Origin of the sequence: Calothrix sp. UHCC 0171 (assembly GCF_034931845.1) — a bacterium.
Taxonomy (GTDB): Bacteria; Cyanobacteriota; Cyanobacteriia; order Cyanobacteriales; family Nostocaceae; genus Brunnivagina.
The window spans coordinates 11,845-69,515 of record NZ_JAYGHN010000026.1; the positions used below are offsets into that span (position 1 = coordinate 11,845).

Below are 57,671 nucleotides of genomic sequence, written 5' to 3' on the forward strand. Positions count from 1 at the left end.
TTTCCAGGAAGAGTATTGCTCCCTATTTCCAGGAAGAGTATGCCACACGCGGGCAAGATGCCCGCACTACGGTGATTCTACATTTTGGGTTGTACAATGCACCCTGCACATCAGCTTAGGAAGAATATTTCCCCAGTAATTTCTCTCCACACCACGGCAAACTACCAAAATTAATGGTGCAAACAATTAGCTAAAAATAAAGTCGTTAGCATCAAGAGTGCTACCCACACCATTCGTAGCTGTGAAATTTCCGAGGGTAATTGTATCTGTACCGAAAACAGAGCCGGAAATAACTCTAGTTTGTCCAGATTGAGTCACCGTCAAAGCACCAAAATTGATATTAAATGCCGTCAGATCAATTTTGTCTTCACCCTTTGTGAAAGCATTAATTTGGTCATTGCCAAATCCCGACGCAAAGATAAAGGTGTCATTACCAGCACCACCATTCATGGTGTCATTGCCCACACCACCAGTTAAAGTATCATTACCATCGCCGCCGGTGAGGAAATCATTACCAGCACCACCAATCAACCAGTCAGCGCCAACTCCACCGTTGATGCTATCATCGCCCTCACCACCATCGAGAGTATCGCTACCTCCTCCCCCTAATAGGGTATCGTTACCACCATTACCAAAGAGGATATCGTTACCAGCAAGTCCACTGAGATTATTGTTGGCTTCGTTACCAGTGATTGTGTTGGCAAGAGCATTACCTGTACCTGTTTGGGCTGTACCAACCAAGATTAGATTTTCTAAATTGTCGCCCAAGGTATAGTCCAGGCTAGATTGAACTATATCTGTACCTTCATCGACGTTTTCTGTAATTGTGTCTCCTATGCTATCAACTATGTAGGTGTCGTTACCAGCACCACCTATTAAAAAATCATCCCCCGCACCACCTATTAAAAAATCATTCCCAGCACCACCATCGAGAACATCATTGCCAGCACCACCGTTGAGATTATCAGCACCAGCCCCGCCAAATAAGGTGTCATTGCCAGCACCACCAATCAGGAAGTCAGCGCCAGCCCCACCATCGAGAAAATCATTACCAGCACCACCGTTGAGAGTGTCATTACCTCCAAAACCAAAGAGGTTGTCACCGTTGCTGGTGCCAGTGAGGTTATTATTACCACCATCACCAAGATACAAACCGATCGCATCAACCGCGATCGCACCTGTAAGATTCGCACCCACAAAGGTAGCATTGGTAAAGTCACCTTTTGACAGGTTGGCATTATTTAACTTGGCGTTGGTGAAATTTGCACTAATAGCGATCGCATCGGTAGTGAGTACCCCACTCATGTCAGCACCAGTAAAGTTGGCATTGGTGAGGTTAGTTTTGGAGAGGTCAGTATTTACTAGTTTGGCACTGCTGAAATTGGAACCAGTGAAATTACTATCAATTAATTTAGCACCAGTTAAATTTGTAGCTGTAGCTGTACCATTAGTAGCAACATAAGCACTAAAATCAGCACCACTTAAAGTCGCATCATCTAAAACCAAGTTGCTTAAATCAGCACCACGAAAGCTCACATTCACTGGTTGATTTGGATTGAATGCTTCTACATCACTGATAGAGACACCACTAAAATTTGCTAAATCAAAGGTAGAATTTTGGAGAATCAAATCAGTGAGTTTGGCTTGTCTAAAATCAGCACCCGTTGCATTCACGTTAACTAAAAGAGTTGCCTCTAACTCTGTTTCTTGAAACTTCGCATTGGTGAAATTTGCCCCTGTCAAATCCGCAGCTTTTAGCTTCGTTTTAAATAAATCGGCACCTGTAAAGTTTGCTCCCGCTAAATTTGGTCGCTCCGACTGTTCCCCACTGAGATTTGCTTCTCGGAGATTAGCATTAGTTAAATTGGCATTTGATAAGTTAATAAATTTTGTATCAATTAGTGATAAATTCGCTCCAGTTAGGTTTGCCCCACTGAGATTGACATTTTCTAATTTTGCTTTGAACAAATTAGCTGGTGATGGAAAGTTGTTATTCGGAGCAAAAACAGCATTTGATGCATTGACGTTGAACCAACTTGATTCTTCAAAGTTAGTACCTCTAAGGGCTGTATTGACAAATTGCACCCCTGTGAGAGTAGTTTTAAAAAAATTTGAACCGTTTAGGTTTTGTCCATTAAAGTTATTTCCATTGAGGCTTTGATTGCTAAAGTCTTGGGCTGCCATTGAATAGATACCTCTAGATTAATTGAGTAAATTGAAAAATTTTGATGCTGAATGTTAACTGAAGTTGTAGAGCGCGTCAGCTAATCCTTCTATTTTGAAAGTTTGTCACTGACGCACCGTACAAACTACAGTTAAGCTCCTCGGTTTAAGCTGATTGTTTAATTTCTAATGGTTCTTTAGCAGCTACAGGTTGAAGTTGTTCTTGTAACCAAGTAGAAAATAGTTCATTTAACAACTTCTCTTTCACTGTTTCATCTAATTTGGCTGGTAACAGTTTTTCTAAGCGGACAATTATCCACCATTCACCAATGCGAGTTGGAGGTGATAACTCACCTGGCTGATTGATGGTGAGGATTTGAGCTAATTTAGGATGGGGTGATGAAAGCGGAACTGGACCCATTAAACCGCCTGTAGAAACTTCTGTACCCTCAGAATATTGTCTTGCTAATTCTGCAAAAGGTTGTTCATCTTCTAGGAGGCGAAAATAAATTTCCCGCGCCAAATCCGCATCTTTCAGTCGAATTAGGGAGTAAATAACTTGGTCAAGTTGTTGTTTGCGTTGACGGAAATAGGATTCTAATTTGTTTCCCCAAGTTGCTTGTTGAAACTTCTCAATTCGTAGTTTCCGAGTTGCTAACTCTATAAATTGTGCTTCCGTTAATCCTTGTTTTTGTAACCAATTTTGGCGTTCAACTTCTGATGTTAATTTATGTTGTTGGCAAAATTCCTGATGACACTTGGCTTCTTCTTCAGAGGTACAGGTAAAAGGTGCGATCGCCTCCTCGATTACTAGTTCTTGTTTGAGTTTAGGTAACATTTGATATTGACTCAACAAGGGGACTATCTCTTCGGCTGTCACCTTGCGGTTATTTACCTGTAAGATTTCGACTGATTTATCTAGGTTGATTTTTGAGTCTTTATACTTAGAATTTGACGTATTATCAGTTACCAGAGATACTCTTGATTCCGATGCAATCGCACTACTTGGGAACACTAATTTACTATCTTCCTGCTGTTGTATCCATTGCAGATGCTTGGGTAATAAAACTGACAAATTATATTTGTGTTCAACACTTTCCCTGGCTTTGGCACGAATTTCTGCCATTTTATCGGGGTGATTCAAGGCTTCCTCAAGGCGATCGCATATTTCCTGGGGTGAGAAAAAGTCTGCTAACAAGCCATTTACCCCGTCTTGAATCACTTCCATCACGGGAGGAGTTCTTGAACCCACCACCAAACAACCTGTTGCGAGGGATTCCAGTAATGACCAGGATAAAACAAAAGGACGGGTCAAATAAACATGAGCGCTTGATGCTTGGAGAACTTGCAGATATTCTTCATAGGGTAGCCAACCTGTAAAATGGATACGACTTTGGTCGATGGGGAATTTCTCCAACATCACATCTTTATAGGTTTTACCATTGGGGAGTTTTTTGCCGTAAGCTACCCGATTTTCCCCCACAACTACTACATGGCAATTTGGTCGTCGCTGCTGGAGTAAAGCCACTGCTTCCATAAACTGCGGAAAACCCCGATAAGGTTCCATACCTCTGGTAGCATAAGTGACAATCTCATCTACATGGGACAGGTCAAGTTTTTTGCTGGCTATGACTAACTTTGCCCCTGGTTGGGGACGGAAAAAGTCAGTATCAACGCCATCATGGAGAACTTTAATTTTACTTTGATATTCTGATGGGAACTGCTGACGCTGCCAATAGGTTGGAGACAGACCGCGATCGCAACTATACAAGTCTTGCAAAATCGGCGCATTTTTGATCCGAATCCGAGCTTCATCATCCGCATTCAGGGATTCACTGGGATCAAAATCAGCATCGGAACCATGAGCATGATAGAACCACTCGAAATAACAGAGTAATTTAGCTTGAGGAAAAATATCTTTAACAAATAATGTTGGACCCCAACCAGAATGACCATAAACCACATCAGGTACAAATCCCTTAGCTTTTAGCTGTTCTGCCGTGCGAAAAACAGCTTGACCTTGAAGAACAGCATTTTCCAAGGGTCTAACATAGTGGTGAGTTTCCGGTCGTGCTTCCCGTTTCGCCTGATAAAAAACCTTGTTAACACCAGGTAAGCTTCCTTCCCGACGAGTAGTACCAAAAAAAACCTGATTACTACTGTCCTTAGCTAAAGCTGTCGCTACATGGCGAAATTGAGCCGGAAAATTAGGATGTAAAAATAATATTCGCATGGTAGATGCATGATTAAAATATTGGGAAGATTGCAAAGATTTTTCTCCTGTCCTTCCGTTAAGTAAAAACAGGAGATTAAAATAATGTGGTTCCGAAGAGTAGCTGCATAGAATTCTAACGACGCTGCTACCCTCCGGTCTATGTGGCAATCTATCAGGTGCGTACTAGGTTTTTACCAAGTACAATCCTGTAGTTGCCCATTTCTTACACAGGCTCAATAAGGAAACTTGATGGGCTATTCCTGAGCTGATTAGCGGTTTGCCCTGCAACAAAAGCAAGTTTTTCAGAGTTACCAATAGTTACCCCTTCAGTAATAACGTAGATTTCAGCACCCGCTACTCCATTGATAGTCTGGTTCCGGAATCCTAGCTGCTCAAATGTCAGACCCTCAATAACGAAGTAGTCCTCATTCCTGTTAAAGTCGGTGATGTAGTCGCCAACAGGAACAGGAATGATTGGCTCACCGGGTTGGGGTGGCTCGTATACATAGTCTGCGTAAAACAACTGGAAGAAATCAATACCACCTTCACCGGTGAGCGTGTCGCGAGTGGTTTGGGTTTCCGCATCTTCGCCACCAAAGAGAAGGTCATTACCATCTCCACCCACGAGGGAATCAGCACCAGAACCGCCATCAAGGTAGTCATCACCAACACCGCCGTTTAAGGTATCATTGCCGGCAAGACTTTCTTGTCCGTCGAAATCACCGTAGAGGGTATCATTACCAGCTTGACCTAGGAGGTTGTCATTACCCTCACCACCTCTGAGCTGATCATCGCCACCCTGTCCCTGGAGGATGTCATTACCAGCACCACCATTGAGGGAGTCAAAACCGGCTCCACCTAGGAGGGAGTCATTACCGACATAGCCATAGAGAACATCATCGCCAGCGCCACCTAGGAGGGTATCAGCACCACCGTTAATTGTCTCATTACCCTCACCGTAAAGGGTATCATTGCCATCGCCACCAACCAGGGAGTCAGCACCACCAGCAATTGAGTCATCCTTCGTACCATCGCCATATAGCTCGTCATCAGAGAAGCTACCAACTATAGTGTCATTACCAGCACCGCCTTTAGCAGTATCTTGAAAGCCGCCAAACACCCAGTCAGCCCCAGCACCACCATCGATGAGGTCTTTGCCATCAAAGGCATCGTCAGCATCCGCGCCGCCATAGAGGGTATCATTGCCTGCTTCACCATATATTTCGTCTTCGCCTGATCCCCCATATATTACGTCAGCACCAGCACCACCATAGATTTCATCCTTATCGGAGCCGCCATCAATGTTGTCATTACCGCCTAAACCATAGAGCGTGTCATCACCAGCAAAGCCGTTAATGTTGTCGGCATTATTGGTTCCGTTCAGGATATCGTTTCCTGGAGTTCCGTTTCTATTTGCCATAATCAAACAATTCCTATTTCAGAAAAGTATTTTGTGACTTACCTGTACAGATGCACAATACAAGTTCTGTTTGAACTCTCACTATCTCCCCTCCCTCAAGTTTGAGAGAGGGGTGTCACAGACATAGTGAGAAGAAATAACGTACTGTAGCTTAAGTCAGTAACTAAAATTGTTATCTTGGTATTCATTTCAATTAATTCCCTGAGTATAAGTCCAGAATTTTTTGATTAGACTGCGATCCAAAATCTGGGGGTAGAGACATAGGACTGCTACGTCTCTACATTTTTCTAGAGATGTCTATTTAGAAAACTACAATGTCATTTCTGGTAATCGCCGGATTTCCAGATAATTGAGCAATTTCTACTTGAGATGCACTACCTGTACCATCTACATCGAAGTACAACACACCGATGCTGGCGTTATAGATAAATCTATCGGAAGCATCATTAGCTAGGGAACCAACAAAGAATCGGCTAGCTGAAAGTACACCCGCAGTTAGCCCACCACCAAAACCAGCAGCAGAAATCCGGATAGTATCGTCAACGATAGAGAAATCTGTGATGGTGTCAATGCCTTCAGTGGAAGCGTTGAAGGTAAAGTTGTCAGCACCAGCACCACCAGTCAAGGTGTCACTACCAGCACTACCGATCAAGTTATCATTTCCGTCTCCACCTATGAGGATATCGTTGTCATCTCCACCGTTGAGGATGTCATTACCTGTTCCTCCATCAAGAAAGTCGTTACCTAAATCACCTTGGAGGGTGTCATTTTCAGTTCCACCATTTAAGGTGTCATCACCAGTGGAACCATCCAGAAAATCAAAACCTGCTTCACCATTGATGATGTCAGTTCCATCTCCACCTAAGAGAGAATCATTACCAGTTCCACCATTTAAAATATCATCACCAAAGGAACCATCAATAGTGTCATTTCCTGCACCACCATTTAGGGAGTCGTTACCAACTTCAGTATCGATAATATTTCCTTGAGCATCTAGGATGGCTCCACCGAGGGAATCATCTCCACTACCACCGACAAGAGTATCGTCACCATCTTGACCAAAAAGTCTATCATTCTCTGTGCCACCATCAAGGAAGTCGTTACCATTGTCACCATTCAGGAAATCTATTCCAGCACGACCAAAAATGCGATCGTTTCCATCCTCACCAAAAAGTTGGTCATTACCTGTTCCACCATCAATGGAATCCTCACCATCATCACCAAAAATAGTGTCGTTCCCTGTATTACCTAAGAGGGTATCATTCCCATCGTCACCAAAAATTTGGTCATTCCCACCTAAACCATCAATAAAGTCATCACCACTAGTTCCAAAGAGAACATCATTACCTGAAGTTGCCATATTTAACCTCTTTACTGATTTGTTGAAGTTGAACCACTGAACACCCTGATGAAGTTTCAGCTAAGAGAGAAAGGTTATATTGTCTTTTGCTCGCGATCGCAATTTCTGTTTGATGATCGCAAATAAGCAACGATAATCACAAACAGAACTGTGATAATACTATGAACTAGCGATGTTCAAGTGAACAGCTAACTCTTTTTGGAATAAAAATCGTTAAGTTTTCTCTTCAATTGCCTCTCTGTTATGCAAAATATCTGCATAACTAAACCGCTTGTCTTTTCAACTAAGAAAATACAAAATTTCGGTGTTGCATACTTTGCAATTAAAAAGTTGCCAATTTGGCAGAAGTTATGCTAACCTAATTAGAGCAACATAAAAACCAAGATACAAAGTGGCGATTAGATAGACATTTCCGCGTTAAATGCAGAAAATAGTTTGGTTTTCCGCTTTAAATGCAGGAATTTGAGTAAATTTCAGATACCAGTTAAGCCAAGCCCGATAAATTAAAACCCACAAATATCTGTTGTTCTTCGCATTAATCGCAGATACGCAACCCCTCCAACAGTTAATAACACTGTCTGCGCTGTACCTGGTCAAAATTGTTAGTAATTGATGATCTCTCTACAACTGCAAATCCTCTTACGACTTTTCTTGGTCAGAAATTTAAGATATAACCTACTTTTCGCAAATTAAAGAGATTTCCAGAATAAAAATTACCTCACAATTGATTGTGAGTTCATCATCAGGTTTGAGAGGTTTTACGCCCTGCAAATACCTTGTGAATAGGTAAAATTATTTTGAGAAATTAAGAATAGTGCTTCTTCTACCACTGTAATCAAGGGAGAAAACTCACTAAACAACTGTTATTAGCACGAGAAAAATTTAGGGAACTGTCAATGGAACTTTAAACATGAGAAAAGTCTCATTAACTAGAAATATAGTTGCCCTGATTTGGCTTGTCAATGCAATAAAGATGAGAAAATTCTCATAAATCAAAACGATGCAAGCACAGCACTTAACAGCTTGTAACTATTAGTACTTATTGGTATTAATAACCAATATAGGCACTTAGAAACAGGACAAAGTAACTATATTGACTATATTCTTTCTGAATGAAAAAATAAATAGAACACATAAGTGAATACAAGTATTAAGTATTGAGTTTGTCCTAGATAATCAGCGATAACAATTCGTATATATAACTTAATTCCAGTAAATCAATATCTGTTTGTACCCAAAAGAGACAATAGAATTGTATTCATAAGCACCTATCATTAGTACAAATGTAGATAATCATACAAAGAAAAAAACATATTTAATCGTATTAATTGTTCTTATAAATGGTTCTGACCCCTCACCGTAGAATGGATTGAATGAGTGGAGCATTTTTTGTTTTGGCTACCAAAGCAATTGATACTATCACTAAATTGCTTATTTCCTATCTATCAAAGCAGCAAAATGTAAATCTATCTCAAGATAGATGATTTATATATTTATTTATACATCTAATAATCATTAGCCATACCAGATACAAGCCCGATAAATAGTTTCTTCGTATATACAGACCCCAAACCCAAAACTTAATTCAATAAATCACAACTGGAAATTGGTATGTCTGTAGCCACGGATTATTTTGCTGAATTTATTACCAAACTTGCAGGTTTCGACCAATTGCCAAGTGAGGTACTTGTTAAACTATTAGAAAATATTCATCCAACTCGTTATCGTGTAGGACAGAGAATTCTCGGAAAAGAAAAAATACCCGATCGCATTACAATCATTTATGAGGGTAAGGTGAGATTGTTGGCATATGACGCTCGCACCCAAGTCCCAAGTTCCTTAAAATTTCTGGAATCTGGAGATATTTTAGGTGAAATTGGTATTTTGCGAGAAATTGGATGTGAAACTGCGATCGCATCAAGTGAAGTCACATGTTTAAGATTGGATGCTGGGGAATATTTGCGTTTATTAGAAAAATATCCAGATTTTGCAGAGGTTCGCAAAAATCACTGTCATCTAGTAGAAATATTTGATATTTTGGGTGTTCAAAAAGAACTCCAAGCAAATGCCCATATAAATTTGAAAGAACTGGCTCAAAATGTTTTAGCAGGAGCAAAAGTACATTATTTACCACCAGGAAAAATTTTATTTAATCAATTAGATCAAGAAAAAATTTGGTTTGTTAGCGGTGCAGGAGCAAAAAACTTGGCTCATGGTTCTTCTTTAGAATTACTCAGGGCTACCAATAAAATAGAGGTACAAGGAGGAAAATCACTACGTTTAATTGGCTTGGATGCTGCTGATTTATTCATACTCAATAGGAATCACCAATCTGAGCAGATCAAAGATAATTCGCTAGAGAAGTTAGACAGACTTAATATTCCCTATGCATCTGATGAAATTCCAGAAAAAAAATCTAGCATTAGAGATAATCAACAGAAAATAAAATATCCATTTTTTCCTGGAAAGGGACAGATTAATTCGGCGATCGCCTGTTTTCAAATGGTATCAAAACATTTGCACATGCCTTTCCGCCGAGAGATAGTTAATCGTATTTTAAGCGAGAATGAGAAACGTCAAGGTACAGTATCTTTTCAACTTTGTGCTTATCTTGCAGAGTTATTAGGACTCAAAGCCCAACTGGTAGATATACCCCTAAACTCGAATAGCATCACGCGCATTCCTACGCCAGCTTTAATACGCTATGAAGATAGCTTTGCAGTTGTCTATGAAGCAAGTGAAAAAGTTATAGTTTTGGGAATACCATCTGGAGGTATCCAGCGTTTTCAACCAAAAGAATTACTAGCTCAATTAGAAGCAGAAGATAGCAATTCTCAACCTCGCTTCCGGGTATTACTAATTACTGCAACCAAAACCACACCCCAACAACGCTTTGGTTTAGAGTGGTTTATTCCCTATTTATCACGTTACCGTCGTGTACTGATAGAAGTTTTTTTAGCTTCTTTTTTCGTGCAGTTAGCAGCATTAGCAAATCCCCTGATTATTCAGATAATTATTGACCAAGTAATTGTCCAGAATAGTGTTAATACTCTGCATATTTTTGGAGGATTGTTATTAGTTGTTGGCTTCTTTGAGGTTGTACTGACTACATTAAGAACTTACTTATTTGTCGATACGACTAATCGTATTGATATGGGCTTAGGGTCAGAAATTATTGACCACTTACTTCGTTTACCGCTAAGTTATTATCAACGCAGACCAGTAGGAGAACTATCTACCCGTGTCAATGAATTAGAACATATTCGTCAATTTATGACAGGTACAGCTTTAACCGTGGGCTTAGATGCTATATTTTCGGTGATTTATATCATCGTCATGTTATTTTATAGTTGGCAACTAACCCTTGTCGGTTTAGCAACGATACCTGTATTTATTATTTTGACTGTGGTTTTCTCTCCAATAGTGAGAAAACAGTTACGTGCCAAAGCGGAAAGAAATGCGGAAACACAATCATACTTAGTTGAAATCATTTCTGGAATTCAAACAGTCAAAGCACAAAACATTGAATTGCGATCGCGTTTTTCTTGGCAAGAACGTTATGCTAATTATGTATCGACTGGGTTTAAAACTGTAATCACTTCCACCCTCGCAAGTTCTACTAGTAATTTTCTCAATAAACTTAGTAGTTTATTAGTTTTATGGATGGGATCATATTTAGTAGTTCAAGGACAATTAACTTTAGGAGAGTTAATTGCTTTTCGGATTATTTCTAGTTATGTCACCAGTCCAATCTTGCGTTTAGCACAACTATGGCAAAGTTTCCAAGAAACGGCTTTATCATTAGAGCGGTTAAGTGATATTGTTGATACACCACAAGAAGCAGAACAAGACCGTAATAATATTCCTTTACCTGCGATTTCTGGTGCGGTAAAGTATGAAAATGTTTACTTCCGCTTTAAAAGTGATGGTCCCCTGCAACTTTGCAATGTGAGTCTGACTTTTAATTCAGGTGAATTTATTGGCATTGTCGGACAAAGTGGTGCAGGAAAAAGCACTCTCACAAAACTTTTGATTAGATTGTATGAACAAGAGTCAGGTAGAATTTTAATTGATGGATATGATATATCCAAAGTTGAACTATATTCGCTGCGACGACAAGTCGGATTCGTTCCCCAAGATACACTCTTGTTTGAAGGCACAATTCAAGAAAATATTGCTCTGACTAATCCTGACGCAACAACAGAGGAGATTATCGAAGCGGCTAAAATTGCGGCTGCCCATGACTTTATTATGGACTTACCTAATGGTTATAATACCAAGGTGGGTGAACGTGGAGGAGCGCTCTCTGGTGGACAACGACAAAGAATTGCGATCGCACGTTCTGTTCTACAAAGACCAAAGTTATTAGTCTTAGATGAAGCAACTAGTGCTTTAGATTATGTTACGGAAAGGCAAGTTTGTCTCAATTTAGCGCAAGCATTTAAAGATAGTACAGTGTTCTTTATTACTCACCGTCTAAATACTGTCAAACACGCAGATACAATCGTCGTTATGGATGCTGGTAGGGTTGTTGAACAAGGAACTCATGATAAATTAATGGCAATGGAAGGTCATTATTTTTACCTCTACAATCAGCAAGAAATGAGTTCATAAATATGCGTGTAAAAATAAATTGAATAAGTAGTGTGGAGAGGAGTTTTCGGGGAGATGTTCTTCACTGAAAACTCCGGGTGCGGAAAGCCCACCTTTGGGAAATAAGTAGTTAGGCAAAATTAAAAAATTAAATATATATTGTGATTGCTTTATACGTTGCAATGACGAGGACTTGAGATTTTTAGAATATATAAATATTTTTGCATCACAACTTAGCAAGCCAGACGCTTGCACTACTTATTTTTACATGATTCCTAATCATATTTATCAATAATCACTCACAAACAATCTATCATTATCATGACTAAACTAGACACAAATAACCTCAATGGAAAATCTAGTAACAGTAAGTTTGAACACACAATAAAAACCTTGGAAGCGCAGACATTGACGACTGAATCTCAAACTCCCCAATCAGTTGCAACTAAATCATCTACAATTAATTCTCAAGATTCTCAGTTAGAGCAATCTGTAGTCTTACGCCAATCTCCTATTTGGTCGCGTGCCATAATGGGGACTATGATGGGATTAGTGTGTTTTGGGATAACTTGGGCTTATTTTGCCAAAATTGAGCAAGTAATTCCAGCAACAGGGCAATTAAAACCTGAAGGTGCAGTCAAAGAAATTCAAGCACCAGTGAGTGGAGTTGTTAAAGATATCTACATTAAAGATGGACAACAAGTCAAAGCTGGAGATTTATTACTAGTTTTTGATTCTACTACCACAGATGCGGAATTAGGTTCGCTACAAAAAATACGCGCTGCTTTAATCAGAGAAAACCAAATTTATCGGCAGTTAATCCAAAATCCTACATCTGTGATTACAGAAGAAGAGTTGTTAAAAAATGCTTTTGCGAAAGAAACTATTTCTTTACTGAAACATCGTACAGTTTTGCTGTCAGAGAATGAATTTTTACGTAAAGAATTAGGAGAATCTGGAAATAATTTTATTTTGGGAATAGACGAGCAAAAACGTTTTATTGTCACAAAAAATGAATTAGATACTCGTGCAGCAGCAGGACAATTAGAAGTTGCTCAAATTAGGAAAAAGCTAGCACAAATTGAAGTTCAAATTAGTGACACAAAAGCAACTGTAGCTCTTGAAGAACAAATTATTGGTAAACTAAAAACTTTATCAGAAGAAGGAGGGATTTCGCAGCTACAGTATTTGCAACAACAAAAAAAGGTACAAAATCTCAAAGCCCAAGTAGCACAATTACAAGAGGAAAAACAACGTCTACAACTTGATATTCAACAGGGAGAACAAGAGTTGAAAAATAGTGTGGCGGCTTCTCATAAAAATAATTGGGAAAAAATTACTAATCACAAAAAGCAAATTGCTGAGATAGAGAGTCAACTTACTAAAGTGCTGTTAGAAAATGAAAAGCGGCTAGCTGATGTCAATAGTAAAATTTCTCAAGTGCAAACAAATATCAAATATCAAAGACTTTATGCACCTGTCGCTGGAACTATTTTTAACTTACAAGCAAATAATCATGGATTTGTCACAAGACCAAGTGAGAAATTACTTTCAATAGTACCAAATGATAGCTTTATTGCTGAAGCATTTATTACGAATAAAGACATTGGTTTTATCCGTGAAGGTATGAAAACAGATGTGAGAATTGACTCATTCCCTTTTAGCGAATTTGGCGATATTAAAGGGGAAATAATATCAGTAGCTTCAGATGCATTACCGCCAGATGAGAACTATCGATACTATCGTTTCCCTATCAAAATCAAATTGGATAGACAATCATTAAATGTGCAAGGTAAAAATATATCCTTGCAATCGGGAATGTCGATCACGGCTAATATTAAGATACGCGAAGAAAGGAGTATTATGAGCTTATTTACCGAAGTATTTACTAAACAAATCGAAACTTTAAAAGAAGTTCGCTAGCGCATATCAAGCACGATTTGAAAAAGGTATTTCATCTCAAAATTGCTGGTTTGACTTACCAAGCATTGATATTACAGCGTCGAATTTGTTCTCCGACTAAGAGTAAACGTGCTATTTGTTCTGCTGTATCTGTAAGCAGAGTGGCAGTTTGATTAATTGCTTCACTTAAACCACATGGATGGGTCAATATACTGGTAAAGTAGTCTATCCCATGCTGGAGATTTATTTCTGCACCTTCTCCAACCGTTCCAACTAAAGCGATAACAGGTAATCCGTAACTTTTGGCTCTTTTGGCTACTTCCGTGGGAATCTTTCCTCGTGGGGTTTGAAAATCGATGCATCCCTCCGCAGTAATCACCAAATCCACCTGGGAAACTAAACTATCTAATTCCAAATACTGCATCACAATATCGTAACGAGGGTGTAATTTTGCACCAACGAGAGCGTGTAAACCCGTACCTAACCCTCCTGATGCACCACTACCTGACATTTCTCGAACATCAATACCGAAATCAGTGGCAATCACAGCAGCGTAATGCTCTAAAGCCAAAGACATTTGTGCCACGATTTCTGGAGATGCTCCTTTTTGGGGACCAAAGACCTTAGCAACACCGCGATCGCCACATAATAGATTATGCCAGTTGCAGGCAACATCAATCTGCACTTGATCTAAGCGTGGGTCTCTGGTGGAAAGATCAATTTGTTTGAGTTTTATTAACTCACTGCCACCCCAGCCTATTTGCTTGCCCTTCTCATCTAGCAATTTTACACCCAAAGCCTGTGCCATTCCCGCACCACCATCATTAGTTCCCGAATCTCCACAACCAACTAAAATCCGCTCTGCACCAGCATCTAAAGCAGCTTTAATTAACTCACCCACTCCATAGGTAGTTGTCAATAAGGGGTTTCGCAAATCGCGAGGAACAAGACGTAACCCCGCAGCAGCAGCCATTTCTAAGACCACAGTTTTCACAGAACTCCCACCTAAAAATCCGAAATGGGACTGGACTTTTTCTCCGACTGGTCCCGTAACTTCTAGGTAATGTAAGGTTCCACCTGTGACATTTACCAAAGTTTTGGTAAATCCTTCACCACCATCAACAAGAGGTGCTTTGCGGATATTTACATCCTTTAAAACTTTTTGAATACCATTTGCAATACAATCAGTAACTTGTTCTGCGTCAAGACTTTCTTTAAATCCCGAAGGAGCAATCAGAATATTCAGTGTCATATTATTTTCCTGCGGCTTTCATACTACTTTTTATTTGGACCCTTGCTTTTGTACTGATATCCAGTGGAATTAAAAAGACAAACCTACCCAATTCCACCAGGTGTAATAGAACAAAATTATTAAACCAAAGTGAATGGGAATCATCACCGTACTCAAGCGCAGCAAATCTTGGGGACGAAAACCCTCTGCATCCATGTCTTGGTAAACTATAAGTGCTTTAGAACTGACTGGAAATGTCAGACAATAATCCATTCCCAAAGTGATTAAAAACAAGACTGCTACAGGATTCACATCCAAGCTAATCCCTAAATACAGCAGAGGTGGAACCAAAGCTGCGGCTCTGGCAGTATGGGAAGTCATGTAAAGATGGGAAGTAAGGGAAATAATTGCCAGAACTAACAGGACAATAAAATGGGAACCCGTACTGTCGATATGGCTGAAGTCGAAAATATGTTTGAGAATCCACTTTGATGCACCAGAAGTGATGAGAGAATGACCTAAAACATGGGTTGCAGCTACGAAAATAATCAGATTCCAAGAAATAGCTTTGACAGCATCTTTCCATTTCATCACCCCAAAATTTGGTGCTGTCAGTAATAATGCTCCCATGATAATGACGGTGGCAGTTTCTAAACCATGCCAAGCTTCTGTTAACCACAAACCGAACATTAACAAAATTATGAGCAGAGTTTTACGTTCGTTGCTCGATAAAGGTTGGGGTTGTATTTGAGTAATTTTTAGCTGCCGTTGCAAACGCTTTTTATCCAGAAACATCCATGTAATTACCCAACAGGATGCATAACTCGCAACAGCCGCAAAAGGTAAACCGTAAAGCACCCACTGTCCAAAAGAAATATTCTGTTGTGTAATTTCTTGAAGCAAATCTTTAGCAATTAAATGGGAACCTGCACCAGTTAAGGAAGCTATAGTCGAAACCAAGATAATAGTTGGCATTAACAAGCACAGTGCGCGACGAGTTTGCTTGTCATCTACAGCACTACTGATACTGCGAAAGATGGGATAAGTTACAGCAGCACGTCCAGAGGTAGAAGGAATTAGAAAAGAAAGCGGAATTAAAACTGAAGTTAACATCCAGAAAAGACTGCGGACGTTATGTGCTTTCGATGCAACCATTTGTGTGAGTCGTACAGCCAAACCAGTTTCTTGAACTGCACCACCCAAGATAAAAGCACCAATCATTAACCAGACAACATCTGAACCCAAAGACTCGAAAAACTGCTTTTGGGACATCACCCCCGTCAACAAGAGCAGTATCACCGAACTCAAAGCGATATAACCGGCATTGATAGAAGTTGTAGACCACAGGATACCTGCGAGCAAAAAGGTAAATATTGTTATTCGTGCTGGTGTTGGTAAACTACTTGGCAAAAGTAAAATAATACCAGCTACTAATAATAGTGCGATCGCTAGTGTAAGTTTCCATTTACTTTGGTTTGACACAGGAATATATAGCAAAAATCCTTTTAAAAAGTGATTTTTGGGAATAAAAGTGGTTTTATCGGAAGTCTTTTCCATTTTTCGCTAGTTATCTGCATTAATTGCGCTTTTAGACATGGATGCGGATTAGATACTATTCCTCAAATTTAAGTAACTGTTATTTTCCCTTAATCGCCTCTTAAACTTAATTTAAACAATTTTTTATTAAGCTTATGTGAAAAAAGGATGAGGAATTCCTCATAAATAATAATTATTACTAACAGGACTTACGCAAGCACTATTTGTCATTGCGTAGACACGTAGTTGCTTCTCTTGGAGTCCGAAACGTAGTGTAGGGAAGCAATCTCAAAGTTTTCGGCGATTACTACCCTGCGGGAAACTGCTAGTCTACGCCTACGTAATGACGTAAAATTGTAGTTAGTGTGTAAGTGCTGACTAATTAAATTGGCTGAAGAAGATTAGTTAATTCAAAGTCGCTAAAATATTACTTGTCTCGACAAGCAGTTTTGCAGATTAGCAACTAAACCTCCACTCATACTTGCTGAGGGCAACTATCGTTAAATAGATATATCTTGTTAGCTAAGTTGATTATTACCTCAGATAGTATGAACATTTTCTGGCGTTAGCATAGCGACTCCTCTGGAGTATCGCTGACAAATGCTAATTTACATCTGGGTTATTTTAATCTGTGAATTTAAACTATTCTTATCATATACTTAACCTTCTTTGTTCAATAATTCAAACTTTTTCAACTTGCCGTTTTTTATCTAGAATTAATTAATTAATTTTTTTTATGAAAAATTTCTCATGAATATTTCATGAAGTATTCATTAATAACAGTGAAGATACTTATTAAGTGAAGGATATATTCTCGAAATTTTACTCGATTCTCTATGTATATAATTTAACCATTCCCAAGTTCTTATCTTCCTAGGAGAGATTTAGAAAGATATTTCCGATAGATTTTGCATGAACAACTTGAACACAGAAGCGAAAATCCACAATAAAATTGAGGCTGTCAATTATGAGGCTGATGGTATATTCTCACGACACATTCGGTCTTGGCAACATTCGGAGAATGTTAGTCATTTGCGAACATTTACTGAAGGAAATTCCTGGACTTTCAATTTTATTGCTATCTGGTTCACCGATGTTACAAGGATTTCGCTTACCCAAGGGAATAGATTATATTAAACTTCCCTGTTTAAATAGAGGAGAAACAGGAGAAGTCACAGCCAAGTATTTAGGGATAAATATTGAGGATACAATTAGATTGCGATCGCATATCATTTTATCCGCAGCAATTCATTTCCAACCAGATTTATTTTTGGTAGATAAAAAGGCTTATGGAATTAAAAATGAGCTAGTCAGGACGGTTCGTTATTTACACAAAAACTTACCAAAAACTAAGCTAGTTTTACTATTCCGTGACATTCTTGATACTCCTGAAAAAACTATCCATGAATGGAAGAAAAATAGTTATTATGAAGCTTTAGAGAAATATTATCACTTAATACTAGTTGTTGGGACACCTGATATATTTGACTTTAGTCAAGAATATCAACTACCTCAAAAAATAACAGATAAAGTAAGATTTTGTGGTTATCTTCGTCGTCCATCAGGTCAGAAAAATAAAAGAATTATTCGTCAAGAATTACAAATAGAATTAGATGAAAAATTAATTTTAGTCACTCCTGGTGGTGGAGAAGACGGTTATCAGTTAATTAACAACTATCTACAAGGGCTAAAAATATTACCAAAGTCAGAAAAAATTAAAAGTGTAATAATTTGTGGTCCCGAAATGCCAATAGCAGATAAACAAGCACTTGAACAAGCTGCTAAATCTAATTATCAAGTACAAATGGGAGAATTTACTGATGACTTAATGAGTTATATTGAAGCAGCCGATGCAGTAGTGTCAATGGGTGGTTATAATACTATTTGTGAGATTCTATCTGCGGGAAAACCGGCTGTGATTGTACCACGTTTTCAACCCTCTCAAGAACAATTAATCCGTTCTCTGAGGATGCAGCAAAAAACTTCATTCCAAACAATACATCCTCATAATCTCACACCAAAAAATTTAATTTCTCAATTAACATATATATTAGCAAAACCACATACAACCCACAACATTGATTTAGATGGCTTATCTCGTATTACCCGCCAAATTAGAAATCTATTAGCTGATATAGTTATGTCAAATAAATCACAACTTCTCTATTATCAATCAAATAATTGTTGTTCATTAAAAACAGTATTAACTCCTGAATAATATCAATTATCTTTTATTGTCCTTTAATTACTAGGGAAAGGCTATGAAAAAAATCATGTTCTACTGTCAGCATATCTTAGGAATGGGACACTTAGTCCGCAGTATGGAAATTGTACGGGGTTTACTACCAGAATTTCAAATATGTTTTATTAATGGTGGAGAAATTATCAAAGAGTTTCCATTCCCTGCTGGTGTTGAAGTAATTAACCTACCAGCAATTAAAACCGACTCTGAATTCAAAACCTTACAAGTAGTTGATACATCATTCACTTTGGCAGAAGTTCAAGAAATTCGCAAAAATCAGCTTTTAGAAATATTCGATAAACTTCAACCGGATATTTTCATGATTGAACTATTCCCTTTTGGTAGAGGAAAGTTTTCATTTGAATTAATTCCCTTACTTGAACGGATAAAAGCGAGTCAGAAACCAGTGAAAATAGTATCGAGTTTACGCGATATCGTCGTCACGAAGGCTAATCGTCTCAAATATGAAGAAAAAGTTTGTAATCTCATGAATCAATATTTTGATTTATTGCTGATTCATGGAGACCCCAATTTTTACTCTTTAGCAGAAACATTTACTCGCCTACCAGATATTAAATGCGAAATTAAATATACAGGATTTGTAGTTCAGGAACAACCAGAAAATCTAGTTTTAGCTCCCGAAGATAAAATTCTGATTGAATCAGAAAAACCACTAATATTAGTTAGTATTGGTGGTGGTAGATTTGGGCATGAGTTAATTGACTGTATCATAGAAACTGCTCCCATCCTTAAACAACAAATTCCTCATCATATTCAAGTATTTACTGGTCCATTTATCCCAGCAGAAAAATTACATCACTGGCAGAAACTAGTAGCTAATGCTAATAATATTAAAATTAGCCGCTATACCCCTAATTTACTCAACTACATGCAAAAAGCCGACTTGTCTATCAGCATGTCGGGTTATAATACAACTCTTAATATTATGACAACAGGTGTAAAAGCCATGATATTAGCCTTTACAGGAAATGATGATCAAGAACAAAAAATGCGTGCAGAAAAGTTAGATAAATTGGGTATAGTGAAAATGATTCAGCCCCATGAATTACAACATAAAATATTTGCCACTAAAATTATTGATTATTTAAAGACTCAAAATCAAACTGTTAAATTCGACTTTAAAGGTGTAGAAGCTACTGCCTCTCTTTTGAAAAAACTTACTTATCAAACACAAGCTGTTTAATTCCACTCTACGTTGAAAATAAATCAAACCATGAATAAAAGAATCTGTATCACAACATTAGAATACCCCCCCGACGTTGGTGGAGTAGGTGAATCGGTTAACCGCATTGCGAAAATGCTTACCAATAGTGGTTATGAAGTCCACGTTGCTGTTTTTCGTTCTAAACAACGTTTAGTTGAGAAAAATACTTATCGTCGCGCTAGTTGCAAAACATCCATACAAGACAACATATTTGTACATAGAATTAAATCAGCATCCCGCGACGGCGTAACAGAAGTGACAGATTTTTTAGCTGATGTTTATTTTCAGTTAAAATGTCTCCATCAAAACTATAAATTTGACTTGTTTCATGCCTTTTTTTTGGTGGAAACTGGTTATGTAACTACAATGTTAGCTAAAGAAAATGATATTCCAGTAATTAACAGCGTGCGTGGTTCAGACCTTCATAAACACATATTTAATCCCAAAAACTATGGTCAAATTGCTTGGATTTTAGAAAATTCGGCTTGGACAACTTTTGTGAGTCAAGATTTACAAAAACGCGCTCATGTCCTTGTTTCTAGCATCAAATCAAAATCCTCTACTTTCTGGAATTCAATCGTCCCAATTGATTTTACAAGTCTTCCTAAACCAGCGTTAATCGATGAATTATCTGGTCTGATTATTGGAACTACAGGTAGATTCCGTGATAAAAAGGGTATTGAGTTTCTTTTAGATGCTTGTACAAAACTAAGTCAGAAAATTGATATTCATTTACTATTAATTGGTGACTTTGTGGATAAAGAAAAGCTATATTGGGAACATGAATTACAGCAATGTGCCCTAGGGAATAAACTGCGGATTACGGGGATTGTAAGTAGAGAAGAAGCCCTGGCTTATTTACCACATTTAGATATTTTTACAATACCTTCATTAACAGATGGTTGTCCTAATGCTTTACTGGAAGCAATGTTAGCAGGTTGTGCAATTGTTGGAACAAATGTAGATGCGATTGGGGAAATAATTGAGGATAATATTAATGGTTTGCTGGTAAATCCCGGCAGTAGTACAGAGTTAGCTGCTGCTTTGAAATATTTGGCTGATAAACCAGAATTGCGGCAAAAATTTGGTGTTGCAGCACAGGAAAAAGTACGTCAGCAACTGACACCAGCTATTGAACAGGGTAATTGGTTGAGTATTTATCAACATGTCTTGCAGTCGTCAGATTTGTTGGTGACACCGAAGTTAAATGTTATGTGATTTTTGTTGTTGCTACTAGTTAAGGGTAGAAATTAATCTCACGCAAAGACTTACAAAGATACAAGCAAAGATATAAAAATAAAGACATAGAGACGTGTTAATCATGAAGAAACCACAAGTGACTATTGTTGTATCTCAACGGGAACGTTTTAGTTTTAGTCGGGAATCTCTGGAAAGTATTTATGAACATACGACAGTACCTTTCAAATTGATTTATGTAGATGCAAATTCTCCTCGAAAGATTCAAAGATATTTAGAGGAAAAATCTCAGGAGAGAAAATTTCAATTGATTCGTAGAGATTATTATTTATCTCCCAATCAAGCACGTAATTTAGCTATTCCCCATGTAGATACAGAATATCTGCTATTTATAGATAACGATGTTTTGGTGAGTTCAAATTGGTTAGAGTCTTTGTTGGGTTGTGCAGAAGAAACAAATGCAACTGTAGTTTGTCCTTTGACTTGTATTGGTAAAAATTTTGGTGAAGTTGTACATTTAGCAGGTGGAGAAGCTCATATTATCGAACATGTCAAAGATGATGGGAGAATTAAGCGTAAAGTTCATGAGAAGCATTACTTAGTCAACCGTCGAGTGGCAGAAATTCAAGGGGAATTACAGCGTCAAAAATGTGAATTTGCAGAGTTCCATTGTATGTTAGTGAAAACTGATATTTTCCAAAAAATTGGTTTGTTAGATGAAGGATTACTTAGCACTCGTGAACATATAGATTTCTGCATGACTGTAAATAATACTGGTGGTAGTTTTTATTGTGAACCTGCTTCTGTTGTCACCTATGTACCTGGCTTAAAATGGGAATTATCAGAATTAGCGTTTTTTATGGTGCGTTGGAGTAATGCTTGGGAAGTTGCTAGCTTAGAACATTTTGCAAAAAAGTGGAATCTTGCTGCCAAAGATAGATATTTTGAGAAACGTTACCAACGGATGGGACATCGACGACACAAAGGGTTTTTGATGCCTTTTCTGAGTTATATTACCTTTGGTTGGAATCCATTGTGGTTACAAAAATGGGCGATTAATGTGGAAAGGAAAATTAATAAAGTTATCACAGATAATTATGTGAAAAGTTTACCGCACAATTATCAATCTTTCTCTGAAACTAATACTCGACAACAGGAATTACTTTCTAGTCGATAGATAGTCGATAGATATTGAGATTAATGTGAGTTTCATGGAAGCTAAACTCAACCTCTTCTCTACTAGGGGAAGAGGCTATTGATTTATATTCTTAACTGAACTGTATTGGTTTATATACAACTGGACAATGGCACAGAAAAAATCTAAAAGTATTAAAAATGCTTTGCCTGTAATGGTGAGAATTTGGCAGCGTTTCTCATCGCAAATTCAGCAGCAAAATAAGTTACTAATTACATCTTTTATTGCTTTAGTAGTAGAGATATTTCTTCATCTTCTAGAACCTTGGCCACTCAAATTTATTTTTGATTATATTCTTGTCCCCAATTTTAAAGATAAAATCTCAGAGTTTCCTTTATTTCAAGGATTAGATGCATTTACCTTAGTTGCTATTTTTGCGATCGCACTAATAATAATAACAGCCTTACGTGCTTTTGCAGCTTACTTTAGTATCTATGGCATGTCACTAGCTGCAAGCAATATCTTAACAGAAATTAGGGCAGAACTGTATAGCCATATTCAAAATCTTTCTCTCTCCTTTCATCATCGAGTTAAAAGTGGTGATTTAATTACTCGTGTCACTTCAGATATTTCCAAACTACGAGAAGTGACAGTGATGTCTCTATTACCATTAATTGCTAATTCTTGCACAATTTTTGGCATGATTATTGTCATGTTTTGGGTACATTGGGAATTAGCAATTTTTGCTTTGGCGATATTTCCAATATTTGTGTTGGCGACAGCACGCTTAACAAAAAAAATTCGTGGTATCGTCAAATCTCAACGTCAAAGAGAAGGATTATTAGCAGATGTGACAGCAGAATCGATTGGTGCGATTAAGGTTGTCCAAGCGCTGTCTCTTCAGTCGATGTTAGAAAATACCTTTGCCAGCCAAAATCGTCGAAGTTTCCAAGAAAGTACAAATGCACAAAAACTTGCCGCAGGAATGGAAAGAATGGTGGAACTTTTAGTGGGAGTTTCCACGGCTCTGGTATTATGGCGAGGCGTGTATTTAGTCATGGGCAATCATATTACCCCCGGTGATTTGCTGGTATTTGTAAATTATTTCCGCATTGCTTTTAAACCCATGCGCTTACTGGCAAAATATGTGGGGCAAATTGCCAAAGCCACCGCATCAGGCGATCGCATTCTTGATATATTAGATACAGTTCCCGATATTCAGGATACCCGTTGGTCTAGGGAAGCTCCGTGTTTTCGCGGCTATATTGAATTTAAAAATGTTAGCTTTGGTTACAATCGGGATACAAGTATATTAAAAAACATTAATTTCACAGTTTTACCTGGTCAGCGCGTAGCTTTGGTGGGGGCTTCTGGGGGTGGAAAGTCAACTCTGACAAGCTTATTGCTGCGACTCTACGACCCCACAAGCGGAGGGATTTTCATTGATGGACAGGATTTGCGTGAGTATAAATTACAATCATTACGTCGGCAAATCAGCGTAGTTTTACAGGAAAGCGTGTTATTCGCAGTAAGTGTTAGAGACAACATTTCCTACGGTAATCTACATGCATCCAATCAAGCAGTTGAAGAAGCAGCAAAATTAGCGAATGCCCATGATTTTATTATGCAATTACCCCAAGGTTATGACACAATTTTAGGGGAACGGGGAGCAACCCTTTCGGGAGGACAAAGACAAAGAATTGCGATCGCGCGTGCTGCAATTCGTCAATCGCCTATCATAATTTTAGATGAACCAACCACAGGTTTAGATCAGGAAAATGAACACATAGTCAATGAAGCCTTAGATAGATTAACGCAGAGATGTACGACTTTTATTGTCTCTCATAACCTCAAAGCAATACAAAATGCAGATTTGATTGTTTATATTGAATCTGGAGAAATTCTAGAACAAGGTACTCATGAACAATTAATCCGTTCGGGTAGTAGATATGCTGCCATGTACGCTTTACAATCTGCAATCGGTAGAAATGATGGAAAGCCTGATTCTTTCTCAATTCAGGTGTGATATTGTGCGCGGTTGAATACTTATCATTAAGATTGACGCGGAGATGGGGAGATGGGGAGATGGGGAGATGGGGAGATGGGGAGATGGGGAGATGGGGAGATGGGGAGACGCGGAGATGGGGAGATGGGAGATGGGGAGACGCGGAGATGGGGAGAAATTTGGTATTTTAGTATTCGTTTGCTGCTAACAGAAAAATTTTAGCTAACAAATAACCTAAAAGCATCGCTACAGAATGTTTTATGACTTCCCTACATTCTCAAAAAGTGCTAAAGATGCTTAATGACAGGTTACTTGAAGCCTATGAAAAATATTATGGAAACTTACAAGTTGGGGATATGTCTCCTGAGGAATTCATCAAAACCTATGGACGCATTGAGGATAGAGTTAATGGCAATTTAAAGCTAGGGGTTACAGCACCTTCTGAATCCACCTCAACTTTCTCGACAAACTCAGCTAATGTTACTCGCAATTCTGAATCATCTAATGATTCCCAAAATGTTGCTTGAGAAGCGATCGCAATTTTCCTTTGGGCATTTTCAAAGGTGTCTCGCTCAATCATTTTAACAGGTATTGATCGGCTGTTAATCGTTGCTTCAATTTTGGCGATCGCTTGAATTATATCAGGGTTGGAACTGCGAAGTGCCCGGAGAACAGACAATTCGTTGCTTAATTTTTCGATTTCTTGAGTGCTAACGACTTGTGTTGTTTCCGACTGACTTTCGAGATACTCAATTAATTTTGGGGCATTTTCACACAACTCGGCGATCGTTTTTGAAATTATTTGCCGCAGTCGGGTGCATTTGGAATTTTCGCAGTGATACTTTCCCAGTTTATTGTAATTGACGCAGCGCATATACTCAGTTCTGGTTTTGTGGCGGGAAAAGTTACGATACATACTTCCCTGACAATGGGTGCATCTAATTAAGCCTGCCAGGGGATAGTCACCACGGGTTGATGTTGCGGAACTGCGGTATTTCCTATTTGCTGATAATTTAGCTTGGATTGCCTCTACTGTCGCTGGGGTAATTAAGGCTTCGTGGGTGTGGAAATTGATGATTGGTTCGCGATTAATACCTTTTTTCTTTTTGACGAAATATGCTGTATGCCCTTGCAGTACCAGGTTTTTCACCCAATCTCGCAAACCTGCAACCGTAAATACTACTTCATACTCAGTGTAAATATAGTTGCACACATCCTGAAGCGATCGCAATTCCAAAGTTAAATCAATGATAATTTTTGCTAGCTCAAAGTAGGTTTTCCCAGATTTTTCGTGAATATTTCGATTTGGGGTGAGCCGATGATTTTCATCTTTAGCATAGCCAAATGGCGGCACGCAATACTTTAATTGCTGGCGAAAATACTCGTTGCCTTGTTTCACCCGTTGAGATAATAGCCTTGATTCAAACTCCGCCAGTCCTGACATTTGGTTGATACTAAACCAGCCAAAGGGGCTATTAGGATCGACTGGTGCATCTAGTACGCGGAGATTCACATTCTGTTTGACAAAAATGTCGATCGCCTTATGGATAGTAATCACACTCCTACCCAAGCGATCAATACGAGTTATGATAACTTCGTCAACTTGATTTTGCTGCACCAATTTCAGCAGCTCATTAAACTGCTTTCTGGCATCGCTACGCCCTGATTCAATATCGATCAATACTTCCGTTGCACCCGCAGCTTTTAATCTCGCTATTTGCTGATTGAGTGCGTCAAATTCCTCCGCTTGTTCTTGGGTGCTAACACGGGCATAACCGTAAACTCTCATGGAAATATGTGCAAATCAGTTCCTAAATTATATCATAAAAGGTGTGAGTGTAGTTGTTTAAGTTCACCAGTCCCAACAACATATTCCAGTAAAGCTTCGCCACCAATACGATTACCAAGATTTTTACTACCTACGAAGCCAGCAGCATTAACTGGCACAACGGGAGTGTTAATTTTCTTTGCTGCCGCTTGGCATACCGCATCCATATCTTCGCCGATGAGCGCTGTAACACAGGTCGAGTATACGAATATCGCTGCGGGGTTGTAGCGCTTATGGATATCCAAGATAGCTTTATAGAGCTTTTTTTCTCCGCCGAAGATAACATCATTTTCGCTTAAGTCTGTTGTAAAGCCCATTTTATAAAGCGTGGGACCCGACGATAGACTACCGCGACTACCCCAGGAGTTACCAGCGCAAGCGATGGGTCCGTGTACTAAGTGAGCAGCATCAGTAATTGGTACAAGAGCAATCATTGCACCATCAAATGCACAACCTCCTTGGGCTGCTCCTGGTTGTGCTTGTTGGCTACATACTTTCTTTTTCTGGCTATCTTTTTGACTATTATGTTCGCATCCTGGTTCAGTCAAAAGTTCGTTGATTTTTGCTTGGGTAATTTTCATAGTTCTGGTGCTGGATGAGATAGTTTAATAGTGTAATTTCGTAATCATGCTGCTATTCCCCTATGGGAAGACTGATGCTGATGTAATTGGTAATATGTAATATCTAATTTTTAATTTCAAATTTTTAACTCCAAATTTTTAATTCCCAATAATCAATAATAATTCTAAACTCCTAAGATGTGGTCAAAATCAAAACTAATCAACAAAAAGATTATGTAATTCTTCCTGGGAAATTGTGCTACGCTCTTGGGAGTTTTATCTTTGATTCCGGCTCAATGCTTAATTATTAACTATTATTTATGACTTTTCAGTATTAACTAATAACTAATAAATCATCACTAATAAGAAAAAGGAAAGGAAAGTTAGAAAAACTAGAAAGATGAAGAATAAAAGATGAGGTATTTTATTTATTTTCCTTCATGCTTTATTCTTCAATCTTCATCATTTATCCTTTTCCTTTTCCTTTGTTGGCACGCCGCGAGTGATTAATTCCTAGCGAATTAAGTCGAAGGAGATGTCAGTTACACCAGTGATATTGCTGTTGCGATCCATTTCATCAAGTAGTGTATTAACAACCCAGTTGAGAAGATTTAAACCACCTTGGTAGCCAAGAGTAGCATAGCGGTGTAAGTGATGGCGATCGAACAGAGGATAACCAATGCGAACCATAGGAATCTTGGTATCGCGCCACAAGTATTTACCGTAGGAGTTACCAATGAAGAAGTCAACAGGCTCGGTAAACAATAAGCTTCCAATGCGCTGACTATCAGGTAAAATGAAAAATATTGCTGTCAGGTCTGATATATGGACGTTTGGGGATATGCTCGCGTGAGTACAGATGAGCAGGCGGATGATGAAGGAGCGCTAATTAAGCAGATGCGTCGCTTGCGAAGTGCTGGAGCCACAAAAATATATTACGATGTGGAAAGTCGTACCAGTGATAAGCGTAAAGGGCTGTTACAGTTAATTGAAGATATCAACATATCACTACCTGAAAAAGTATCCAAGTTATTATTTATTCGCATTGACCGTTTAACTTCTTCATCAATGACCTTTTATCGGTTAATGGATGCATTGAAAAAAAAAGGCATACAACCGATCGCACTTGATGAACCATTTGATCTATCAAGTATTGGCGGTGAACTCACCATTGATGTGAGATTGGCAGCATCTAAATATGAAGTCAAAATGTTAGGAATGCGAGTCAAAAAAGAGCGCGACGCTCGCAAAGCCAACAAAAAACCCCATTGGAATGCACCATTAGGGTATGTGGTGGAAAATGACAAATATAAACGTGACGATCGCCCCTGTATTTGCTTGATTGCAGATAAAATTGAAATGACGCGATCGCAATTAATGCGATTTGTATTTGACACCTTTTTAAAGGTAGGTACGGTATCACAAACTGTGCGGAAACTACACGATATTTTCGGTATTCAAGCCAATGCTGTACCTAAATCTCGCAATGATACAGTGAATTTGTTAGGGGAAGCAGAGGAAATTATCTTAGAGAATATTCACAAATCCCGTAGTGGTGGGTTAAATCTGCGTTATCCCCACACAAGTTTAAAATGGTCGGTTTCTGGCTTGCGCTCTATTTTGGTCAATCCTGTTTATGCTGGGGGGACGCTGTATAATACTGTGGTTCGTCCCAAAGGACATCGTAAACCTTTCGATGAATGGGAAGTTACCTGGGGAACTCACGAAGATGAAGCAATTATTACCCGTGAGGAACACGAACGCATCAAAGCCATGATTCGCGGTAATAGAAATAACCGTTGGGTAAATGAACAGAAATACACCAACCCATTTGCGAACTTAGTCAAATGCCAGCATTGCGGTGCTGCTTACAGCCGTCAGTGCAAAAAATTAGTTAAAAAAAAGAATTTTGTCAGACACCATTATCAATGCAGCTTTTATAGAACTGGTGCTTGCAGTAATGGACGCATGATTGCTTCCGATGAATTAGAAAAACAAGTTATCAAATATCTCGTTTGCGAGGCTGAACGATTAGCTGGCTTAGTAGAACAAGATATTCACGTCACAGAGGAGCCACAAGAAGTAAAGACGCTGCGAGCATCTTTAAATACCCTAGAAGCACTACCATCAAATCCAGCAATTGAAAAAGCCAAAGAAGATATGAGAATGCAGATTGCTAATGCGATCGCTACTACAAATAATACTTGCAAACAGTACCTGATTGCGAAGGAGCGGATTCTGGCGGCATTTTCCAACCAGAAATACTGGGAAGGATTAGCTGTGGAGGATAAAAGGGTTTTATTGCAAGGATGCATTCAGAAAATAGTGGTAGATGGGAACCTAGTGACGACGGTTGAATTACTGCATTTGCATTAAGCAACTTGAGACTGATGACATTTTGCTTGACTTTTCTGCTGCTGTTGTACTTGTGAAGCCTGTTGTAGCTGTGCTTCGCGTTTTTCAAACTCAATAACAGTACGAGCAACTAACTCTGCTAGGGTTTCACTTTTCATAGTTGATCTATATCGCTTCTTTGACGATAGCTGGGAAGTGAAAATATTCTGTTAGCTGCAAGCTATTTGATTTGTTATGATTCTTAATGATTAAAAAAGCGATCGCAATTTTTCTGGGCGATCGCTATTAATACCATGTCCGCTTCAATACTTGTCGTATCAAGTTCGGCTCATCTCAATGATCATTTCATTAATTTTCTCCGCGTCTCCCTATCTCCCCATCACCGCGTCGGTTTTGTCGTCATTATTTCGGTGACACGATGCGGATAGTAATTCTCACTACTGCGGTTGACTCCAATATTCCTGAGAATTACATAAATTTAGGCAGGAACAACTTGGGCAACCAATGAGCGTTTATCAAACGACTGGACTTTACCCACTTGAGCCAGAGCATTGACAATCCGTTGTAACAATTCTCCAGCCTGGTCACGATATTGATGTTCTCGACCCCGTAAGCGAATCACAAATTTTACGGAATCGCCTTTACTCAACCACCCAATAGCTTGTTCGATGCGTAAGTTATAATCAGCTACACCTACATTCGGACGCAGCCGAACTTCCTTTACCGTAGGTCTAGCACTATGTCCCTGACGCTTTTTCTTTTTATACTGAAGCTTACCGTAGTTAACAATCTTGGCTACTGGAGCATCCTTACCTTCGGAAACTAAGACTAGGTCAAGCTCTAGGCTCTGTGCCAGTTGTAGAGCCTCATTTGTGTCGATTAAACCACGGTTATTATTTTCATGGTCAATCAAGAAGACTTGAGGTGATTTAATTTGTGAGTTCATTAATTGCTTGTGGATTGCGATAATCATTTCCTCCTAACTATTCAATACTTTGTGAGTGCAACTAGTGCTAACTTAACACAAGACTAACAAGTAATTACGATTTCTTAATATAATGCTCTCTGAAATTTGTTCAATAATATGCCAAAAACGACTAGAAACTGGATTTCCGAAGTCGCTATAGCGCCTACCGATTAGACTGAAAGGATAATAGCTAAAGGCTAATAGCTAACTACTTGCAGCATAGGTCAATCCATATGTGTATTATTGTGTCGTTTTTTCTGGTTTGATGGGAAATATATCTTCACACCTTTTCTATTTCCAGTTACTTAATCCTTCAAAACCTCCAGCAGGAGAGTAATGCGCCTGAATCAATCGAACATTAACCTCAAGATATCTCAAAGATTAACGAGAATAAAATCATCTTTTTTTTAAATTTCCTCCCCAAAAGCGATCTGTTATGCCATAATGGAAAGCGAGAGTTAATTCGGTTAGCAGCGTTTGTTTTTAATATTGACAGGTTTTTGTTTTTCGTATTTACAAACTTTATCTCCGAAACTTAAATCTCTACACATTTATAATTTCGGAGACAATGTATGTCAGTTTATGTAGGCAATCTTTCCTATGACGTTACAGAAGATAGTCTTAACGCCGTATTTGCAGAGTATGGCTCTGTAAAGCGGGTTCAGCTACCTACTGACCGCGACACAGGACGTATGCGCGGTTTTGGTTTCGTTGAAATGGGTACAGATGCCGAAGAAACAGCAGCTATTGATGCCCTCAATGGTGCTGAATGGATGGGACGTGACCTAAAAGTAAATAAGGCGAAACCCAGAGAAGATAGAGGTTCGTTTGGTGGTAATCGCGGAAACAATAGCTTCCATAACCGCTACTAAGATTTGTAAATTTAGCTTTTCGGGCTAACTCATTAATCTAGTTAATTCGCAAATTATTTTTGCGCTTAATGACTCATGCAATCTTGCTTGAGTCATTTTGATGTAACATTTGGATGACAAATAAAAACACAAATTTAGAAGCATAAATTTAAATCAATTAGACTGGGAATATTCTCCTGCTTTTGCGCTTTATTTAATCCAAATTCTCTAGAAAATTTATTTTTTAACTTTGACAGAACCAAAAGCTTAACCTAAATTTGGCGAATTTTTAACTCTACCTTTGCTAACCCTTCCTTGTCTTAGTAAGAAGATTAGATAGCAACCTTGCTAAAAATCTGTAAATCGATAGATTTTTAGATATATACATAAATTGCGATCGCATTGCGTCTCTATAGGCATAGCTTTCCCTTTAGGGGTTAAAAAGTGCCGACAGTGTGACTAATTCTAATTTAAGGTGAGAATGAGTTAAATAAACCTTCTCAGTCGCTACTTACCCTATTCCCCTGTTTCCCCATCTCTGTGTCGGTTTTATCGTAATGATTTTAGACAAAGCTGATATAAGATATACAAAGATATAAAATCATCTCTCCATACATAACCTTCATAAAACTGAGTAATGACGGACTACTTCCGCACAAACATTGCAGCTATGTCTGCTTATATCCCTGGTGAACAGCCCAAACCCGGTAGCCAAATTATCAAACTCAACAGTAACGAAAACCCCTATCCTCCCTCGCCTGCGGTGTTGACAGTCTTGCAAAACTTTAATAGCGAATGGTTGCGACGCTATCCAAATGCCTATGGAGAGGATTTTCGTCAAGCAGCGAGTCAGGTTTTAGATATTCCTAGTGATTGGATTATTGTTGGTAATGGTAGCGATGAATTATTAAATGTCGTCATGCGCGCCTGTACGGAACCCGAACGCAAAGTAGCTTATCCGACACCAACCTATGTGCTGTATAGCACCTTAACGCAAATGCAATCTGCGGAACTGGTAGAAATTCCTTACGGAGAGAACTATGAGTTTCCCCTTGATGAATTAATTGCTACCAACGCTGATGTCACATTTATTGCAACGCCCAATAGCCCTTCCGGTCATGTAGTGTCAATCGATGAATTGCGGAAACTTGCCAGCAAATTATCTGGGGTTTTAGTCATTGATGAAGCCTATGTGGATTTTGCTCAAGAAAATGCTTTGAATTTAGTGCAGGAATTTGAAAATGTCATCTCAATACGTACTCTTTCCAAAGGTTATTCTTTAGCTGGTGTGCGTTTAGGTTTTGGGATTGCCAATCCGAACTTGCTGAGTGGATTATATAAAGTCAAAGATAGTTATAACATTGATGCGATCGCCATTGCTGTGGGAGTAGCGGCAATTAGTGACCAAGTATACAAAAATACTTGTGTAGCCAAGGTGAAAGTATCGCGGACAAAGTTAAGCATAGATTTACAGCAATTAGGTTTTCGTGTTTGGGATTCTCAGACAAATTTTTTATTAGTGCAACCTCCGCAAGCAAATGCAGAGTATCTCTATCAAAAATTGAAGGAACAAGGAATTTTGGTGCGCTATTTTCAGCAACCCGGATTAGATGATAAATTACGCATTACTATTGGCACTGATAAAGAAAATCAATTACTTATTAAAGCTTTATTTAATCTCATGAATTAGTAAAAACGAAATAAATGTGATTTATTGATGATTTCACATTTATCAAACCGAATATTTAATTAAACAGAGAAGTGAGCAAACCAATTATAGCTCCTCCGCCAACCAACCATGCAGAATTAACTTGACAACGAATTAATAATACTGCCGAAATAATGGCAATTATCACAGCTAAAAAATCCACAAATGGAGCTTTTGTTAAAGTTAAAGTCGCTATTCCCAATTGCAAAGTGACAACAACCATCAAAGCAACAGCACTAACATTAACCGAATCCAAAAATGCACTGGTCCATTTAGACGAACGTAAAAAAGGAATGAGAGGATTGAGAATTGCAGTAAAGAAAAATGATGGTAGGAAAATTCCCCCAGTCGCCACAATTGCCCCTGGGACACCAGCAATGACGTAGCCAATAAAAGTAGCAGTGGAAAGTACCGGACCTGGAGTAAACTGACCAATTGCGATCGCATCTAATAATTGCTGTTGCGTCAACCAACCATACTGTCCAACTAATTCCCCTTGTAGAAACGCTACTAATAAATAACCACCACCAAATAAAACGCTACCGACTTTCAGAAAAAACCACCATAATTGCCACAAGGTCACATTTACCGTTGATGCAGTCGTAACTGAAGTTGCAACTGCTGTAGTTGCTTGCCAAGTGGCACCTGCACCCAAACTGGCAATCAAGAAATTTGCGCTCTCACCTGGCAATTCACCAGTTTTACCAGTACGCAGCCAAATCATTCCCAACAATCCCCCAATTAATAGGGCAATTATTTCATTTAGCTTGAAAACCAAAACCAGTAACGCCACCCCAAAGGCAATTACCAACAACTGACGAGTTTTCACTGCCTTCTTTGTCAAACTCCAAAGAGCATTGAGGATAATTGCAAAAACTGCTGGTTTAATCCCATAAAGTAGAGGTGCAAACTGTGGCAAAGTGCTATAAGTGACATAAACCCAGGCAAATATACCTGTAATTAGCACCGCAGGGAAGATAAAACTGATACCTGCAACAATCAACCCCAGCCAACCCCCATAAACATATCCCACATGAATAGCCATTTCTGTAGAATTAGGTCCGGGAATTAAGTTAGTTGCACCTAATAAATCAAGAAAATGCTCCTGCGTCAGCCACCTACGGCGTTTGACAACCTCATCTTCAATCATGGCAATATGGGCAACTGGTCCCCCAAAGCCAATAAAACCTAATTTTAAAAAGAGTTTGGCAAGTTCGCCCAAACGATATGGCACTGATTTCTGCATGGGTGATTGATGACCTAAAATAATTTGTAACAGCGACGCTAATGACTAAATAATAAGTGATGTTTGCAAAATGAAAACATCGTTATTTGCAGATATTTAGGATTAAGGAGCCGTGTAAAAATAAATTGAACAATTTAATGTTGGTAGTGCGAGCATCTTGCTCGCGCGGGCAAGATGCCCGCACTACTTATTTTTACTTGATACCTAACTTTTCTCTCCCAATTTAAATACCAAATTTTTCAAGTAGAAATTGTTTGAGGTGGGGCTGTTCTAAACTAATACCAATTTCTGTTGCTTTTTGTGTGATTTCTTCAGCAGTAAAACCTTCTTGAATCGCAGAAGCAATTAAACCGATTCCACTAGCCCTCGCACCAGCAGCACAATGAATTAAAACAGGTTGCGGTAAATTCTCAATCTGCTTAATTGCTGCTTCTATTACTTTCTGATTTGCTTCTGAAGGCTTTAAGGGGATGTTAGCATATTCCAATCCGACATTTGCAGCTTGTTGCTGTTCATTCGCAATAAAACCAGGCTCATCAGGCGATCGCAAATTCAACACCGATTTGAAGCCCTCAGCAGCAGCTTGTTGTAACTGTTCTGCTGTTACTTGTCCAGTTGCACTCAGATTGTTACTAATCTTTTTGCGGTTTGACATAATTACCTTGCTTTATTTTTAGTTTGGTGAAAATTAGCATTTGGAATTAATTAGCAGAATTAACTAGAGAATTCGGAAGTAAATTTACTAGCACAATAGTAATCTCAAATTTTAATCTCTAATCTTATGGAGCCGGATTAGGATAACGAGTATGAACTACATCCAATTCTGCCAAAATCTCTTCATCTAGAACTACATCTATACTTTCCAAATTCTCTTTCAGTTGTTCTAAAGTTGTTGCACCAATAATTGTGCTACTCACAAACCAGCGACTTCGTACAAATGCTAAGGCAAGTTTTGCTGGTGTCAGATTATGTTTGTGAGCAATTTCTACATATGCAGCAACTGCATCATTTACATTAGGCTTATTGTAGCGTTGACCAAATCCTGCAAACAAACTAATTCTTGTCTTCTCTGGTTTCCCATGTAAATATTTGCCAGATAAGAAACCAAATGCCAAAGGACTATAAGCTAATAAACCAATATTTTCACGATAAGAAGCTTCCGCTAACGCCCAATCAAACATACGATTCAATAAATTATAGGCATTTTGAATCGATACAACTTTAGGTAATCCTAGCTGTTGGGAAATATGACTAAATGTAGTTATCCCCCAAGGAGTTTCATTACTTAAACCAACATAGCGAATCTTACCTGCCTTGATTAAATCTGCAAACACAGATAATTGTTCTGCGATCGCAACTGTCTCTCTTTCTTGATTCGGGTCAAATATTGCATTTCCAAACAAAGGAACGTAGCGATCGGGCCAGTGAATTTGGTATAGGTCAATGTAGTCTGTTTGTAATCTCTTCAGACTATCATCCACTGCCTGTTTGAGATTATTACGATCAATAGTATTAACTCCATCACGTACCCACTTCATATGCCGACCAGGACCAGCAATTTTTGTCGCTACAATCAATTTATCTCGTTGTTGCTGTTTTAACCATTCCCCAATATAAGCTTCTGTAAACCCATATGTCTCTGCACGGGGTGGAACTGGATACATTTCAGCAGCATCAAGAAAATTCACTCCCTGAGAAACTGCATAATCTAATTGTTGATGAGCTTCTTCGATAGTATTTTGATGCCCATAGGTCATTGTTCCCAAACAAATTTCCGAAACTTTGAGGTCACTATCTCCAAGTTGATTGTATTGCATAATTTTGTATTATTTTCTGTCTTAACTTGTTAGTTGTATTTGGAGTTAATTCTAGCATTAATGCAGTTTTCTAATTTTATAACCCCTTTTTCGCAAGCCAATACTCACAGAGTAAGCAAGCTCGATAATTACTTTTTGCGAAAGAATTTTCTAACCAAAATTGAGACTTCCATATAAAAATTGAAGTCCAATAAGGTAGGGCAATCAACTTTTCTTGAAATTGCAAGCCCGCTAGCTTACTCTATTAAAAAGTACGTCACAATCGAATTTAACTGTTTTTTTAGACAACCTTTATCCACCTATACCACAGTAAATCGATAAGTTAATGGTATTTAATGGTAAATAGTTTAATTTTATTTATCTACTGCTAATAAGCAAATATGTTTTATAAAATAAAAAAAATAAAATTTACTCCATATAACACTTGCATTAATTAGTTTTTTGTGCAATTCTGCTATTGCACCTACTAAAATACTACGCTATGTTGACCGCCTTATGGTGGTTCGTGTCAAAGTGTTGAAGATTTCAATGTTTTTCTAATTAGATTAGAACTGCAAATTATTAAATTCCCGTTCCTTGGAGAATCTCATAGCCCTAAATTGCACAGAATAATCTGGCAAGGAAAAATAACTTAATTTGGTTTGATAACACACACATCACTCTACGGAAGTGCCACAAGTCTTTTTGAATCCAAACAGTAGCACCTTGACCGAATGGGCTAGCTTTAAGCATTGCTTCCATTTCAGCCTTAAATTCTTGATCACCGTTGTTGCAAAGGATGTGAACAGGTTCAGCACCCATTTCCAACAAGAAACTGGTGACACTGATAATCAGGTCAGGATCGCCGTAGATAGCGAACTTCTTACCGTGAATCCACGCATAGGAGTCAGTCATCGCGTCAACTAAGCGACCACGTTCAATTTCCAACTCAGCAGGGATTGCTTTACCAGTCAATTCCGAAATAGTTGTCAAGAACTCGTCAGTACCTTTAACACCAAAGGGACGAACAACTTTGGTTGTTTGCTTCCAGGTTTTCTCGATATATTCGCGAGTTTTTTGGGTGGTGTAAGCTTGAAGACAAACAGTAGCCTTCCCGTTGATGGTATCAGCTACATCTTCAATTTTTGTACCACCTGGGTACATTTTGTATTCGCCATCGTTAGGTGCATCGAAGTAGTCGCTGGTGTCGGAAACGATGGTGTGTTCAACACCCATCAAACCAAGCATCCGCTTAACTTCACGGTTGTTACCTACATAGGTATCAAAACCAGAGATAACATTAATTTTACCGTTTGCTTTACCTTTCTTACCTTCAGTGAGGTTGGAAAGAATACCTTTCATCATATTGTCGTAGCCAGTGGTATGAGAACCAACAAAGCTAGGAGTATGAGCAAAAGGAACAGGTAAATCTTGGGGAATTGCACCAGCACCTTTAGCGTTGGTGATAAATGCTCCCAAATCATCTCCTATAACTTCCGCCATGCAGGTGGTGCAAACAGCAATCATTTTGGGTTTATAAAGTTTGTAAGAAACTTCCAAACCTTCAATCATGTTGTTCAAGCCACCGAATACAGCAGCATCTTCAGTCATCGAAGAAGAAACCGCAGAGCAAGGCTCTTTGTAGTGACGGCTGAGGTGTGTACGGAAGTAAGCAACACAACCTTGTGAACCTTGAACAAAGGGAAGAGTTCCTTCGATACCCAGTGCTGCGAACATCGCACCTACTGGTTGACAACCTTTAGCAGGGTTAACTGTTAAAGCTTCGCGAGCAAAGTTCTTTTCGCGGTATTCCCAAGATTTTGTCCACTCGGAAACACGTTCTACTTCAGCGTCACTGTGAGCGCCTTCAAAGTTATCACGTTTGTTCTTGAAGAGTTTGGTGTATTCTTCCTGCTTAAATAGGTCTAAGTGGTCAACAATTCTATCCGGATTCTGTGGCATTTCTTTATCTCTTGTGTAGCGTAATGGGTGAACGGGAAGTGAGGATTTAGGAATTATAAGTTAGGAATTAATATTTTCCTGGAGTTGGGGGAGTTAGGAGTTAGAGATAAGAAATTAGCTGTTAACTCTTAACTCCTCACTCCTAATTCTTAACTTACAAACCTAATCCTTTACTAATTAAGCAGCTTTCTTAGCAGCACCTTTTTTCCAAGGAGCGCCAATTAGGCTCCAGGTGGGGCTATTAAGTGCCAAATCCATGTCGCGAGCGAAGATTGCGAAACCGTCATAACCATGATAAGGACCGGAGTAATCCCTTTTCAGGTTTAATATTTTTCTGCTATTTAATGTTAGCACTTAACGTTTTTAAGTTTGAAATTGTTTAGAGATAACATAATTATTTTTAGTCTAAATATAGGCTAATACCACAGTGGTTTATCACAGTTAGAAATACTTATTAATTACGTGATGAATTATTCCGAATTATGTTATTCCTGATTTCTGGAATTATATCAATCAAGCATCTCAAGTTTGCGTTTTAGAAAGGATAGTATATGAAGTCTCGGAAATGAAAGCAAAACTATTACAGGAAGTAGAAAAAGTAAATCTGCGTTTAAAGTCTGCAAAGACAAAGGTGACAATTAGAGAATCAAATGGAAGTCTGCAATTAAGAGCAACGTTACCAATTAAACCCGGAGACAAGGATACCAATGGCACTGGAAGGAAGCAATATAATCTTAGTTTGAATATTCCTGCGAGTTTAGACGGTTTAAAAACTGCTGAGGAAGAAGCTTATGAGTTAGGTAAATTAATTGCTCGGAAAACCTTTGAATGGAACGATAAATATTTAGGGAATGAGGCAATAAAAAAAGATTTTCAATTAAACTTGAAAACAATAGGAGAGTTATTAGAAAAATTTGAAGAAGAGTATTTTAAAACCCATCAACGTACAGTAAAAAGTGAGCATACTTTCTTTTATTATTTCTCCCGTACCAAAAGATATACTAATCTTCAAGATTTAGCAACTGCTGAAAATCTGATCAATTCGATTACAAAAATCGATAAAGCATGGGCAAGATATAATGCAGCTAGAGCTATCTCTGCTTTTTGTGTCACCTTCAAAATTGAAGTAGATTTATCTACATACTCTAAAATACCTGAAAATAATTCCCGGAAGATACCCTCAGACACAGAAATATCCGCAGGAATAATCAAGTTTGAAGAATACCTCAATCACAGAGGTAATCAAGTTAATGAAGATGTCAAAAATAGCTGGCAGCTTTGGCGCTGGACTTATGGAATGTTAGCTGTTTTTGGTTTGCGTCCCAGGGAATTATTTATTAATCCTGATATTGATTGGTGGTTAAATTCCGAAAATATTGATTTAACTTGGAAAGTAGATAAAGATTGTAAGACAGGAGAAAGACAAGCATTGCCATTATATAAACAATGGATTGAAGAATTTGATTTGAGAAATCCCAAGTATTTAGAAATGTTGGCGGTGGCAATTAGTAAAAAAGATAAAAATAAACATGCAGAAATCACAGCATTAACACAGCGAGTTAGTTGGTGGTTTCGCAAAATTGGCTTAGATTTTAAACCCTACGATTTGCGTCATGCATGGGCAATTAGAGCGCATATTTTGGGAATTCCCATTAAGGCTGCGGCAGATAACTTGGGGCATAGTGTACAGGTGCATACCCAAACATATCAGCGTTGGTTCTCCTTAGATATGCGGAAGTTAGCGATTAACCAAGCCTTGAGTAAGCGAGATGAAGTTGAGTTAATCAGGGAAGAAAATGGGAAATTGCAAATGGAGAATGAGAGATTGAAGTTGGAGATTGAGAAATTGAAAATGGAGTTGCTTTATAAGCAGAGTTAAGCCAAAAAATCTCCAATTGCATCGGATGTTGATGTTATAGCACTAATTATATATGAAGAGTTCAGAAGACAAATAAATATAAATGCAATAACCTGTTACAAAATGTCTAATATGACCGAATGTAACAATAATGTCTTTGGCAAATTACTAACAGTTATAATACGTATAAATTTAGCAGCTAGACTTGAATGTTGCCTTCTGGTTGTCTTCAAAAGTGCGATATTTCCAAGAAATTGAAATAAGATTAGATAATATTAAGTGTGTTCTGTGTCATAAACTGTAGGCTCTTAAGCTTTGAATTTACACATTCCGATGGGCAAGGATGTCTATCTCATGAGGATATTGATTAAATTCCATTGTGTAAATGAAAGTTGCTTTCAGTTTACTTAGTCGCACCCCAGCTAATGAAGGCTTCTGTGCTTGGTGTTCATATCTACGTGAGACAAGTATACTTCACCGTTAGTCTACTTAGACTATTGGTGAGGATATATTCAGAAAATTATTAGTAGATATTGGGTGTTGCATAAATGCGGGATGAATTTGCGGTTAAAAGTCTTAAAAAAATAGGTTCAAAATCCCAGGAAATTATCCCATGACTTAGTAATGCCATATTGAATACTAAGTAATACTGCTGACTCTAAATTAGTGTAAATTTGGAGACGGAAGAATGTTGAAAAATCTTAATAGATCGAGATGGTTGATTTTGGCTGTTTTAGGTAGTTTTCTAGTCAGTATTAGTGCTTTTGCCCAAGTACCTCCCACACAAGGAGTAACTCAAAGACAATTAGGAAATGCAACAGCTAAATTAAGTCAGATTGAAACCCTATTTGCCAAAGTAGAGAACACAAAAGTAGCTACTTTTAGAGACTCTGAAGAAGTTGAACAGGCAGCATTGGCATATGCAGAAGCAATGAAGGCTGGTTTGGATGATGCCCTCAAAAATGCCGAGACTTTAGCAAAGACGCAAGGCAAGAAGGGTAGCATCACTCCTCTAGATACATTTGAAAAAGCTGAGAAAGCCAATCAGCCACGGTTACAAAAAATTGAAGCCAGGGCAAATGCGCTCGATAACCAAATCAAAGCAGGAAATATCAAAGTTGATCGAACAATCATCCAAAAGTTAACAGTTCCAGAACGGCGAGAGTTGCTAGATTCTCTACAACCAGCAGTACGAGAAACTTATATTCGAGAACAACCAGCATTGTTCAAACCAGTTCTTAATGCACCTCGAAAAAACCTCAAATCTCTCAATGAGGAAAATACACAGAATAAAGTAGCTAAAGTTTCTGATATGGTGCCAAATGTCAACAATATGTTGATACCTTCTACATACGCAGCAGCAGGAGTACCGTGCATTCGTTTAGCCATCTCAAAACAATGGACTAAATTGGCTGCTTGTGTAGCAAATGCCGGGTCACAAGCTAAAAGTATATATAATCAGTTTCGTAGCTGTTGGAATAATACAAGGAGACCTTTGAGATGGTTGAAAAGAGCGCGTTGTGTCGCGAGATTAATCGCTAGGCTGGCTTAACTTCAACTTTCTTTGACTCTGTTTTCGCAATTCATACGATCGCTCCTTAAAACTTAATAGTGAACTAATTCCCAAAAAAGGCGATCGCAATTATTCTCATCCAATAAAAAATCCCGATCGCACTACATTGACGCGATCAGGATTTTTTGGTAGAAATTATGATGTCAAATACATGACATCATAACTGAGTTATTCTACTTAGCCGCAGCCGCTTCCCGTTCTTTAGTTTCCTTAATGACTGTCTCTGCTACGTTAGTAGGACATGGTGCATAATGGGAAAATTCCATCGAGAACTGACCGCGACCAGAGGTCATGGTGCGTAGGTCGCCGATGTAACCAAACATTTCACTCAGGGGTACGTCTGCTTTAATACGAGCGCCCGTAGGTGTTGTTTCTTGAGATTTGATGATCCCGCGACGACGGTTTAAGTCACCGATCGCATCTCCCATATAATCTTCTGGTGTGAACACATCGACTTTCATGATGGGTTCGAGTAACTGGGGTGCTGCTTTGGGTAAGGATTGACGGTAAGCTGATCTCGCCGCAATTTCAAAGGCGATCGCAGAGGAGTCAACTGGGTGGAAACCACCATCAACCAAGGTAATTTTTAAATCGACGCAGGGGAATCCAGCTAATACACCCTTACCGATGCTTTGCTCGAAACCTTTTTGGACTGCGGGCCAGTATTCTCTGGGTACGCTACCACCTGTGATTTTTGTCTCGAACTGGAAGCCGCTTCCAGGTTCGCCTGGTTCGATGATATAGTCAATTTTTGCGTATTGACCGGAACCACCGGATTGTTTCTTGTGGACGTAACCATCTTCGAGGCGTTTGGTGACAGACTCGCGGTAAGCTACTTGGGGTTTACCAACTTCCACTTCCACACCGTGGGTGCGTCGGAGAATATCAACTTTAATGTCTAGGTGTAACTCGCCCATCCCTTTAATGATGGTTTCGCCGCTTTCGGGATCGGTTTCCACCCGGAATGATGGGTCTTCCTGTACCATTTTACCGAGGGCTACACCCATTTTCTCGGAAGTACCTTTTTTGACAGGTGTCACCGAGATGGAGATAACTGGCTCTGGGAACACCATTGGTTCCAAGGTGGCGGGTTTTTTTACGTCGCAAAGCGTATGTCCGGTTTGGACGTTTTTCATGCCGACAATGGCGACGATATCCCCTGCTTGAGCGGAGTCAATTTCTTGGCGATCGTTAGCGTGCATTTCTACCAAACGGCTAATCCGCTCAGTTTTGCCTGTAGCGGTATTGAGAACCGTATCACCTTTATTTAATACACCTGAATAAATTCGGGTAAAGGTAAGGGCACCAAAGCGATCGTCCATAATTTTAAATGCTAGCGCTCGCAATGGTCTTTCTGGATCAACGATCGCAAATTCGCCGGTTTCATTACCTTCCAAATCGACTTCTGGCTGGGGCTTAACTTCCATGGGGTTTGGTAGATAGTCAACAACAGCGTCGAGAACTAACTGCACACCCTTATTTTTAAACGAAGAACCGCAATATGTGGGGAAGAAAGCGAGGTTAATAGTACCCTTGCGAACACAACTCTTAATTTCTTCGATGGAAAGTTCTTCACCTTCTAAGTATTTTTCCATCAATGCATCGTCCTGTTCCACAGCTGTCTCAATTAGCTGTTCGCGGTACAATTCGACATCATCCTTCATCTCCGGCGGAATCTCTTTGATTTGATAATTCATTGGGTCGCCAGAATCATCCCATACCCACGCTTTCCGGGTGAGCAAATCAACTACGCCAGTAAAATCATTCTCCGTACCAATGGGTAGCACCATCACCAACGGTTTAGCTGCCAGGATATCATTAATTTGCTTGACAACGCGGTAGAAATCTGCGCCAACCCGGTCGAGTTTATTAATATAAATGACGCGGGCAACCTTGGAGTCATTGGCGTAGCGCCAGTTGGTTTCCGACTGAGGTTCCACACCACCTGAAGCGCAAAATACACCGATCCCGCCATCCAAAACCTTGAGAGAACGATAAACCTCAATGGTAAAATCTACGTGTCCAGGAGTATCAATAATATTGAATTGGTGGTCGTTCCAAAAGCAACTCGTTGCGGCGGATTGAATTGTGATACCTCGCTCTTGCTCCTGTTCCATGAAGTCCGTTGTTGCCGCACCTTCATGTACCTCACCGATTTTGTGGATTTTTCCGGTGAGTTTGAGGATTCGTTCTGTTGTAGTGGTTTTACCAGCATCTACGTGAGCAAAGATACCGATATTTCGATAACGAGTGAGGTCTTTCATGTTTGATGTTTAACTAACTGCTAGAAACCGTTGGCGTTCGCGTAGCGCTTCCCCTGGGGAAGATCGCCCTAAAATGGCACTATATGGAATTAATCAATATTGCCTTCTTAGCCAGCAAGGGCTGGATTTTCATAACCTAGAACACCAGAAGTTATCCTTGATGTTCTTGGCAAACTTAATAATTGTTAAATAATTATAAGTTAACCCGCGTTCGACAGGTTGATTCAGGTGAAAAAAAGCCTGAACTTTAATTGTAGACAGAAATAATCATTATTTTGAGCGGGAGGGGAACTATTACGTCTCGATTAAGTTAGCACAGATTTGGGACAATGGAGACATTTTGTGGTATGTGAGGCAGATAGGTTCCTCGGTACTTCAGCAGAAATAATTAGGGAATGTTGTTTCGTTGACTTAGTTCAGTCAATAGCTTTACTTCGGGCTAGTAGTCTACCAAGGGAATTTGCAGGGACAAAAATCCCCGCGCCAATCTCAACCCGCCAATTCTGGGTTTGCGAACTACTAGTACAGTACGGCGGAAATGAAGCAACCATTCTCAAATGACAAAAAGCTTCTGAAATAAGCTTTATTCCTTCTGCCTTCTGCCTTCTTACTTCTGCCTTCACGTACTAGTCTAATAAAATTGAAATGTAAAAAGTTTTTTAATTTACAGATTAGCTGCAATCTCAATTTCAATTATGCTGAAAACCTATATATAATCAGCGTTTGATATTAATAGTTCTCAATAAACATTGTGATTGCAGAACCAAACAAAAATTATTTAGGCTAAAAATTAGCTCTTGATTTCTATGAGCGCCAGAAATCTTTTTGCAGCGCAGTTTTAAGCCGCATAATCAAGCTCGGAGTAATCCCAAGAATGCATTTGACGGAAAGGCAAACCCATCTTCTGGATATAATGTGGTAATCAAAATATGGATTCAGCTATACGCAAAAACAGTCAACATCGAGTTTAGCTATGGAGCGCAATATTTTTGGTGTTCATACTTATTCAATTACCATCACGGGATAGAGTCAGAGAAGGAAAATTAATGATAGTTTGAGATGATGAAAAGTTTATCTCAATCCCCGATAGTGAATAACTCAGTATTAATTTCCCTGACTCTTACCGCGTCTATAGTTCTATCGCCAATTAGCATTGGTGGTGGTACTGCCCAAGGTTCAACCCAAGCTATTAAAACGTCTTCATTTAACCTCAGTTCCCAAAAATGGCAAAACCGCGTGCTACTAGTGTTTGCGCCGTCTGTTAACAACCGTACCTATCAACAGCAGATGCAATTATTTAACCAGCACCAAAACGGTTTTACAGACAGAGATTTAGTTCTGGTTCAGGTTTTGGCAACAGATAAAAGCTATGCCAACAGACAGTTAATAGATAAGTCTTCTGCTGCTAATTTGCGAAATCGTTTTGGAGTTGACAAAGAAAATTTTCGCGTTATTTTGGTAGGCAAAGATGGTGGTGTTAAGCGCAGTGATGCTACACCAGTACAAGCAACAGCAATATTTGAGCAAATTGACGCTATGCCCATGCGCCAACAAGAAATGCAACAGCGAGGTAGAAAGTAGCTATTATGATTGTTGTTCATCATCTTAACAACTCGCGCGCGATCGCGTTTGAAATTTTTAATTTCTAGGCATTAATTACACTTGGATAAAGGACATTTGCTCGCATTATCTCTGTCCGAGGGCTTTTTGTACAAACACTCGTATCGCACTCCCACCTCAAACCAAATCCGTCAAAATATCAGTCATCGCCTTCTGCAACTTCTGCCGATTATCGTCAGTTTGGGGATGGCGGCTAAACCTCTGCGTTGCCCTTCCGACCTCCAATTTGGGTAATATTTTAAGCACTATTACTTATTGACAAATTATTGATGAGCTTAACTTGTCACTAATGATTATGAGGTTGAGATTCTTGACTGTTTCCAAAAGTTAGGAATTTATTGGTAATGTTACATTTGGAGATATATAAGCCTCATATCGCCACCCAACATTTTAAAGATGGTATCTACTTTCCCCAGCCTGAATACAATTGATTTATCCCGCATTCGCCTCACGATTCGCAATCTTCAACCCCAACTAGTCGAATGGCGACGCAGACTCCACCAAAAACCCGAATTAGGCTTTCAAGAAAAGCTGACATCACAATTTATTGCAGAAAAACTCCAAGAATGGGGTATCGAACATCAAACAGGTATTGCCCAAACTGGAATAGTCGCAATTATCAAAGGTAAAAAAACTGGTGAGCAAAAAGTCATGGCAATTCGCGCTGATATGGACGCATTGCCGATTCAAGAACTCAACGAAGTCCCCTATAAATCGCAACATGACGGGTTGATGCACGCTTGTGGACATGACGGGCATACCGCGATCGCATTAGGTACAGTTTACTATCTCCACCAACATCGCCACAATTTTTCCGGTACTGTTAAAGTTATTTTCCAACCTGCTGAAGAAAGTCCTGGTGGTGCGAAACCCATGATTGCAGCCGGAGTTCTCAAAAACCCAGATGTTGATGCGATTATTGGACTGCACCTATGGAATAATTTACCATTGGGTGCGATCGGTGTTCGTCCTGGCGCATTAATGGCAGCAGTTGAATGCTTTGATTGTACTATTTTCGGTAAAGGTGGACATGGTGCTATGCCTCACCAAACAGTTGATTCGGTGGTTGTTGCGGCTCAAGTAGTGAATGCATTACAAACAATTGTTTCCCGTAATGTCAACCCCATAGATTCAGCTGTTGTCACCGTTGGTGAACTTCATGCTGGAACCAAGCGCAATGTTATCCCTGATACCGCGAGAATGAGCGCTACAGTCAGGTATTTTAATCCCGAATTGACAGGCTTTTTCCAAGAAAAAATTCGACAAGTTATTAGTGGAGTTTGTCAAAGCGCCGGTGCAAAATATGACCTAAAATACTGGTCTTTGTATCCCGCAGTGATTAACGATGTGGGGATAGCTGAACTTGTTCGTTCGATAGCTGAGGAAGTTGTCGAGACACCTTTGGGTGTGGTTCCTGAATGTCAAACAATGGGTGCGGAGGATATGTCGTTTTTCCTGCAAGAAGTCCCTGGTTGTTACTTCTTTTTAGGTTCTGCCAATCCCAGTAAAGATTTAGCCTATCCTCATCATCACCCTCGCTTTGATTTTGATGAAACAGCTTTGGGTATGGGTGTGGAAATGTTTGTTCGCTGCGTCGAAAAATATTTGGGTGGTGCTGATTAATCTAGTGTTGGAGAAACTTGCTTTTTTGAAGGTTATTAAAGTTTCTCCACAATCTACCAACATAAGCTGATGTGCAGCTAAATTGTATAAGACGAAAATGTCAAATGACTGTAGTGCGGAGAGGAGTTTCCGGGGAGATATTCTTCACGGAAAACTCCGGGGCATCTTACCCGCGTCTCATATACAAATTAAATACGCGACAGCTTCTAAATCTTTCTATCTCCCCATGTCCGTATCAGTATTATTTAGGCAAATCTGATATATGGGGAGAAAGCGGATTTCTGTTGGATATTTAGTTGGATATTTATAGTTTGGGAACTTAATGCTTTCTATTCCCGAACCATTTAGCAGCCGCAAGTCCAATAATTGCACCGACAATGGGATTACTCAGAAACTTCAAAATTCCTGGTTGTTCTGCTAAAACTTCGCGAAAAATATCGGGATGATTGTGATAAGCAAATGATGCTAACTTACTCACATCATCAGCAGTCATTTTTCCAGGTGTATGAGTAGACAGTCCTAATTGGCGCTCTAAATTTCTATCATCAAGTCCTCTTTCTTTGAGGTGTTTAAAGAAGGCACGAGCAACATCATCACGTTCATTAGGTTTGATTTGGGAAATTGCCTTTTGCAACTCCGGTTCCATTTGATTTGTCGGAATGCGATCGCTATTTAAAGAGTGACTAAATAATTGCCGACGCTCGTCTGTAGTTGTGCGTTGAGCAAAGTCATCAAAATTTTGATATTCTCGTGAAGGGTCATTTTGCACATCATCTAGTGATTCCACATCTCCCTGTGCCAAATCCTTCATGATTTCGCGTCTATATTTGTCACTATTACTCATATTGAGACTCCGGTTTTATTTGTTTATTATTGGTTGTTATTTATTAATTACCTATTGCCTAATCTAATAATAATTAATAATCAACCAACTAAGTGTATTGAATTTGATTACTTTGGGTATCATATTGCGCTGTTAAAATTAGTTTTTTATCAGGCGCATATACAAGTACCGTCAAATCTTGATTGGGGAAATTTTTATGGAAACCTTGCACCAAAGATTTGGTTAAAGTGCGGACTTCGTTTGGACGAACTTGTGGAGAAATTACAATTCCTAATTTATTGTTATCGCGAACATAAGCATCTTTAATTAAGCCTTTGGATGTTTGCACGACCCAATCACCAAAGCTTTGTCCAGATTGGGTATTTCCCCGTTCTAGAGCGATATATGGTGAGCCTTGAGTCAACGCTGGCTGATTTGGATTCCGATCTAGTTGGGCGACATTACTACTGTTCCCACAAGCAGTTGTCAAAGTTAAAACCAGCACTAAAATAACAGTTGTTATTATCTTTCTACTCTGCTGTAGCAGATTCATATTTTTACCCCCTTAATTTATTGAAGATATAACGACATCTAAACAAATATTTTTTGTTCACTTAAACAGATATTGCAGAAATTTTGGGATAATTTCGAGGATGTAGAGGCGCTAAACATAGCGCCTTTACAAAGTTTTTCATTTACCCAACTTTCTCACTGAAGAAGTATTGCTGTATCTACTACTTCAGTTCTTCCTTCACATTATCTTTGATGTCTTCTACACCATGACGCACTTGGCTCTCCGCTTGTTTGGCTTTACCTTCAGCTTGATCTTTGGGGTCGCCAGTTACTTTTCCTAAAGCTTCTTGAGCTTTACCTTCAATATTTTTAGCAGTAGCTTTTGCTCTATCTTCTAAACTCATTTTGACCTCTAAGTAGAGTATACAAGCTATTCAAAGTTATCAATAGACTTTGAATATTCTTTGTGATTACCCTCATAAAGTAGCTTGAATATTCAACCTGATACTTCCGTCATGAGGCTAATAATTATCTCTACTGAAAGGAGGAGAAAAGAATGAGAAAAGAAAAATCGGAGAAATCAAAATCAGGGCAAATGCACTCGCAGACTGAATCATCAACATAATGCGGATATTTTAAGCGCGTATAATATCAGTTGCATCTAAACAATTTTCCAATAAAAACCCGATCACAATTAAGTGCGATCGGGTTAAAGGGTTATAAATATACTTTAAAGTGATGATTGTTGAATTCTAATTTATTTCTAATCAAGAAAGCCCATCAGCACTGGAGTCTCATCAGTTTCATTTGAAGCGACAGGACGATTACCCATGACTGAGTAGCTTTCCGAAACTACCAAGGAACTGGAAGAGATGGGACGAATTCCCGATAGGTTAATAGTGTCAATAACATCAATTTCATTGGCTCCAATTGGACGAATACCCATAATATTCATGGTTTCGATAACTTGCAAATGACTAATACCAATTGGACGAATACCGGCAGCAGAAAAAGTTCCGGCGAATTCTAAGTTACTAGCTCCAATGGGACGTATCCCAGAGATAGCTAGAGTTTTTTCTTCGCGAACTTGGAGTTTGCTAGAGATTTCGTTTCCTTTGGATGATTCTGCTGGCGCTGACATTTTAGTAGTTGGCTCGACTTTGTTTGCTACTTTTGTATCCTTGGTTTCGGCTTTAGCTTCTTTAGCCTCAGCTTTAACTGCTACTTTATCTGTACTGGTGCTTTGAGCTTGGTTGTTTTCAACTTCCATTATGGTTTCCCCCTTGAGCGTGGCGCGCTTTTGCCGAGGACTGGTTGGTTTACCAGTGCTGCTCATGCTCATGACCTATACCTCGTTTATTAATTGAATTTTACAATACTTAGGAGATAGAAATTTTATCCCATACACCATTTGAGTTTAACTTCAAAAATGCTGTCATAGGTATATATATCTTCTAAATATTCATATAAGTAAAACTGAATAGTAAATATTGGTAAACTTTAGTAAAGAAATTTGCGGATAAATTCTCCAGAGTCGCGATTCGGAAATCATGATGCTGACTCCATATATTCTGACTGCTGATTACAGTTATCCGTTACTATAAGTTAGGGTATTTATAGTACGTTTGTATGACAAAATTTAGTCTTCAAGCACCTTTTGAACCAACAGGCGACCAACCAAGTGCGATCGCTCAATTGGTAAAATGGGTGAATGCTGGAAATACTTATCAAACCTTACTGGGGGCGACGGGAACAGGGAAAACCTTCTCAATTGCAAGTGTAATTGAGAATGTCGGCAAGCCAACTTTAGTATTGGCGCATAACAAAACCCTGGCGGCGCAGCTTTGTAATGAGTTGCGGGAATTTTTTCCAAATAATGCGGTGGAATATTTCGTTAGTTATTACGATTACTATCAGCCAGAAGCTTATATTCCTGTTAGTGATACCTACATTGAAAAAACTGCTGCCATTAACGACGAAATCGATATGTTGCGACATTCCGCTACCCGTTCCTTATTTGAACGGCGTGATGTGATTGTTGTTGCCTCGATTAGCTGTATATATGGTTTAGGTATGCCTGCCGAATATCTGAAAGCAGCGATTCCTTTTCAAGTTGGCAGGTTGGTAGACCAGAGAGAAATACTGAAAGACCTTGTATCAATTCAATATAGCCGTAATGACATTGAAATGGGTCGGGGTAAATTTCGGGTACGGGGTGATGTTTTAGAAATTGGTCCCGCATACGAAGATAGAATTATTCGGGTGGAATTTTTTGGGGATGAGATAGACGCGATTCGTTATGTTGACCCGGTGACGGGTGAAATTATCCAAAGCTTGCAAGCTGTGAATCTTTATCCTGCACGTCACTTTGTCACGCCGGAAGAACGTTTGGAAGAGGCTTGTAAAGATATTGCTGAGGAGTTAAAACAGCGCAGAGTAGAACTCGAAGAACAAAGTAAACTCTTGGAAGCACAACGCATCGATCAACGTACTCGTTACGACTTAGAAATGTTACGGGAAGTTGGATATTGTAATGGTGTGGAAAACTATTCGCGTCACCTGGCTGGCAGACAAGCAGGAGAACCACCCGAATGTCTGATTGATTATTTTCCCCAGGATTGGCTGTTGGTAATCGATGAGTCCCATGTGACTGTACCGCAGATTCGCGGTATGTATAACGGTGATCAAGCCAGGAAAAAAGTCCTGATTGAACATGGCTTTAGATTACCGAGTGCTGCTGATAACAGACCTCTGAAGGCGGAGGAGTTTTGGCATAAGGTAAATCAATGTATTTTTGTTTCGGCAACTCCGGGCACTTGGGAAATTGAAATTTCGGAAACAAATATTGCTGAACAAATCATTCGCCCAACGGGAGTGCTAGACCCAGAAATTAGTGTTCGTCCCACGGAAGGTCAAATTGATGACTTATTGGGCGAAATTAAAGACCGTGTTGACCTGCAAGAAAGGGTATTAATTACGACTTTGACTAAGCGGATGGCGGAGGATTTAACTGAATATCTACAAGATAATGGTATTCGAGTCAAGTATTTGCATTCAGAAATTAACTCGATTCAACGGATTGAAATTATCCAAGATTTGCGGGATGGTAATTTTGATGTGTTGGTTGGTGTCAATTTGCTGCGGGAAGGTTTAGACTTACCGGAAGTATCTTTGGTGGCAATTTTAGATGCCGATAAAGAAGGTTTTTTGCGTGCAGAAAGGTCATTAATTCAAACAATTGGTCGTGCGGCTCGTCATATTCGCGGCAAGGCGATTATGTATGCAGATAATATGACTGATAGTATGGTAAGAGCGATTGATGAAACTGAAAGAAGACGCGGCATTCAAATGGCTCACAACAAGATGCATAATATTGTGCCACAACCGATCGCAAAGAAAAAATCAAGTAATGCAATTTTATCTTTCTTGGAAGTTTCTCGGCGTTTGAATACACAAGATTTACAAGTTGTGGAGGAACATATTCAGGAAATACCGTTAGAGGATATTCCTGATTTGGTAAGTAAGTTGGAAACACAAATGAAGGCGGCAGCAAAAAATTTGGAATTTGAGGAAGCAGCAAAATTTCGGGATCAAATTAAAAAGCTGCGGGATAAATTAGTGGGGAGGTAGATTAGGTTGACTTTGATGGGGAGGTGGGGAGCAAAAGTAGGGTGCTGTTAGCGCAAGCGTAACGCACCATTTCATAATTAGTTCAGAATTGCTGAACTGTATTGGAATAAATCTAACTAATGCAAAAGCTAGTACGTGAAGGCAGAAGTAAGAAGGCAGAAGGCAGAAGGCAGAAGGCAGAAGTAAGAAGGCAGAAGGCAGAAGGAATAAAGCTTATTTCAGAAGCTTTTTGTGATTTTAGAATGGTTGGTTCATTTCCGCCGTACTGTACTAGTAGTTCACCAAACGTCAATCTCCACCCGTCAATTTTCGCTTGGCAAACCACTAGCTAGGGTGAGAATCGCTAATCACATTCAGGGTAAATCAAGATTTTGTAAGTTTCCGGTGTTGGTTTGACTGCTTGTTCCACCGCTTTTGATAAATTTTCTAGGGAAATGCGATCGCTAATTAATTCTTTCACATTAATGCGTCTATTAAATACAATATCCGCCGCTAAACTTTGGATTTTAAATGATGAGCTATAACTTCCCATCAAATCGATTTCTCGACGATACAAAATATTCGGATTCACGGGAATTTCCATCTCATCGGGAAATTCTGCAAAAAATAAAATCTTCCCACCTTTACGGGTACAATCCAAAGCTTGGAAAAATGCTTTATCGCTGGGAACCGCCAGTAATGTCACATCTACACCCATTCCATTCGTGAGTGCGTGAATTTTACTTTGTAAATCCGCATCTCGCGCATCAAAAGCGGCTTCGGCACCAACCTGTAAGGCTTTTTCAATTCGGGAGGGAATTAAATCGGTAGTTATCGCTTTTGCACCGAAATATTTCACCAACATAACAAACATTAAGCCAATTGGACCTGCTCCTGTAATTAAAACAGTTTGCCCAGGTTGAATATTTGCCTTTTTCACAGCTTTGAGACAGCAATTAGTCGGTTCCACAAAACTGGCTTCCTCAAAACTAATATCATCGGGAATCGGAATTAAACCCCCATGATTAACAATATGTCCCGGAACCTTCACATATTCCGCAAAACCTCCACCACTGGGTGCAAAACCTGCTGTGGTGACAATATTTTTATAGGTATCGCACATCGAATAATTTTCATTCAGGCAATAGTCACAGCGCATACAGGGAATATGGTGCATTACCGCAACACGCTGTCCAATTTGCCATTTTTTCACATTCGCACCCACTCCAGCGATGACTCCCGCAGTCTCATGTCCAAAAATGCGGGGTGGTTCATAAAGGGGATAAAGAATTTTTTTGATATCAGATTGACATAAACCGACAACTTTTACCTGTACCAGCACCTCATCTGCTTCTAAGGATGGTACGGGAATTTCCTCGTAGGATAAATTGTTGACACCACGAAATACCTGTGCTTTCACGTTGATTCTACCGCGATCGACGTTTATAGATGTAGCATTTTGTGGTGTTTCTCGGCTATCTTTCGCTGGGATTGAAAAAAGTCACTCCCTTGCCTAACAATAGTCTCCCTGAGAGAATATGGCGAAACCAATGCAAGGAAATTATGACTCATCAAACATATACCACAGATATCCTAGTTGTCGGTGGAGGAGCAGGAGGAACCGCAGCTGCTATTTCATCTGCGAGAATGGGTGTTAATACTATATTGGTTAGCGAATTTTCCTGGTTGGGAGGTATGCTAACTAGTGCAGGTGTTCCTGTACCGGATGGCAATGAACTGGAAGCATTACAAACAGGAATTTGGGGCGCTTATCTCCGGGAATTGGAACAGCGTCAACCCGGTGGTTTAGATAATAGTTGGGTAAGTTTTTTTAGTTATGAGCCGCGTATCGGTGCCGAAATATTTGTGGATTGGGTGCGAAAATTATCAAATCTGCATTGGATTTCCGGATATGTACCTCTAGAAGTATTGCGTCAAGATGACTGCATCACAGGTGTCAGGTTTGCAGATTTCACCGTCAAAGCCAAAATCACCATCGATGGAACTGAATTAGGGGATTTATTAGCTTTGGGAGAAATACCCCATCGTTGGGGTTGGGAATTACAGTCTGAGTTTGGAGAAGCGAGCGCACCAACTGAGTTTAATTCTCTCACACAGAAATATCCCGTCCAAGCTCCCACTTGGGTGGTAGTCATGGAGGATTTTGGAGAAGAGGTAGCACCAGAAATTTTGCCCGCACCAAATTATGATGAATCGCGATTTGTCGGCGCATGGGATGGTTACGGTGGTGAGAAATTTCTGAATTACGGACGTTTACCAGGAAATCGGTTTATGATTAACTGGCCCCTCAAAGGTAATGATTGGGGTGAAGGTGTTGGTAGATTAGTCGATTCGGCAGCAAAACGTCAAGAATTTCTGCAAGAGTGTTTGTGGCATAGTCAAAACTTTGCTCATTTTATTCAATCACAACTTGGTCGTCGCTACGGTTTCGCTAAGGATGTTTTCCCCACCCAAAATCCCCTGCAAAATCAAAACAGTGCTTTGGCGCTGCATCCCTACTTCCGCGAAAGTCGTCGCTTAATTGGCTTAACCACAGTATGTGAACAGGATATTATCCCTGTACCTGGGGGTAATGTCGCAACTTTGCACCTAGATGCGATCGCAATTGGCAATTATGCTAACGATCATCACTATCCTGATATCAAGTTTAGCTTACAACCTAAATCAATTCGCTGGGGTGGGCGTTGGACGGGTACTCCTTTTACGATTCCCTATCGCTGTGTTGTTCCCGCAGATATCCAGGGTTTTTTTGTTTGTGAAAAAAATATCTCAGTATCTCACATTGCTAATGGTGCGACTCGGCTTCAACCGGTGGTGCTTGGTATTGGGCAAGCTGTAGGTACGGCGGCGGCATTATGTATCTTGGACAATGTATTCCCTCAGTGTTTATCTGTAGAGAAGCTCCAACATACCTTATTGGCAACTTCACATACACCCACTGCGATCGCTCCAATTTTGAATTTACAGTTAAGTCATCCTGATTGGCTACATTGGCAAAAATATTACTTGGACAATCCTTCTGACTATCCAACTAATGGCTATTGCCCTGACTCCCCCCAGAATCAGTATTTATACGCACTTAAAAAATACGTAATAACACGTAACTTAACCGCTTTTGTTGGTAATTTCCAGTTATTAAATCAGCAAGATTACAGATTTACGGTTGTAAGCCCTGCCAAATATCAAGGACAGACTTGGCAGTTAGTAACTTTGCGATCGCATATTAACTCCCTGTTGCAAAAAATAAATGATGGCGAATCCCTCAAGCTTTGGGGTCGTTATAATTCCGCAGGCAACTGGTTAATAGTAGAACAAGTAGATATGTGAAGTTTTTTTATTGAGTAAAAAAAAATACTTTTTTGAAAACGTCCGGGTGCAGTAAAAGAAACTAAGTATTAGTGGATGGAGAGTTCTAAAACTAACATCTTCTATGCGTGTTGCTATCTCACTTTTAATCACAACTGTTTTCTTCGGTTCCTTAACCGTTAATGACCACAATCTGTTGCAATCATCTAGTACAAACCAACAGGAAATAGCTTCTATAAGCAAGTCAGGGAAAAAAACGAAGAAACCACAACAGCCAATTCCCCACCGTGGTAGTGGTCGCCGCGACCTTAGAGAATATTCTGTTTTCAGTAGTGCTGATGTCTGAAAAGTATTATTGATTATCTGCGTAATACTAAGATGATTGTAGTCAGCAAGATAAGTAGTATTTGCGCGAACAATCGAATTAATACATCAATTATAGATTGCTTAGTCACACATTGAACAGTTGAGACGGATACAATACTAGTATTATTCCTGTATTAGTTAAAGGGATTTTTTACTTGTTGTAATTTCTCAATGCCTTGATTGAGGTGAACAAGAGCATATCACCCAAACAGACAGCAGTCAGAATTTTCTCACATGGCATCAATCCTGAAATTTCGCGGGATTATTACCTTTAACGCTTTAGCTATATCTATGCAGCAATATCCTTGAAGCGGTTTATCAAAAGCTGGGGATATAAATTTGGATTGTTACAATGTTTGGGGAAATAGCCCTGAGGTAATCCCCAATACTTAATTTATGAGGAGTCGCCTCGCAATTACGGTTCGACTTCATTTCAGTAACTCTCAAAAACCGGCGTTGCTGTAATTGAAATTTTCTCAATATCCCATATCCCCATCTTCGGCTATGGCTGGATTTTGGCTATTTTATTTAATTAAATAGATTATGGATATTTATGGATTGCCACAAACAGCAAGCGTTGGTGCGTGATTGTGAATATTTTTGCCAAATCTGCAACTGAATTCCACTACACACCATCCTACATCCATAAAGTAAGTTAAAACAAGAATCAATATACTGCAATCATATCTGGTGTGTAATACCAAAAGTCCAAATCTAGCTGTGGATATTGTTCTCGCGTCACATAGCCAAAAAATTCTCTATACCACTAGACTATCAGCCGATGTCAGCACTGTACTACTTCTCTGTACAGTGTTGAGTTTCAATATCTATATCTATATAGTTTGCATACTTTGATTGCTTCAATCGATCGCATTTATAACATCCTTCCGCAAAATATTAAGAAAACATAAAAATTAGTGCCTTACCATTTTGATGATGTCTGATGCCAATTAAGTTTGTTAATATCAAGCTCTCAACTTGATATTTTTCCCAAAGCCTGATATGGTAATTTAGATTTTCATATCCAACCTTGACGGAAACTGCTACACAGGGAATTATCTTAAATTTTGGAAAAATTTTGAAAATAATTAAAATTTGTATATTTTTTCGGGATTGATAGGCAGAAAGTGGAATAGATAGTAAAAAATAAAGAAAATATTAAATTTAGTTCATGGAGAAAAACGTGAAGTTAGAGCGATTGTTGGTTTTTGAGGCTGAAATAGCTCAAGTAACTCCGACAATCTCACTGAAATTTGTTAGGTTTAGTGTTGGATACTAAAAATTATTCAAGATGGTATATTTTCAGCAAGTTTTAAAGAAAAAGATTATGATGCGCTCAGGAGCATATTTGTAAATGCAATTACTTCCACAGCCTCGACATAATAAACATCGTCCCAAACTCATTTCGGAACAAGCGCTTGAGGAATCCCCAAATCGGGGTATTGAAGAAAAAACAAATGCAGATATTATTAATAGTGAGCCATTTATTGCGAAAAGACGCACAGCAGTTCCTATGGAGCATCAGATTACACCTAAGCTATTGGAACTAGCCTCTCAAGATAGTTTCCCGGCTGTAGGAAGAAGAGAGAAGCGTCATACTCGAAAAGTCGCTACCTCGGAAACAGAGGAAAGAGTGGCGATTTTTATTGATGGAGCCAATCTTTTTTATGCGGCAATGCATCTGAATTTGGAGATTGATTACACCAAGTTGTTACGCTCTCTAACTAAGGGAAGACAGCTATTAAGAGCATACTTTTATACTCCTGTTGATAACACAAATGAGAAGCAACAGGGGTTTTTATTATGGATGCGTCGTAATGGCTATCGCGTGTTTACTAAAGATTTAGTCTATCTTCCTGATGGCTCCAAGAAAGCGAATATGGATGTTGAGATTACAGTAGATATGCTAACTTTAGCTAGATACTGTGATACCTTAATTTTACTCAGTGGTGATGGTGATTTAGCTTATGCTGTCAATGCTGTCGCCTATCAAGGTGTACAGGTAGAAGTTGTCAGTTTGAGTTCGATGACGAGCGAGAGTCTGATTGATGTGGCTGACTGCTACACTGACTTGGACGAAATTCGCGAAGAGATTCAGAAATAGAGGCAGGATAGATAGGGAGAGTGGAAATTAAAAATCAAGATTTTCCAGAGAAAAAGAATTTCTGATGACTTTTTTCTCCTCCCTATCCCTAATTCTGTCTCTTTGGTAAAGTGACAGTGACTTTTGTCCCTTGCCCAATGCGGCTGTCGAGGGCTATATTACCACCATGTAAGTCAACACAAGACTTTGCGATCGCTAATCCTAAACCAGTACCGGGAATTGTGTCAACATTGCTGGCACGGCTAAAGGATTGAAAGAGGTTTTTTTGCTCTTGGCTGGGGATACCAATACCATTATCTTGGATGGAGAAGATAATTTCAGTGTCTTTGCCAATCAGGTGAAACTCAATATCGCCACCATCCGGGGAATATTTGATGGCATTGGAGATGAGATTGATGAAAATTTGTCGTAGTAATCCCCTGTCTCCCCAAAAGCCTTGACAGTTACCGTTGATTTTAAAGGTTAATTCGTGTTTTTCTCCGACTGTTAAGCGT

41 protein-coding genes and 2 pseudogenes (1 of these 43 running past the window's edge) are annotated in these 57,671 nt (G+C 39.1%); 21 read left to right on the forward strand and 22 right to left on the reverse strand.

The genetic code is table 11. The features are described 5' to 3' along the window. Positions 1–186: 186 nt before the first annotated feature. The 4 genes from VB733_RS18450 to VB733_RS18465 all read right to left on the reverse strand — a co-directional run bounded on the left by VB733_RS18450 (position 187) and on the right by VB733_RS18465 (position 7,158). Positions 187–2,184, reverse strand: coding sequence for a pentapeptide repeat-containing protein (locus VB733_RS18450; RefSeq protein WP_323341523.1), 1,998 nt, complete (start codon positions 2,182–2,184; stop codon positions 187–189). 145 nt (positions 2,185–2,329) lie between these two features. Continuing rightward, positions 2,330–4,432 carry a glycosyltransferase gene (locus VB733_RS18455; RefSeq protein WP_323341524.1) on the reverse strand — a complete coding sequence of 701 codons (2,103 nt, stop codon included), beginning with the start codon at positions 4,430–4,432 and terminating at the stop codon, positions 2,330–2,332. 169 nt (positions 4,433–4,601) lie between these two features. Next, a complete protein-coding gene (locus tag VB733_RS18460; protein ID WP_323341525.1) occupies positions 4,602–5,798 on the reverse strand; it encodes a calcium-binding protein in 1,197 nt (398 codons plus the stop codon). Positions 5,799–6,099: 301 nt separating this feature from the next. Continuing rightward, entirely contained in the window at positions 6,100–7,158 is a 1,059-nt protein-coding gene (locus VB733_RS18465; RefSeq protein WP_323341526.1) for a calcium-binding protein, read from the reverse strand. A 1,611-nt stretch (positions 7,159–8,769) separates the two neighbouring features. Here VB733_RS18465 and VB733_RS18470 point away from each other — a divergent pair. Together VB733_RS18470 and VB733_RS18475 are read left to right on the forward strand one after the other, a co-directional pair. Next, complete coding sequence (locus VB733_RS18470; protein ID WP_323341527.1) at positions 8,770–11,772, forward strand: peptidase domain-containing ABC transporter; 3,003 nt, start codon at positions 8,770–8,772, stop codon at positions 11,770–11,772. Positions 11,773–12,072: 300 nt separating this feature from the next. After that, positions 12,073–13,674: an HlyD family efflux transporter periplasmic adaptor subunit gene (locus VB733_RS18475; protein WP_323341528.1), complete on the forward strand. Its 1,602-nt coding sequence runs from the start codon at positions 12,073–12,075 to the stop codon at positions 13,672–13,674. Positions 13,675–13,729: 55 nt separating this feature from the next. Here the strand turns inward: VB733_RS18475 and VB733_RS18480 are convergent, their stop codons facing one another. Both VB733_RS18480 and VB733_RS18485 read right to left on the reverse strand, forming a co-directional pair. Further along, positions 13,730–14,905, reverse strand: coding sequence for a glycerate kinase (locus VB733_RS18480; RefSeq protein ID WP_323341529.1), 1,176 nt, complete (start codon positions 14,903–14,905; stop codon positions 13,730–13,732). 69 nt (positions 14,906–14,974) lie between these two features. Then, entirely contained in the window at positions 14,975–16,441 is a 1,467-nt protein-coding gene (locus VB733_RS18485) for an SLC13 family permease (RefSeq protein WP_323341530.1), read from the reverse strand. Positions 16,442–17,387: 946 nt separating this feature from the next. Here VB733_RS18485 and VB733_RS18490 point away from each other — a divergent pair. The 6 genes from VB733_RS18490 to VB733_RS18515 all read left to right on the forward strand — a co-directional run bounded on the left by VB733_RS18490 (position 17,388) and on the right by VB733_RS18515 (position 24,446). After that, positions 17,388–18,638 (forward strand): glycosyltransferase family protein, encoded by a 1,251-nt coding sequence (locus VB733_RS18490; RefSeq protein WP_323341531.1) that lies wholly within the window; start codon positions 17,388–17,390, stop codon positions 18,636–18,638. 43 nt (positions 18,639–18,681) lie between these two features. After that, positions 18,682–19,866, forward strand: coding sequence for a glycosyltransferase family protein (locus VB733_RS18495; protein WP_323341532.1), 1,185 nt, complete (start codon positions 18,682–18,684; stop codon positions 19,864–19,866). A 30-nt stretch (positions 19,867–19,896) separates the two neighbouring features. Then, entirely contained in the window at positions 19,897–21,105 is a 1,209-nt protein-coding gene (locus VB733_RS18500) for a glycosyltransferase (protein ID WP_323341533.1), read from the forward strand. Between the two features lie 103 nt (positions 21,106–21,208). After that, positions 21,209–22,261 carry a glycosyltransferase family 2 protein gene (locus tag VB733_RS18505; protein ID WP_323341534.1) on the forward strand — a complete coding sequence of 351 codons (1,053 nt, stop codon included), beginning with the start codon at positions 21,209–21,211 and terminating at the stop codon, positions 22,259–22,261. A gap of 127 nt (positions 22,262–22,388) precedes the next feature. Next, positions 22,389–24,245: an ABC transporter ATP-binding protein gene (locus tag VB733_RS18510; protein WP_323341535.1), complete on the forward strand. Its 1,857-nt coding sequence runs from the start codon at positions 22,389–22,391 to the stop codon at positions 24,243–24,245. A gap of 51 nt (positions 24,246–24,296) precedes the next feature. Next, entirely contained in the window at positions 24,297–24,446 is a 150-nt protein-coding gene (locus VB733_RS18515) for a hypothetical protein (RefSeq protein ID WP_323341536.1), read from the forward strand. A gap of 160 nt (positions 24,447–24,606) precedes the next feature. Here the strand turns inward: VB733_RS18515 and xisF (VB733_RS18520) are convergent, their stop codons facing one another. The 3 genes and pseudogenes from xisF (VB733_RS18520) to VB733_RS18530 all read right to left on the reverse strand — a co-directional run. After that, positions 24,607–26,013: a fdxN element excision recombinase XisF gene (xisF, locus tag VB733_RS18520; protein ID WP_323341537.1), complete on the reverse strand. Its 1,407-nt coding sequence runs from the start codon at positions 26,011–26,013 to the stop codon at positions 24,607–24,609. 62 nt (positions 26,014–26,075) lie between these two features. Then, positions 26,076–26,633, reverse strand: a pseudogene (locus VB733_RS18525) (nitrogenase component 1); the annotation flags it as partial. 492 nt (positions 26,634–27,125) lie between these two features. Beyond that, a pseudogene (locus VB733_RS18530) lies at positions 27,126–27,401 on the reverse strand (nitrogenase component 1); the annotation flags it as partial. A gap of 36 nt (positions 27,402–27,437) precedes the next feature. On the opposite strand from VB733_RS18530, the gene xisF (VB733_RS18535) reads away from it, so the two are divergent. After that, positions 27,438–28,988: a fdxN element excision recombinase XisF gene (xisF, locus tag VB733_RS18535; RefSeq protein ID WP_323341538.1), complete on the forward strand. Its 1,551-nt coding sequence runs from the start codon at positions 27,438–27,440 to the stop codon at positions 28,986–28,988. On the opposite strand, the gene VB733_RS18540 is transcribed toward xisF (VB733_RS18535), so the two are convergent. Further along, a complete protein-coding gene (locus VB733_RS18540; protein WP_323341539.1) occupies positions 28,985–29,125 on the reverse strand; it encodes a hypothetical protein in 141 nt (46 codons plus the stop codon). The genes xisF (VB733_RS18535) and VB733_RS18540 overlap by 4 nt on opposite strands. A gap of 135 nt (positions 29,126–29,260) precedes the next feature. Here VB733_RS18540 and VB733_RS18545 point away from each other — a divergent pair, with 135 nt between their 5' ends. Further along, positions 29,261–29,395: a hypothetical protein gene (locus tag VB733_RS18545; RefSeq protein WP_323341540.1), complete on the forward strand. Its 135-nt coding sequence runs from the start codon at positions 29,261–29,263 to the stop codon at positions 29,393–29,395. A gap of 50 nt (positions 29,396–29,445) precedes the next feature. On the opposite strand, the gene infC is transcribed toward VB733_RS18545, so the two are convergent. Next, positions 29,446–29,913 carry a translation initiation factor IF-3 gene (gene infC / locus VB733_RS18550; RefSeq protein ID WP_323341541.1) on the reverse strand — a complete coding sequence of 156 codons (468 nt, stop codon included), beginning with the start codon at positions 29,911–29,913 and terminating at the stop codon, positions 29,446–29,448. 593 nt (positions 29,914–30,506) lie between these two features. Here infC and VB733_RS18555 point away from each other — a divergent pair. Both VB733_RS18555 and hisC read left to right on the forward strand, forming a co-directional pair. Continuing rightward, a complete protein-coding gene (locus VB733_RS18555; protein ID WP_323341542.1) occupies positions 30,507–30,806 on the forward strand; it encodes an RNA-binding protein in 300 nt (99 codons plus the stop codon). A gap of 616 nt (positions 30,807–31,422) precedes the next feature. Then, positions 31,423–32,475 carry a histidinol-phosphate transaminase gene (gene hisC / locus VB733_RS18560; protein WP_323341543.1) on the forward strand — a complete coding sequence of 351 codons (1,053 nt, stop codon included), beginning with the start codon at positions 31,423–31,425 and terminating at the stop codon, positions 32,473–32,475. Between the two features lie 55 nt (positions 32,476–32,530). On the opposite strand, the gene chrA is transcribed toward hisC, so the two are convergent. From chrA to nifK, 4 genes are all read right to left on the reverse strand, one after another. Then, positions 32,531–33,739: a chromate efflux transporter gene (gene chrA, locus VB733_RS18565; protein WP_323341544.1), complete on the reverse strand. Its 1,209-nt coding sequence runs from the start codon at positions 33,737–33,739 to the stop codon at positions 32,531–32,533. 223 nt (positions 33,740–33,962) lie between these two features. Continuing rightward, positions 33,963–34,394, reverse strand: a complete 432-nt coding sequence (locus VB733_RS18570) for a beta-lactamase hydrolase domain-containing protein (RefSeq protein WP_323341545.1) — start codon at positions 34,392–34,394, stop codon at positions 33,963–33,965. 124 nt (positions 34,395–34,518) lie between these two features. Further along, the gene (locus VB733_RS18575) at positions 34,519–35,556 is read right to left on the reverse strand and encodes an NADP(H)-dependent aldo-keto reductase (protein WP_323341546.1); all 1,038 of its coding nucleotides are present in this window, start codon (positions 35,554–35,556) and stop codon (positions 34,519–34,521) included. A 594-nt stretch (positions 35,557–36,150) separates the two neighbouring features. After that, complete coding sequence (gene nifK, locus VB733_RS18580; protein ID WP_323341547.1) at positions 36,151–37,497, reverse strand: nitrogenase molybdenum-iron protein subunit beta; 1,347 nt, start codon at positions 37,495–37,497, stop codon at positions 36,151–36,153. Between the two features lie 565 nt (positions 37,498–38,062). On the opposite strand from nifK, the gene VB733_RS18585 reads away from it, so the two are divergent. After that, entirely contained in the window at positions 38,063–39,376 is a 1,314-nt protein-coding gene (locus VB733_RS18585) for a site-specific integrase (protein ID WP_323341548.1), read from the forward strand. A gap of 667 nt (positions 39,377–40,043) precedes the next feature. Next, on the forward strand, positions 40,044–40,907 hold the full coding sequence (locus VB733_RS18590) for a hypothetical protein (protein WP_323341549.1): 864 nt from the start codon (positions 40,044–40,046) through the stop codon (positions 40,905–40,907). Between the two features lie 194 nt (positions 40,908–41,101). Here VB733_RS18590 and fusA read toward each other — a convergent pair whose 3' ends face one another. Beyond that, positions 41,102–43,192, reverse strand: coding sequence for an elongation factor G (fusA, locus tag VB733_RS18595; protein WP_323341550.1), 2,091 nt, complete (start codon positions 43,190–43,192; stop codon positions 41,102–41,104). Positions 43,193–44,251: 1,059 nt separating this feature from the next. Here fusA and VB733_RS18600 point away from each other — a divergent pair. From VB733_RS18600 to VB733_RS18610, 3 genes are all read left to right on the forward strand, one after another. Beyond that, positions 44,252–44,773 carry a DUF4174 domain-containing protein gene (locus tag VB733_RS18600; RefSeq protein WP_323341551.1) on the forward strand — a complete coding sequence of 174 codons (522 nt, stop codon included), beginning with the start codon at positions 44,252–44,254 and terminating at the stop codon, positions 44,771–44,773. A gap of 126 nt (positions 44,774–44,899) precedes the next feature. Continuing rightward, positions 44,900–45,046 (forward strand): hypothetical protein, encoded by a 147-nt coding sequence (locus VB733_RS18605; RefSeq protein WP_323341552.1) that lies wholly within the window; start codon positions 44,900–44,902, stop codon positions 45,044–45,046. Between the two features lie 162 nt (positions 45,047–45,208). Next, on the forward strand, positions 45,209–46,435 hold the full coding sequence (locus tag VB733_RS18610) for a M20 family metallopeptidase (RefSeq protein WP_323341553.1): 1,227 nt from the start codon (positions 45,209–45,211) through the stop codon (positions 46,433–46,435). Between the two features lie 319 nt (positions 46,436–46,754). Here VB733_RS18610 and VB733_RS18615 read toward each other — a convergent pair whose 3' ends face one another. The 4 genes from VB733_RS18615 to VB733_RS18630 all read right to left on the reverse strand — a co-directional run bounded on the left by VB733_RS18615 (position 46,755) and on the right by VB733_RS18630 (position 49,113). Further along, on the reverse strand, positions 46,755–47,279 hold the full coding sequence (locus VB733_RS18615) for a hypothetical protein (RefSeq protein WP_323341554.1): 525 nt from the start codon (positions 47,277–47,279) through the stop codon (positions 46,755–46,757). Between the two features lie 88 nt (positions 47,280–47,367). Beyond that, complete coding sequence (locus VB733_RS18620) at positions 47,368–47,811, reverse strand: hypothetical protein (RefSeq protein ID WP_323341555.1); 444 nt, start codon at positions 47,809–47,811, stop codon at positions 47,368–47,370. A 181-nt stretch (positions 47,812–47,992) separates the two neighbouring features. Further along, a complete protein-coding gene (locus tag VB733_RS18625; protein WP_323341556.1) occupies positions 47,993–48,175 on the reverse strand; it encodes a CsbD family protein in 183 nt (60 codons plus the stop codon). A gap of 359 nt (positions 48,176–48,534) precedes the next feature. Then, positions 48,535–49,113, reverse strand: coding sequence for a hypothetical protein (locus tag VB733_RS18630; RefSeq protein ID WP_323341557.1), 579 nt, complete (start codon positions 49,111–49,113; stop codon positions 48,535–48,537). Positions 49,114–49,400: 287 nt separating this feature from the next. On the opposite strand from VB733_RS18630, the gene uvrB reads away from it, so the two are divergent. Beyond that, complete coding sequence (uvrB, locus tag VB733_RS18635) at positions 49,401–51,401, forward strand: excinuclease ABC subunit UvrB (protein WP_323341558.1); 2,001 nt, start codon at positions 49,401–49,403, stop codon at positions 51,399–51,401. A 343-nt stretch (positions 51,402–51,744) separates the two neighbouring features. On the opposite strand, the gene VB733_RS18640 is transcribed toward uvrB, so the two are convergent. Continuing rightward, positions 51,745–52,800, reverse strand: a complete 1,056-nt coding sequence (locus tag VB733_RS18640; protein WP_323341559.1) for a zinc-dependent dehydrogenase — start codon at positions 52,798–52,800, stop codon at positions 51,745–51,747. Between the two features lie 143 nt (positions 52,801–52,943). On the opposite strand from VB733_RS18640, the gene VB733_RS18645 reads away from it, so the two are divergent. From VB733_RS18645 to VB733_RS18655, 3 genes are all read left to right on the forward strand, one after another. Next, positions 52,944–54,728 (forward strand): FAD-dependent oxidoreductase, encoded by a 1,785-nt coding sequence (locus tag VB733_RS18645; protein WP_323341560.1) that lies wholly within the window; start codon positions 52,944–52,946, stop codon positions 54,726–54,728. Positions 54,729–54,831: 103 nt separating this feature from the next. Further along, entirely contained in the window at positions 54,832–55,053 is a 222-nt protein-coding gene (gene patX, locus VB733_RS18650; RefSeq protein WP_323341561.1) for a heterocyst-inhibiting protein PatX, read from the forward strand. Between the two features lie 1,374 nt (positions 55,054–56,427). Beyond that, the gene (locus tag VB733_RS18655; RefSeq protein WP_323341562.1) at positions 56,428–57,177 is read left to right on the forward strand and encodes an NYN domain-containing protein; all 750 of its coding nucleotides are present in this window, start codon (positions 56,428–56,430) and stop codon (positions 57,175–57,177) included. 88 nt (positions 57,178–57,265) lie between these two features. On the opposite strand, the gene VB733_RS18660 is transcribed toward VB733_RS18655, so the two are convergent. Next, positions 57,266–57,671, reverse strand: partial view of an ATP-binding protein gene (locus VB733_RS18660; protein ID WP_323341563.1) — the final stretch only. It continues 1,280 nt past the right edge of the window; 406 of the gene's 1,686 nt are visible here — the last part of the coding sequence; the start codon falls outside the window, past its right edge — the gene reads right to left on this strand; the stop codon is at positions 57,266–57,268.

Bases quoted from the DNA above. Each gene is read 5' to 3' on its own strand.
- VB733_RS18555 (WP_323341542.1), top strand. From the start codon at position 30,507: ATGTCAGTTTATGTAGGCAATCTTTCCTATGACGTTACAGAAGATAGT.
- VB733_RS18485 (WP_323341530.1), bottom strand. From the start codon at position 16,441: ATGGAAAAGACTTCCGATAAAACCACTTTTATTCCCAAAAATCACTTT.
- VB733_RS18620 (WP_323341555.1), bottom strand. From the start codon at position 47,811: ATGAATCTGCTACAGCAGAGTAGAAAGATAATAACAACTGTTATTTTA.
- fusA (WP_323341550.1), bottom strand. From the start codon at position 43,192: ATGAAAGACCTCACTCGTTATCGAAATATCGGTATCTTTGCTCACGTA.
- VB733_RS18590 (WP_323341549.1), top strand. From the start codon at position 40,044: ATGTTGAAAAATCTTAATAGATCGAGATGGTTGATTTTGGCTGTTTTA.
- VB733_RS18505 (WP_323341534.1), top strand. From the start codon at position 21,209: ATGAAGAAACCACAAGTGACTATTGTTGTATCTCAACGGGAACGTTTT.
- hisC (WP_323341543.1), top strand. From the start codon at position 31,423: ATGACGGACTACTTCCGCACAAACATTGCAGCTATGTCTGCTTATATC.
- uvrB (WP_323341558.1), top strand. From the start codon at position 49,401: ATGACAAAATTTAGTCTTCAAGCACCTTTTGAACCAACAGGCGACCAA.
- VB733_RS18510 (WP_323341535.1), top strand. From the start codon at position 22,389: ATGGCACAGAAAAAATCTAAAAGTATTAAAAATGCTTTGCCTGTAATG.
- infC (WP_323341541.1), bottom strand. From the start codon at position 29,913: ATGAACTCACAAATTAAATCACCTCAAGTCTTCTTGATTGACCATGAA.
- VB733_RS18495 (WP_323341532.1), top strand. From the start codon at position 18,682: ATGAAAAAAATCATGTTCTACTGTCAGCATATCTTAGGAATGGGACAC.
- VB733_RS18625 (WP_323341556.1), bottom strand. From the start codon at position 48,175: ATGAGTTTAGAAGATAGAGCAAAAGCTACTGCTAAAAATATTGAAGGT.
- chrA (WP_323341544.1), bottom strand. From the start codon at position 33,739: ATGCAGAAATCAGTGCCATATCGTTTGGGCGAACTTGCCAAACTCTTT.
- VB733_RS18480 (WP_323341529.1), bottom strand. From the start codon at position 14,905: ATGACACTGAATATTCTGATTGCTCCTTCGGGATTTAAAGAAAGTCTT.
- VB733_RS18615 (WP_323341554.1), bottom strand. From the start codon at position 47,279: ATGAGTAATAGTGACAAATATAGACGCGAAATCATGAAGGATTTGGCA.
- xisF (WP_323341538.1), top strand. From the start codon at position 27,438: ATGGACGTTTGGGGATATGCTCGCGTGAGTACAGATGAGCAGGCGGAT.
- VB733_RS18465 (WP_323341526.1), bottom strand. From the start codon at position 7,158: ATGGCAACTTCAGGTAATGATGTTCTCTTTGGAACTAGTGGTGATGAC.
- VB733_RS18610 (WP_323341553.1), top strand. From the start codon at position 45,209: ATGGTATCTACTTTCCCCAGCCTGAATACAATTGATTTATCCCGCATT.
- VB733_RS18645 (WP_323341560.1), top strand. From the start codon at position 52,944: ATGACTCATCAAACATATACCACAGATATCCTAGTTGTCGGTGGAGGA.
- VB733_RS18630 (WP_323341557.1), bottom strand. From the start codon at position 49,113: ATGAGCATGAGCAGCACTGGTAAACCAACCAGTCCTCGGCAAAAGCGC.
- VB733_RS18655 (WP_323341562.1), top strand. From the start codon at position 56,428: ATGCAATTACTTCCACAGCCTCGACATAATAAACATCGTCCCAAACTC.
- VB733_RS18575 (WP_323341546.1), bottom strand. From the start codon at position 35,556: ATGCAATACAATCAACTTGGAGATAGTGACCTCAAAGTTTCGGAAATT.
- VB733_RS18540 (WP_323341539.1), bottom strand. From the start codon at position 29,125: ATGAAAAGTGAAACCCTAGCAGAGTTAGTTGCTCGTACTGTTATTGAG.
- VB733_RS18470 (WP_323341527.1), top strand. From the start codon at position 8,770: ATGTCTGTAGCCACGGATTATTTTGCTGAATTTATTACCAAACTTGCA.
- VB733_RS18570 (WP_323341545.1), bottom strand. From the start codon at position 34,394: ATGTCAAACCGCAAAAAGATTAGTAACAATCTGAGTGCAACTGGACAA.
- VB733_RS18475 (WP_323341528.1), top strand. From the start codon at position 12,073: ATGACTAAACTAGACACAAATAACCTCAATGGAAAATCTAGTAACAGT.
- VB733_RS18490 (WP_323341531.1), top strand. From the start codon at position 17,388: ATGAGGCTGATGGTATATTCTCACGACACATTCGGTCTTGGCAACATT.
- VB733_RS18600 (WP_323341551.1), top strand. From the start codon at position 44,252: ATGATGAAAAGTTTATCTCAATCCCCGATAGTGAATAACTCAGTATTA.
- nifK (WP_323341547.1), bottom strand. From the start codon at position 37,497: ATGCCACAGAATCCGGATAGAATTGTTGACCACTTAGACCTATTTAAG.
- patX (WP_323341561.1), top strand. From the start codon at position 54,832: ATGCGTGTTGCTATCTCACTTTTAATCACAACTGTTTTCTTCGGTTCC.
- xisF (WP_323341537.1), bottom strand. From the start codon at position 26,013: ATGAGAGTTTACGGTTATGCCCGTGTTAGCACCCAAGAACAAGCGGAG.
- VB733_RS18460 (WP_323341525.1), bottom strand. From the start codon at position 5,798: ATGGCAAATAGAAACGGAACTCCAGGAAACGATATCCTGAACGGAACC.
- VB733_RS18500 (WP_323341533.1), top strand. From the start codon at position 19,897: ATGAATAAAAGAATCTGTATCACAACATTAGAATACCCCCCCGACGTT.
- VB733_RS18585 (WP_323341548.1), top strand. From the start codon at position 38,063: ATGAAAGCAAAACTATTACAGGAAGTAGAAAAAGTAAATCTGCGTTTA.
- VB733_RS18545 (WP_323341540.1), top strand. From the start codon at position 29,261: ATGTCCGCTTCAATACTTGTCGTATCAAGTTCGGCTCATCTCAATGAT.
- VB733_RS18515 (WP_323341536.1), top strand. From the start codon at position 24,297: ATGGGGAGATGGGGAGATGGGGAGATGGGGAGATGGGGAGATGGGGAG.
- VB733_RS18450 (WP_323341523.1), bottom strand. From the start codon at position 2,184: ATGGCAGCCCAAGACTTTAGCAATCAAAGCCTCAATGGAAATAACTTT.